Origin of the sequence: Faecalibacterium sp. OF03-6AC (assembly GCF_003478175.1) — a bacterium.
Lineage (GTDB): Bacteria > Bacillota > Clostridia > Oscillospirales > Ruminococcaceae > Faecalibacterium > Faecalibacterium taiwanense.
Window position 1 is genome coordinate 1 of sequence record NZ_QUEN01000006.1, and the last position, 57,671, is coordinate 57,671.

At 55.4% G+C, this 57,671-nt stretch carries 53 protein-coding genes, 1 tRNA gene and 3 pseudogenes (1 of these 57 running past the window's edge); 25 read left to right on the top strand and 32 right to left on the bottom strand.

Annotated features, from left to right (window positions below):
- The coding region (locus DXA66_RS08020; protein ID WP_347562867.1) for an FAD-dependent oxidoreductase at positions 1–322 on the bottom strand (322 nt) is incomplete at its 3' end.
- A 120-nt stretch (positions 323–442) separates the two neighbouring features.
- Positions 443–1,072, bottom strand: a complete 630-nt coding sequence (locus tag DXA66_RS08025) for a GntR family transcriptional regulator (protein WP_243089061.1) — start codon at positions 1,070–1,072, stop codon at positions 443–445.
- Positions 1,073–1,575: 503 nt separating this feature from the next.
- Here DXA66_RS08025 and DXA66_RS08030 point away from each other — a divergent pair.
- From DXA66_RS08030 to DXA66_RS08055, 6 genes are all read left to right on the top strand, one after another.
- Positions 1,576–2,637, top strand: coding sequence for a TRAP transporter substrate-binding protein (locus tag DXA66_RS08030; RefSeq protein ID WP_158576352.1), 1,062 nt, complete (start codon positions 1,576–1,578; stop codon positions 2,635–2,637).
- A 127-nt stretch (positions 2,638–2,764) separates the two neighbouring features.
- The gene (locus tag DXA66_RS08035; protein WP_097778200.1) at positions 2,765–3,298 is read left to right on the top strand and encodes a TRAP transporter small permease; all 534 of its coding nucleotides are present in this window, start codon (positions 2,765–2,767) and stop codon (positions 3,296–3,298) included.
- 18 nt (positions 3,299–3,316) lie between these two features.
- Positions 3,317–4,600: a TRAP transporter large permease gene (locus DXA66_RS08040; RefSeq protein WP_097778201.1), complete on the top strand. Its 1,284-nt coding sequence runs from the start codon at positions 3,317–3,319 to the stop codon at positions 4,598–4,600.
- A gap of 21 nt (positions 4,601–4,621) precedes the next feature.
- Entirely contained in the window at positions 4,622–5,707 is a 1,086-nt protein-coding gene (locus DXA66_RS08045) for a Gfo/Idh/MocA family protein (RefSeq protein WP_118528086.1), read from the top strand.
- A gap of 5 nt (positions 5,708–5,712) precedes the next feature.
- Complete coding sequence (locus DXA66_RS08050) at positions 5,713–6,885, top strand: Gfo/Idh/MocA family protein (RefSeq protein WP_097778203.1); 1,173 nt, start codon at positions 5,713–5,715, stop codon at positions 6,883–6,885.
- Positions 6,886–7,105: 220 nt separating this feature from the next.
- Positions 7,106–8,116 (top strand): LacI family DNA-binding transcriptional regulator, encoded by a 1,011-nt coding sequence (locus DXA66_RS08055; protein WP_097778204.1) that lies wholly within the window; start codon positions 7,106–7,108, stop codon positions 8,114–8,116.
- Between the two features lie 123 nt (positions 8,117–8,239).
- Here DXA66_RS08055 and DXA66_RS14760 read toward each other — a convergent pair.
- Positions 8,240–8,356, bottom strand: a pseudogene (locus DXA66_RS14760) (hypothetical protein); the annotation flags it as partial.
- A 157-nt stretch (positions 8,357–8,513) separates the two neighbouring features.
- On the opposite strand from DXA66_RS14760, the gene DXA66_RS08060 reads away from it, so the two are divergent.
- The 3 genes from DXA66_RS08060 to DXA66_RS08070 all read left to right on the top strand — a co-directional run bounded on the left by DXA66_RS08060 (position 8,514) and on the right by DXA66_RS08070 (position 12,729).
- On the top strand, positions 8,514–10,577 hold the full coding sequence (locus DXA66_RS08060; RefSeq protein ID WP_371682335.1) for a peptidoglycan-binding protein: 2,064 nt from the start codon (positions 8,514–8,516) through the stop codon (positions 10,575–10,577).
- 3 nt (positions 10,578–10,580) lie between these two features.
- Positions 10,581–11,273 carry a peptidoglycan-binding protein gene (locus tag DXA66_RS08065; RefSeq protein ID WP_118528088.1) on the top strand — a complete coding sequence of 231 codons (693 nt, stop codon included), beginning with the start codon at positions 10,581–10,583 and terminating at the stop codon, positions 11,271–11,273.
- Between the two features lie 292 nt (positions 11,274–11,565).
- Positions 11,566–12,729 carry a pyridoxal phosphate-dependent aminotransferase gene (locus DXA66_RS08070; RefSeq protein ID WP_044953423.1) on the top strand — a complete coding sequence of 388 codons (1,164 nt, stop codon included), beginning with the start codon at positions 11,566–11,568 and terminating at the stop codon, positions 12,727–12,729.
- 35 nt (positions 12,730–12,764) lie between these two features.
- On the opposite strand, the gene DXA66_RS08075 is transcribed toward DXA66_RS08070, so the two are convergent.
- The 3 genes from DXA66_RS08075 to DXA66_RS08085 form a co-directional block, all read right to left on the bottom strand.
- Positions 12,765–13,727 carry a D-2-hydroxyacid dehydrogenase gene (locus tag DXA66_RS08075; RefSeq protein ID WP_118528090.1) on the bottom strand — a complete coding sequence of 321 codons (963 nt, stop codon included), beginning with the start codon at positions 13,725–13,727 and terminating at the stop codon, positions 12,765–12,767.
- A 21-nt stretch (positions 13,728–13,748) separates the two neighbouring features.
- A complete protein-coding gene (locus tag DXA66_RS08080; RefSeq protein WP_118528092.1) occupies positions 13,749–14,387 on the bottom strand; it encodes a hypothetical protein in 639 nt (212 codons plus the stop codon).
- A gap of 87 nt (positions 14,388–14,474) precedes the next feature.
- A complete protein-coding gene (locus DXA66_RS08085) occupies positions 14,475–15,200 on the bottom strand; it encodes an NAD-dependent protein deacylase (protein ID WP_097774769.1) in 726 nt (241 codons plus the stop codon).
- Between the two features lie 87 nt (positions 15,201–15,287).
- Here DXA66_RS08085 and DXA66_RS08090 point away from each other — a divergent pair, with 87 nt between their 5' ends.
- Complete coding sequence (locus DXA66_RS08090; RefSeq protein WP_118528094.1) at positions 15,288–15,761, top strand: methylated-DNA--[protein]-cysteine S-methyltransferase; 474 nt, start codon at positions 15,288–15,290, stop codon at positions 15,759–15,761.
- A gap of 198 nt (positions 15,762–15,959) precedes the next feature.
- Here DXA66_RS08090 and DXA66_RS08095 read toward each other — a convergent pair whose 3' ends face one another.
- Positions 15,960–16,967: a GDSL-type esterase/lipase family protein gene (locus tag DXA66_RS08095; RefSeq protein ID WP_118528329.1), complete on the bottom strand. Its 1,008-nt coding sequence runs from the start codon at positions 16,965–16,967 to the stop codon at positions 15,960–15,962.
- 345 nt (positions 16,968–17,312) lie between these two features.
- Between DXA66_RS08095 and DXA66_RS08100 the strand changes: the two genes are divergently transcribed.
- Entirely contained in the window at positions 17,313–18,536 is a 1,224-nt protein-coding gene (locus tag DXA66_RS08100; protein WP_005939849.1) for a 6-phosphofructokinase, read from the top strand.
- 83 nt (positions 18,537–18,619) lie between these two features.
- Complete coding sequence (locus DXA66_RS08105) at positions 18,620–19,852, top strand: 6-phosphofructokinase (RefSeq protein WP_044953421.1); 1,233 nt, start codon at positions 18,620–18,622, stop codon at positions 19,850–19,852.
- A gap of 99 nt (positions 19,853–19,951) precedes the next feature.
- Here the strand turns inward: DXA66_RS08105 and DXA66_RS08110 are convergent, their stop codons facing one another.
- The 6 genes from DXA66_RS08110 to DXA66_RS14130 form a co-directional block, all read right to left on the bottom strand.
- Entirely contained in the window at positions 19,952–21,268 is a 1,317-nt protein-coding gene (locus DXA66_RS08110; RefSeq protein WP_118528096.1) for a 2-hydroxyacyl-CoA dehydratase, read from the bottom strand.
- A 50-nt stretch (positions 21,269–21,318) separates the two neighbouring features.
- Positions 21,319–24,258, bottom strand: a complete 2,940-nt coding sequence (locus DXA66_RS08115; protein WP_118528098.1) for an acyl-CoA dehydratase activase — start codon at positions 24,256–24,258, stop codon at positions 21,319–21,321.
- Between the two features lie 351 nt (positions 24,259–24,609).
- A complete protein-coding gene (locus DXA66_RS08120) occupies positions 24,610–25,455 on the bottom strand; it encodes a HAMP domain-containing sensor histidine kinase (RefSeq protein ID WP_118528100.1) in 846 nt (281 codons plus the stop codon).
- 26 nt (positions 25,456–25,481) lie between these two features.
- Entirely contained in the window at positions 25,482–26,219 is a 738-nt protein-coding gene (locus DXA66_RS08125) for a response regulator (protein WP_097778216.1), read from the bottom strand.
- Positions 26,209–26,514: a hypothetical protein gene (locus DXA66_RS08130; RefSeq protein WP_242959366.1), complete on the bottom strand. Its 306-nt coding sequence runs from the start codon at positions 26,512–26,514 to the stop codon at positions 26,209–26,211. The genes DXA66_RS08125 and DXA66_RS08130 overlap by 11 nt, the downstream gene beginning before the upstream one ends.
- Positions 26,515–26,572: 58 nt before the next feature.
- Positions 26,573–26,809 carry a hypothetical protein gene (locus DXA66_RS14130; protein WP_158576354.1) on the bottom strand — a complete coding sequence of 79 codons (237 nt, stop codon included), beginning with the start codon at positions 26,807–26,809 and terminating at the stop codon, positions 26,573–26,575.
- A 223-nt stretch (positions 26,810–27,032) separates the two neighbouring features.
- Between DXA66_RS14130 and DXA66_RS08135 the strand changes: the two genes are divergently transcribed.
- Positions 27,033–30,335, top strand: a complete 3,303-nt coding sequence (locus DXA66_RS08135) for an ATP-binding cassette domain-containing protein (RefSeq protein ID WP_118528102.1) — start codon at positions 27,033–27,035, stop codon at positions 30,333–30,335.
- 68 nt (positions 30,336–30,403) lie between these two features.
- Here DXA66_RS08135 and DXA66_RS08140 read toward each other — a convergent pair whose 3' ends face one another.
- Positions 30,404–31,204, bottom strand: a complete 801-nt coding sequence (locus tag DXA66_RS08140) for a YoaK family protein (RefSeq protein WP_118528104.1) — start codon at positions 31,202–31,204, stop codon at positions 30,404–30,406.
- 196 nt (positions 31,205–31,400) lie between these two features.
- On the opposite strand from DXA66_RS08140, the gene DXA66_RS08145 reads away from it, so the two are divergent.
- Both DXA66_RS08145 and DXA66_RS08150 read left to right on the top strand, forming a co-directional pair.
- On the top strand, positions 31,401–32,228 hold the full coding sequence (locus tag DXA66_RS08145; RefSeq protein WP_118528106.1) for an RNA methyltransferase: 828 nt from the start codon (positions 31,401–31,403) through the stop codon (positions 32,226–32,228).
- 308 nt (positions 32,229–32,536) lie between these two features.
- Positions 32,537–32,612 (top strand) — tRNA-Ala (locus DXA66_RS08150).
- Between the two features lie 188 nt (positions 32,613–32,800).
- Here DXA66_RS08150 and DXA66_RS08155 read toward each other — a convergent pair.
- The 9 genes and pseudogenes from DXA66_RS08155 to DXA66_RS08190 all read right to left on the bottom strand — a co-directional run bounded on the left by DXA66_RS08155 (position 32,801) and on the right by DXA66_RS08190 (position 39,047).
- Complete coding sequence (locus DXA66_RS08155) at positions 32,801–34,414, bottom strand: recombinase family protein (protein ID WP_118528108.1); 1,614 nt, start codon at positions 34,412–34,414, stop codon at positions 32,801–32,803.
- 117 nt (positions 34,415–34,531) lie between these two features.
- A complete protein-coding gene (locus tag DXA66_RS14285; RefSeq protein WP_158576356.1) occupies positions 34,532–34,693 on the bottom strand; it encodes a hypothetical protein in 162 nt (53 codons plus the stop codon).
- Positions 34,665–35,075, bottom strand: a complete 411-nt coding sequence (locus DXA66_RS08160) for a type II toxin-antitoxin system PemK/MazF family toxin (protein ID WP_118528110.1) — start codon at positions 35,073–35,075, stop codon at positions 34,665–34,667. The genes DXA66_RS14285 and DXA66_RS08160 overlap by 29 nt, the downstream gene beginning before the upstream one ends.
- A 5-nt stretch (positions 35,076–35,080) precedes the next feature.
- A complete protein-coding gene (locus DXA66_RS08165; RefSeq protein ID WP_118528112.1) occupies positions 35,081–35,878 on the bottom strand; it encodes a DUF6551 family protein in 798 nt (265 codons plus the stop codon).
- 217 nt (positions 35,879–36,095) lie between these two features.
- Positions 36,096–36,473 carry a hypothetical protein gene (locus DXA66_RS08170; RefSeq protein WP_147365165.1) on the bottom strand — a complete coding sequence of 126 codons (378 nt, stop codon included), beginning with the start codon at positions 36,471–36,473 and terminating at the stop codon, positions 36,096–36,098.
- 11 nt (positions 36,474–36,484) lie between these two features.
- A pseudogene (locus tag DXA66_RS08175) lies at positions 36,485–37,156 on the bottom strand (ParB/RepB/Spo0J family partition protein); the annotation flags it as partial.
- Entirely contained in the window at positions 37,113–37,940 is an 828-nt protein-coding gene (locus DXA66_RS08180) for a ParA family protein (RefSeq protein WP_118528331.1), read from the bottom strand. The pseudogene DXA66_RS08175 and the gene DXA66_RS08180, both read right to left, overlap by 44 nt.
- A 4-nt stretch (positions 37,941–37,944) precedes the next feature.
- Positions 37,945–38,788: pseudogene (locus DXA66_RS08185) on the bottom strand (DUF6017 domain-containing protein).
- Between the two features lie 4 nt (positions 38,789–38,792).
- Complete coding sequence (locus DXA66_RS08190) at positions 38,793–39,047, bottom strand: hypothetical protein (protein ID WP_118528116.1); 255 nt, start codon at positions 39,045–39,047, stop codon at positions 38,793–38,795.
- Between the two features lie 390 nt (positions 39,048–39,437).
- On the opposite strand from DXA66_RS08190, the gene DXA66_RS08195 reads away from it, so the two are divergent.
- Positions 39,438–41,576 carry an NACHT domain-containing NTPase gene (locus DXA66_RS08195; RefSeq protein WP_118528118.1) on the top strand — a complete coding sequence of 713 codons (2,139 nt, stop codon included), beginning with the start codon at positions 39,438–39,440 and terminating at the stop codon, positions 41,574–41,576.
- Positions 41,577–41,581: 5 nt separating this feature from the next.
- Entirely contained in the window at positions 41,582–42,469 is an 888-nt protein-coding gene (locus DXA66_RS08200) for a GTP pyrophosphokinase family protein (protein WP_118528119.1), read from the top strand.
- 99 nt (positions 42,470–42,568) lie between these two features.
- Here the strand turns inward: DXA66_RS08200 and DXA66_RS08205 are convergent, their stop codons facing one another.
- From DXA66_RS08205 to DXA66_RS08245, 9 genes are all read right to left on the bottom strand, one after another.
- On the bottom strand, positions 42,569–43,168 hold the full coding sequence (locus tag DXA66_RS08205) for a Fic family protein (protein ID WP_118528120.1): 600 nt from the start codon (positions 43,166–43,168) through the stop codon (positions 42,569–42,571).
- A gap of 45 nt (positions 43,169–43,213) precedes the next feature.
- Positions 43,214–44,476 (bottom strand): hypothetical protein, encoded by a 1,263-nt coding sequence (locus tag DXA66_RS08210; RefSeq protein ID WP_118528121.1) that lies wholly within the window; start codon positions 44,474–44,476, stop codon positions 43,214–43,216.
- A gap of 152 nt (positions 44,477–44,628) precedes the next feature.
- Complete coding sequence (locus DXA66_RS08215; protein WP_005939815.1) at positions 44,629–44,817, bottom strand: antitoxin VbhA family protein; 189 nt, start codon at positions 44,815–44,817, stop codon at positions 44,629–44,631.
- 510 nt (positions 44,818–45,327) lie between these two features.
- Entirely contained in the window at positions 45,328–45,681 is a 354-nt protein-coding gene (locus DXA66_RS08220; protein ID WP_207664066.1) for a hypothetical protein, read from the bottom strand.
- 60 nt (positions 45,682–45,741) lie between these two features.
- The gene (locus tag DXA66_RS08225; protein WP_118528122.1) at positions 45,742–46,653 is read right to left on the bottom strand and encodes a hypothetical protein; all 912 of its coding nucleotides are present in this window, start codon (positions 46,651–46,653) and stop codon (positions 45,742–45,744) included.
- Between the two features lie 227 nt (positions 46,654–46,880).
- Positions 46,881–47,243, bottom strand: a complete 363-nt coding sequence (locus DXA66_RS08230) for a DUF1667 domain-containing protein (protein ID WP_118528123.1) — start codon at positions 47,241–47,243, stop codon at positions 46,881–46,883.
- Positions 47,240–48,472, bottom strand: a complete 1,233-nt coding sequence (locus DXA66_RS08235) for an NAD(P)/FAD-dependent oxidoreductase (protein WP_118528124.1) — start codon at positions 48,470–48,472, stop codon at positions 47,240–47,242. Before DXA66_RS08235 ends, DXA66_RS08230 begins: the two co-directional genes overlap by 4 nt.
- Positions 48,473–48,475: 3 nt before the next feature.
- Positions 48,476–49,936, bottom strand: coding sequence for an NAD(P)/FAD-dependent oxidoreductase (locus tag DXA66_RS08240; protein WP_118528125.1), 1,461 nt, complete (start codon positions 49,934–49,936; stop codon positions 48,476–48,478).
- A 174-nt stretch (positions 49,937–50,110) separates the two neighbouring features.
- Positions 50,111–50,791 carry a GntR family transcriptional regulator gene (locus DXA66_RS08245; RefSeq protein ID WP_097778254.1) on the bottom strand — a complete coding sequence of 227 codons (681 nt, stop codon included), beginning with the start codon at positions 50,789–50,791 and terminating at the stop codon, positions 50,111–50,113.
- Positions 50,792–51,034: 243 nt separating this feature from the next.
- Between DXA66_RS08245 and acpP the strand changes: the two genes are divergently transcribed.
- The 8 genes from acpP to fabG form a co-directional block, all read left to right on the top strand.
- Positions 51,035–51,262 (top strand): acyl carrier protein, encoded by a 228-nt coding sequence (gene acpP, locus DXA66_RS08250; RefSeq protein WP_005939770.1) that lies wholly within the window; start codon positions 51,035–51,037, stop codon positions 51,260–51,262.
- Positions 51,263–51,273: 11 nt separating this feature from the next.
- On the top strand, positions 51,274–52,146 hold the full coding sequence (gene accD, locus DXA66_RS08255) for an acetyl-CoA carboxylase, carboxyltransferase subunit beta (RefSeq protein WP_097774750.1): 873 nt from the start codon (positions 51,274–51,276) through the stop codon (positions 52,144–52,146).
- A complete protein-coding gene (locus DXA66_RS08260; protein ID WP_118528126.1) occupies positions 52,143–53,096 on the top strand; it encodes an acetyl-CoA carboxylase carboxyltransferase subunit alpha in 954 nt (317 codons plus the stop codon). The genes accD and DXA66_RS08260 overlap by 4 nt, the downstream gene beginning before the upstream one ends.
- The gene (locus DXA66_RS08265; RefSeq protein ID WP_005939758.1) at positions 53,093–54,037 is read left to right on the top strand and encodes a beta-ketoacyl-ACP synthase III; all 945 of its coding nucleotides are present in this window, start codon (positions 53,093–53,095) and stop codon (positions 54,035–54,037) included. Before DXA66_RS08260 ends, DXA66_RS08265 begins: the two co-directional genes overlap by 4 nt.
- Before the next feature lie 178 nt (positions 54,038–54,215).
- Positions 54,216–55,151 carry a DUF561 domain-containing protein gene (locus DXA66_RS08270; protein ID WP_118528127.1) on the top strand — a complete coding sequence of 312 codons (936 nt, stop codon included), beginning with the start codon at positions 54,216–54,218 and terminating at the stop codon, positions 55,149–55,151.
- Positions 55,145–56,212 carry a nitronate monooxygenase family protein gene (locus tag DXA66_RS08275; protein ID WP_118528129.1) on the top strand — a complete coding sequence of 356 codons (1,068 nt, stop codon included), beginning with the start codon at positions 55,145–55,147 and terminating at the stop codon, positions 56,210–56,212. The genes DXA66_RS08270 and DXA66_RS08275 overlap by 7 nt, the downstream gene beginning before the upstream one ends.
- Positions 56,209–57,141, top strand: coding sequence for an ACP S-malonyltransferase (gene fabD / locus DXA66_RS08280; RefSeq protein WP_118528131.1), 933 nt, complete (start codon positions 56,209–56,211; stop codon positions 57,139–57,141). Before DXA66_RS08275 ends, fabD begins: the two co-directional genes overlap by 4 nt.
- Positions 57,138–57,671 carry the 5' portion of a 3-oxoacyl-[acyl-carrier-protein] reductase gene (fabG, locus tag DXA66_RS08285; RefSeq protein ID WP_097778259.1) on the top strand. Its footprint extends 216 nt past the window's final position, so the window shows 534 of its 750 coding nt (coding positions 1–534); it begins with the start codon at positions 57,138–57,140; the stop codon falls past the right edge of the window. The genes fabD and fabG overlap by 4 nt, the downstream gene beginning before the upstream one ends.

Sequence of the window (57,671 nt, forward strand, 5' to 3'; positions counted from 1 at the left end):
ACTTCCACACCGTTCTGGCGCACCACGATGCGGCAGTCACGTTGCCGTCCACGGTGGGGGTGATGTGGATGCCCATGTAGGTGTTGCTGGGCACCGGGTACACCGGCATGGGCAGCAGCTTGCCCATGCGCTTGTGCAGGATGATGTAGTTGCTGCGGGAGCCGATGACACGGTAGCCGGTCAGGCCCAGCAGGTCGGAGATCTGCTTTGCGCCCAGACCAGCGGCGTTGACCACCCAGCGGGTGCAGAAATCGCCGTGGGCAGTATGCAGGTAGTACAGCTCATTTTCCCGGGTGATAGCCTCTACCTTATTGAAATATATTTCATCGTTTTAAATACATCTTGCAGTCGGGATTGTCAAGCCGTTTCGGCAAAAAACGTGCACAAAAAGAAGCTCTGTCCTTTGGAAAAAACGACAGAGCTTCTGGAAATTCGGGGATATTCACTTAAAATACTGGGGGAAGGACTCCCGGATGGTGGCAAGGTTTTCGGTATACCGCTGCATGTGCCGGGCGGCAACGGTCCGCGCAGCGGCAGCATCCTTTGCTTCGATGGCCTTCAGCAGACTGGTGTGGTCGTCCAGAATGGCCTCTGCCGGACGGCAGCGGAAGCTGAGCACCGTGGTGCGGTCAAAATGAGGTGCCAGATTTTCCACCAGATCGTACCAGTACGGGCAGCCGCACTGCACATAAAGCAGCCGGTGGAATCCCTTGTCCAGCGCAAAGATCTTTTCCTCCTGCGCTCGCTGAATGTACATCTGCCACAGCGCCACATTCTCCCACAGGTGGTCCAGCTGCTGATTGTTCAGCATCTGGCAGGCCATCTCGGACAGATCGATCTCCAGCACCGCCCGGAGGTGCCGCACCTCCTCTACCAGCTCCGCGTCGATGAGGGAGACATAGGTGCCGATCTTCGGACGGATCTCGATGAGCCGCCGCTGCACCAGCTCCAACTCTGCCTCCCGGAAGGGCATCCGGCTGACTCCCAACTGCTGGCACAATTCCGGCTCGTTGAGTTTTTCTCCGGGTTCCAGACAGGTGTTGACAATGTTGTCCACCAGAACGCGTAGCACATAGTTCTTGGCAGATTCACCGTTTCTGCGCTCAGAAGTCCGTACAATTGTTCACCGCTCCTTTCTTTGATCGCTTTTTGCATTATACGCGATTTCAGGGCAGGTTGTCAAATCCGAAAATCGGGGCATCGGCTCTGTATCCGTCAGCGCAGAGCCCCCTATTATAATGGAAGCGCGCCACACCCGTTCTGCCATGGAAGAAGTGCAATTGTGAATGAAACGCGTTTCTTTTCAAAGAACGCTGAGAGACTTTCCTTAAAACAAATCCGCCAAAAATAAAGGCAAAAATCAGTCAAAACGACCATAAAAACTAAGAATTGATAAAAAGAATAAAAAATACTTGACAAAAAAGGAGCAAAGCCGTATTATGAAATCGCAATGAAAGCGGATACACAATGTTTCCATTGAACTCCGCAGGCCATGCCGATGGCCGAAACGAACCGTGTCTCAGGTGGAGCTTTCCACACGAATACAAGAGGACAAAAAACAAGGAGGCTATTGAAATGAAAAAGATCTCTCGTCGCCGTTTCCTGCAGATCACCGGCATCTCGGCAGCTGCAGTCGGACTGAATGCCTGCGGCGGAAGCTCCGGCAGCACTGCCGGCACTGCAGCTTCCGGCAGTGCAAGTGCAGCCCCTGCAGCGGACGGAAAGAAGTACACTCTGCGTGCTTCTTCCAATCAGGCAGCCACAAGCACCATCGGCATGGCGCTGGCAAAGTTTGTGGAGCTTGTCAACGAAAAGAGTGCCGGTCGGATCAAAGCAACGGCAAACTACGGTTCTGAGCTGGGCAGTCAGGCTGAGCAGGTGGCAATGGCCATTGCAGGCGATCTGGAGCTGGTCCTGTCCACTCCCGGCACCGGCCCGGGTGCATACGACGGTCTGGAGCAGATGCAGATGTTCGAGTTCCCCTTCCTGTTTGAGGATAACGATCAGTACCGCCGTGTGCTGAAGGGTGCCGAGGATCAGGTGAACGAGTTGGCAAACACCATCGGCCTGAGCGGCATGGGCGGCATGTCTATGGGCTCCCGCGATATGCTGACCACCGTGCCCGTAAAGACGCTGGCCGATATGAAAGATCTGGTCATGCGCGGTCCCAACGCCATCTACAACGGAATGTTCGAGTGTCTGGGCGCTGCTGGCATCACCATGGACTGGAACGATATTTATACTTCCCTTTCGCAGAATGTCTGTCAGGGCTGCGAAGGCTCTCCCGTGATGTTGAATGCGTCCAAGCTGCAGGATAATGCAAAGTATCTGGCCATCACCAATCATATCATTGCCTGCGTTTACTTCTTCTTCAACACCGACTGGCTGGAATCTCTGCCGGAAGATGTGCGCACCCTCGTCACCGATTGCGTGAAGGAAGCCGTGGATTATCAGGAGTCCATTGATGACGATGCCCAGAAGGACGCACTGGAGCAGATGAAGAAGGATGGCGTGGAGGTCACCGAGCCTGCCGATATTCAGGCATGGAAGGATGCTTGTGCACCGATGCTGGACGAGTATCGCGCAAAGGGCGATGCCTGGGCCAAGTTCACTGACCTGCTGCTCTCCATTAAGTAAAAAGCCGGCATCGGCTATCCCTGTATTTTGAATGGAGTTGTCCGGGCTGTATCTTTCTGGAACCAGAAATTTTCAGCCCGGACTTTTTTGGTGATACACAAAATCATTGCGGCAGGAGGTGTCTGCTTTGAATGCACTGAGAAAAATTGATAAGATCCTGAATAGGGTCCGGTCGGTCGTACTGGTCGCACTGCTGGTTTCCATGATGGGCATGTGCACAATGAATGTCGTTCTGCGCTACCTGATCAAAGGTGTGTCGTTTCTTCGTCCGTTTTCATGGGTAAACGAGATGATGCAAATGCTGGCGATCTGGGTAGTATTTCTGGCGGCGGGGCTTGGCGTACGGCAGGATGCGCATGTCAGTCTGGAGAGCTTTACAGAGAAATATCTGCCCGCCAAAGCATCCCGGATCCTGCACAAGGCCGCACAGGTGATCGTCATTGCTACGTTGGTTCTGCTGATCGTGATCGGCATTCAGCAAACGATCAAAATGCGCACAAGTTTCCTGCAGAACCTGCCCATCTCCAATGCATGGTTCTATGCAGCGATCCCGGTGGGATGTGCGTATCTTCTTTACGAATATATTCTGATCCTGGTGTTCGGCAAAAACCCGTTTGCTTCCTCGCCCGGTGAGGACGACAATGTGACCGGCGCGTTTTGAGAAGGAGGGAGGACACAGATGCTTACCGTATTTTTGATTTTTATTGTTCTGCTTGCCTTTATCTTTCTGGGATTTCCCATTTTTATGTCGCTGCTGATCACCGGCATCCTGTTCCTTACGTTAGGCGGCAACTCGCTGGGACTTACCGTCATCAAGATGTTCGGCAGCGCCAACAGCCTTTCGCTGCTGGCCATCCCATACTTTGTCATCGCGGGCAACATCATTATGAAGGCTCGCATCACCGACAAGCTGGTCAACTTTGCAGATGCAGCCGTTGGCTGGCTGCCCGGCGGTCTTGGTCATGTGAACGTGCTTACCTCCATGATCTTTGGCGGCATTCAGGGCAGCGGCTGCGCCGATGCTGCAGCCATTGGCGGCATGCTGATCCCTGCCATGGAAAAGCAGGGATACGACAAAGATTATTCTGTGGCAGTCACCGCAGGCTCCTCCATGCTGTCGCCCATCATTCCGCCCAGCATCGCCATGATCCTGTATTCTTATTATACAGAGGTGCCCGTGGGACGTCTGTTCATGGGTGCACTGGTGCCCGGCATTCTTTTGGGACTCCTGCAGATGGGTGTTGTGTATCTGGAATACCGGCTGCGCAAATATGACATTCCCCGCACCCGCTTCTCTCTCCGGAATCTGCTGACGACCGCATGGCATTCTCTGGGAGCACTGATGATGCCCCTGATCATTCTCAGCGGCATCTGCTTCGGCATCGTTACGCCCACCGAGTCCGGTGTTCTGGCCATCCTGTACGGTCTGCTGTATGGCTTCTGCATCAGCAAGACTCTGAAGTGGAGCGACATTCCCGGCATCCTGATCGATTCTGCCGTGACGACCTCTGTGGTGTACATGACCATTGTGGGTGCCGGTGTGCTTTCCAATGTGCTGGTGCGCCTGCACTTCCAGACCGAGGTGCAGAATTTTGCGGTCAACACACTGGGCAGCCCGGTGCTGGCAGTGCTGTTCCTCATCGTGACATTTGTGATCCTTGGCATGTTCCTGGATCCCACTGTCATCATTGCCATGTTTGCAGCCACCGTGCTTGCCATTGGCAACTCGCTGGGCTTTGATCCCATTCAGTTCGGCGTTCCCATGGTCATCGTCATGCAGCTGGGCGCGATCACCCCGCCGGTTGGCACCTTCCTGTTCATCTCCTGCGGCGTGGCAAAACTTCCGGTAGAAAAAGCGGCCAAGCCTCTGCTGCCCTACATCGCGACCGTCGTGATCGTCGTTGCGCTGGCATTCGTATTCCCGCCGCTGGTCACCTGGCTGCCGGGTCTCATCTACGGCTGATAAAGAAAAGGGGGTATCCTTATGCAGGAAAAAAAAGATGGAGCAATGTATGCACCCAAGGGCAGGTCAAAGCCGGTATGCGCCCCGGGTGACTTCCCCGTAGGAGTCATCGGGCTGGACCATGGTCACATCTACGGCATGTGCAACGGTCTGACCGAGGCGGGTGCCGAGATCACGCTGGTGTACGACTCCGACCCTGCAAAGGTGGCGCAATTCCAACAGGCGTTCCCCTCGGCGAAGGCTGCGGCGAGCAAGGATGAGGTGTACGCCTCCAATGTGAAGATGATCGCTTCGGCATCCATCCCGCTGGATCGCGGGCCGCTGGGCGTGGAGGCTATGCGCCACGGCAAGGATTTTTTTGTGGACAAGCCGCCGCTGATCACGCTCGAGCATCTGGAGCAGGTGCGTCAGACGGTGCGCGAGACCGGGCAGAAGTTTTTCTGCTATTTCAGCGAGCGTCTGCATGTGGAAGGTTCGGTGTATGCACAGCAGTTGCTGGAACAGGGCAAGATCGGCAAGGTCGTGCAGGTAATGGGCTGGGGCCCCCACCGCATGGGCCCTGAGAGCAGTCGTCCGGACTGGTTTTTTGAGAAAGATGTTTACGGCGGCATCCTCACGGACATCGGTTGTCACCAGATCGAGCAGATCATATTCTTTTCCGGAGCCAAAGATGCCCGCATCGTGCACAGCCGCGCAGGCAACTACAATCATCCGGGCCGCCCCGGACTCGAGGACTTTGGCGACTGCATGATCGAATGCGACAACGGTGTGACCGGTTACTTCCGGGTGGACTGGTTCACCCCGAAGGGGCTGGGTGCATGGGGTGATGGTCGCACCATCATCGAGGGCACGGACGGCTACATTGAGATCCGAAAGTATATTGATATCGCCAACAACGCAGAAGGCGATCAGGTGTATTATGTTGACCACGAAGGCGAGCATCACTGCTGCGCCAGCGGCAAGTGCGGTTTTCCCTTTTTTGGCGGCATGATCCGTGACTGTCTGGATCACACCGAGCTGGTGATGAAGCAGGATTACATCTTCCGTGTGATCGAGCTTGCGATCCAGGCAGAACGCGAAGCGGAAAAAGTTGGCTTTAAGAGGTGAAATTGATGGAACAGAAAAAAATCCGAATCGCCATTATTGGTGCAGGCGCGATCGCAGATGTACATATCAAGGCCTATCTGCAGTATCCGGATCTGTGCGAGGTGTGCGCGGTGTGCGACCTTTTCCCGGAAAAAGCCGAACAGCTCATTCAGGCAAACGGGCTGACCGCCGCAAAAGCCTATAAGGACTGCCGGGAAGCCATTGCTTCCGGCGGCATCGACGCAGTGTCCATCTGCCTGCCGCCGCAGATGCACGCGGAAATCGCCGTGGAAGCTCTGCGCAGCGGCTGCCATGTCATCTGTGAGAAGCCCATGGCCTGCTCACTGGAAGAGTGCGATGCCATGATCGCCGCAGCCAGAGAAAGCGGAAAGCTCCTAAGCGTGGTGGTGCAGAATCGCTGCAAGACCCCCAACCAGAAGGTGAAAAAGATCCTGGACGAGGGGCTCATCGGCAAGGTGCTGTTTGCCACTGTGGATTCGCTGTGGTGGCGCGGACAGAGCTACTACGACCTGTGGTGGCGAGGCACATGGGATAAGGAGTCCTCCGGCGCGATGGCGAGCCACGGTGTGCACCATATCGACCTGATGCAGTGGATGCTTGGAATGCCGGAAAGCGTGTACGCGGTCATCCGCAATGTAGGGCACGACAACTCCGAATGCGAGGATCTGGGCATTGCCATCCTGAACTATCCGGACAAGCTGGTGCGGCTTACCACCTCCATCGTGAACCATGACGAAGCGCAGCAGATACAGTTCAATGGCGAAAAGGCCAGCATTGCAGTGCCGTGGAACGTGTCGTCCAACGCCTCCATGGTCAACGGCTTCCCCGAGGAAAATCGGGAAGAAGAGGAAAAGCTGCAAAAATATTACGATGATCTGCCCGATCTCGAGCGTGAAGGCCACCCTGCCCAGCTGCTCAACTTCCTGCGGGCGATCCGTGGGGAAGAAGCTCTGTTTGTAGACGGTGCCGAAGGCCGCAAGACCATTGAGCTGATCACTGCCATCTACAAATCCGCCAACACGGGCACCACCGTCACGCTGCCCCTTACCGGTGACGATGTGTACTACCAGCGGGGCGGCTTTGCCAAGGTGATGCCTCACTTCCACGAAAAACACCGCAGCGTTGAAAATTTTGTAGGTGCAAAGCCTATCACGCTGGGGCGTGACGTGGGCAAGTGATGCGGCAGTGATCTGTCGGCTGAACCGGTCATTGTTCCCAGACACCCCTTGCGTGGAAGCTCCTGCGCAAGGGGTGTTTTTCGGATGCAGCGGCGGCGCGGGACCATCTTTGCACACCCGGCAGTTCCGGACGCAAAAATGGTTCACGGCAGCTTGACATTGCTGCCGTGAATATGGTATTTTTGTACCAACAAATCCAAGTAAAGGAACCTGCGTACAGATGAACATTTACGACGTTTCCAGAGAGGCAAATGTATCTGCTGCCACGGTATCCAGAGTGATCAACGGAAGCAGCAAGGTCAGCCCCGCTACCCGCAAAAAAGTGCTGGATGTGATCCATAAAAGCGGATATATCCCAAACGCCTTCGCACAGGGGCTCAGCCATGATACCATGCGTACTGTGGGCATCCTGTGCGTGGACCCCTCCGACCCGAATGCCTGCGGCAATTTTTCCATGGGGATCGGTTATGTACAGCGGGAGCTGCGCGGCTTTGATTATGATACCGTCATCTATTGCGTGGGCTACGATATGGAGGATAAGGCAAGCTGCCTGCAGACCATGTGCGACCGCCGCGTGGATGCCATTGTGGTGCTGGGTTCTTTCTTTGTGGAAGGCGACCCGGAAAAGAATGCCTGTATCATCAAGGCTGCTCAGCAGGTACCGGTTTTTCTGGTCAATGGCTACATTGATGCGCCCAACGTATACTCCTTCCGCTGCGGTGACCGCAAGGGCGCGTTTCAGGCGGTGAACCAGATGGCAAAGAGCGGTGCCAAAGACATCCTGTTTCTGCACCACAACATGACCGGCAGTGTGCGCAGCAAGCTGGAGGGCTATCAGGAGGCTCTGCACCAGAACGGGCTTACCGTGCGGCAGGAGTACATCTGCTCCTGTTCGCTGGATATTCAGGAAAGTGCTGCCGAGGTCGAGCGACTGGCCGAAGCAGGGCTGAAGTTCGACGGTGTAATTGCCACCGAGGACAGCATTGCGGTGGGTGTACTCAAGTATGCCCAGCGGCACGGCATTGCAGTGCCGGACGATCTGTGTGTGATCGGTTTTGGCAACACGAACCTTACGGAAAGTTGCACCCCAGAGCTGAGTTCCGTGGACAACAGTGTGGAGGCAGCCTGTGTGGCCGCAGTTTCCATGCTGATCCACAAACTCAAAAATCACCGTATTCCCTCGGAGCTCACTGTCTCCTCGGCGGTGGTGTACCGCAAAACCACCCGGTAAGAAGATGCCCTTCCTATCATCGTTGGCATGGCTTTGCAGCCAATCAGCCACTGTATCCACTGTAATTTTGGCAGGCCCGTCCGGCGGACAGCCATAAGCACCGGCAGAGACAGCCGGAGAAGCAATGCGGTGGATGCGGTGGCTTTTTGCCAGTTTCGGCGAATCGCGGCAGCAGCATGTCAACTGCCCGGCATCCTCCGGGGCACCGGATCCCAACGTTTTGGACGGAGTCCTGCACATCCATGCCAAACCCGAAAATGATGCCGATACCGGCAAACGCCGGGTTGCACCCCCGCAGGCGGTCGCGCACCGCCCAAAAAAGCTTGAAAGCACGGTTCAGAACTTGAAAAACTGCTGTTTTTCGGGGGGGGATCGTGCGTTTATTTTTTTCTTTGGTTTGTGCTGCCCTACCTGGCCGGAGCAGGCCCTGCGAGCCAACATCCACTGCCAGATCTCGCTGGCACTCAACCGCATCTACACCGAGTGGTACCCCAGCAAAGGCTACACCTTCAACATTACCAACTCCACCAGCTACGACCAGTATTACGTTCACGGACGCACGGTGTTCGATGTGATGGTGCGCATCACCGACGACATCTTCAACACCTATATCCGCAAGACCGGCACCGTAAACCCCTACTACTCTGAATACTGCGACGGTAAATCGGTCACCTGCCCGGGTCTCAAGCAGTGGGGCACCGTGACGCTGGCCAATCAGGGCCGTAACGCCTTGCAGATCCTGAAGTATTACTACGGCAACGACATCGAGATCATCCGCACCTCGAACATCCAGTCCATCCCCCAGAGCTACCCCGGTTCGCCCATCCGGCAGGGCGACAGCGGCACAGCGGTGTTCACCCTGCAGCGCCAGCTGAACCGCATCACCAAGGACTATCCCTTCCTCGGCCTGCTGACTGTGGACGGCGTGTTCGGGGCCAGGATGGCCGCCACGGTCAGGGCGTTCCAGAAGCAGTTCAACCTGACCGCCGACGGTGCAGTTGGACGGCAGACATGGTACAAGATCAGCTATATCTATGTGTCGGTCAAGGATCTTGCGGAGCTGACCAGCGAGGGCGAGGTATCCAGCGGCACTCTCTCGGACGGCACATGGGGCGGCACCGTGCTGCGCACCGGCTCTACCGGCAGCGCCGTGGAACAGCTGCAGTTCTGGCTGAATACGCTGGCACAGTATGAGTCTTCCATCCCATCGTTAACAGTGGACGGCGTTTACGGCACTGGAACGGCCAACACGGTGCGGGCCTTCCAGCGCAAATACGGCCTGACCGTAGACGGCGTGGTGGGCCGTGACACATGGACCGAGCTGTACGACCAGTTCCGCAGCATCCAGTCCGACAACGGCACCCCTAATGCCTACCCCGGCACCGCTCTGAGGGAGGGTGCAAGCGGACAGAATGTGCGGCTGGTGCAGTTCTGGCTCAAGATCGCGCGCACGGTGTACTCGAAGTTGAACAACATCACGGTAGACGGCAAGTTCGGCAGTGCCACCACAGCGGCAGTCAAGCGGTTCCAGACCTACTTTGGCCTGACCAGCGACGGTGTAGTGGGCCGCACGACATGGAACAAGCTATACGAGGTGTACAACGACATCGCCAACAAGCTGCTGTCGTCCAGCCTGCGCCCCGGCGAGTACCCGGGCGTGCTGCGCAAAGGCTCTTCCGGCACAGCGGTGCGGGAGCTGCAGTTCTACCTCTACCTCATGAGCGCCTACGAGAGCAGCATCCCGGCCATTGGCATCGACGGACAGTTCGGTGCTTCCACCGAAGCTGCCGTGCGGGCCTACCAGCGCTTTGCGGGGCTGACTGTAGATGGCATCGTAGGACGTACCACATGGAACAGCCTGTACGACAATGCATCCACTCTGCGGGCATCCGGGCCGGTGGTCACCCTGAAACGCCTGCCCTACCCCGGCACCCCGCTCGCAGTGGGGTCTTCCGGCAGTGCAGTGCTCTACTACAGCCTGCTTTTGCAGCGCATTGCCTACTACTTTACCAGTGTGGAGAACCCGCCCCTCTCCGACCAGTACACCGACGAGACTGCCGCCGCCACCCGCAGCGCACAGGAGCTGCTGGGCCTGCCCGAGACCGGCATTGCGGATGCCGACACATGGACAGCTGTGGAAGCGCTGAGCCTGCAGCTCGCCGCCGAAATGCCCAACCCCGACCGCAGCATCGGGCATGGCCCGGTCTACCCGGGCCGGGCCATCGGCGCGGGCAGCGTGGGGCCGGACGTGGCGCAGGTGGAGACATGGCTGAACGGGCGTTCCTGCCTGTACTGCACCGAGGGCTATGTGACCGAGAACCGCCGCTTCGGCCCGGAAGAGACTGCCGCCGTCCGGCTGGCACAGCAGCGGGCCGGGCTGCTGGTGACCGGCACCGTGGACCGTGGAACATGGGCCGCGCTGCAGGCCCAGAGCTGCCCACACTGCAGCAAGGAGGAATGAGCGATGGCACGACTTCTGATCTATGATGCCTACGAGAACAAGGTATACACCTATGCAAACCTGAACGAGAACGACCCCATGCCCTACAGCACCGGCACCACCCTGCGGGTGCGGGAATTCCGGGGTAAATCTGCCAGCCCCACCCTGTGGACCACCATTGCAGCCATGGAAGCATGGAACCTGACCCGCCGCAAGTACGGCAAGGGCATCCCGGTGGGGTATGCCTTCCGCCGCATCTGGGAGGGCGGGCACGGCACCCGCAGCCAGCACTACGCAGGCGTATCCTTCGACGTGGGCCAGAGCCTGACCCAGACTGCTCGCACGGCCATCTACAACGCAGCCCGGGGCACCGGTGCATGGGGCTATGTGGAGCCGCTGAGCCAGACCCCCACATGGGTGCACATGGACCGCCGCTACGGCACGCCTGCCTGCAGCGGCACCACAGCAGGCTACCCCACCCTGCGGCGCGGCAGCCGCGGCTGCTATGTGATGATCCTGCAGGACGCGCTTTCCACGCTGGGCTACCAGACCGGGAGCCGCATCGACGGCATCTTTGGTGCCCGGACGGAGGAAGCGCTGAAAGGCTTCCAGCGGCGCACGAGCCTGCGTGTGGACGGTGTGTGCGGCTGCAACAGCTGGAAAAAGATCAGCACCGCCGTCATCGGCGTGGGACGGACAAAAACGACGATCGATTAGCAGAAACTCCCCCAGTCACCTTCGGTGCCAGCCCCCTCGGAGATGGGGCCTTTGGCAAAACCGCAAGCTTTTCCTCTTCGCCAGAGGCTCCCTCATTGAGGGAGCTGGCAAACCCAAAGGATTTGACTGAAGGAGTTTCCCCGTGAAACATCCTTCGCTTCCCATCACCGAAAGTTGAAACTTTCTCCCCCATCTGCCCTTTTCGTTGCGCAGTCAGGCAAAACGTGCTAAAATAGCTCTATTATTAAAATGGTTCATGTTGAAAGCAAGAGGATTTGAGGGGTATTGTATCATGGAATTTTCCAAACGACTGGACTTGTTCGGCGACGAGATCTTCGCCGCACTGAACGAACGCAAGGTAGCTCTGGAAGCTCAGGGCCGTACCATTTATAATCTGAGCGTCGGCACGCCGGACTTTGCGCCTGCCGAGCACATCCGCAAGGCCATGATGGACGCAGCCGCCGACCCGCAGAATTGGAAGTACAGCCTGCGCGACCTACCTGAGCTGCTGGATGCTGTGTGCGGCTACTACAAGCGCCGCTTTCATGTGGAGATCACCCCGGATCAGGTGGCCAGCTGTGCGGGCAGTCAGGAGGGCGTGGGCCACATCGGCATGGTGCTGTGCGACGAGGGCGACACCGTGCTGCTGCCCACTCCCTGCTACCCGGTGTTCATCGCGGGCAGTCTGCTGGGCGGCGCAAAGCCGTGGTATTACCCGCTGACCAAGGAGCACGGCTTCCTGCCTTATGTGAAGGACATCCCGGAGGATGTGGCCCGCAAGGCAAAGTATATGATCGTCTCCCTGCCCGCAAACCCGGTGGGCAGCGTCGGCTCCCCGGAGCTGTACGCCGAGCTGGTGGCCTTTGCCAAAAAGTATGACATTCTCATCATCCACGACAACGCCTACAGCGACATCATCTTTGATGGTGCCGTGGGCAACAGCTTCTTCAATACGCCGGGTGCCATGGATGTGGGCGTGGAGTTCTTCAGCCTGTCCAAAAGCTTCAACGTCACCGGTGCCCGCATCAGCTTTCTTGTGGGCCGGAGGGACGTGGTAGCCGCCTTCAAGAAACTGCGCGGCCAGATCGATTTTGGCATGTTCCTGCCGGTGCAGAAAGCGGCCATCGCCGCCCTGACCGGCCCGCTGGACATGGTAAAAACGCAGTGCGGCCTGTACCAGCAGCGCCGCGACGCTCTGTGCGGCGGCCTGCGTTCCATTGGCTGGAATGTGCCGGACAGTCACGGCAGCATGTTCGTGTGGGCACCCATCCCGGCAAAGTACGCAAAGAGCATGGACTTCTGTCTTGACCTTGTGGAAAAGAGCGGTGTGCTGTGCACGCCGGGTTCCAGCTTTGGCCCGCTGGGCGAAGGCTACGTGCGCTTTGCCCTCACCCTGCCGCCGGAGCGCATTGCCGAGGCGGTGCAGTCCATCAAAGCAAGCGGTATCCTGAACTAAAAAAACGGGAACGTCCATGCGGCGTTCCCGTTTTTTTATGCGTTCACAATATTCTCTCCCGCGCCATCCAGCCATGTGCGCAGGTTGTTTGCAGTAATATCCATCAGCCGCTGCAGGGCTTCGTTGGTGGCCCACGCGATGTGCGGTGTCAGCAGGGCATTCGGCAGGCCGCGCAAAGGGCTTGCCTGCGGCAGCGGTTCAGTGCCAAAGGCATCGGCACCGTAAAAGCCAAGCTTCCCGTTTTTCAGCGCATCGGCCACGGCCTGCTCGTCCACCAGTGCACCGCGCGCAGTATTCAGCAAGATCATGCCGGGCTTTGCCTTGTCAAGGGTGGCCGCGTTGATCAGCCCCCGTGTTGCAGGTGTTGCCGGGCAGTGCAGGCTGAGCACATCGCTGCGGGCAAGCAGGGTGTCAAGATCCACGAACTCCACACCGTCGGCTTTGTACTCCGGCCGAACGGTGCGGGTGCACACCAACACCTCCATGCCAAAGGCCTTGGCAATGCGGGCGGTCTGCCGGCCAATGCTGCCGTAGCCATAGATGCCAAAGGTCTTGCCCAGCAGTTCCACCTGCGGCAGCAGACCGTAGGCCGCAGGCTCCTCGGTGCGCCATTGGCCGTCCTGCACAAGGCGATGGTAACGGTCGGCGCACTGGCAGATGGCCAGCAGCAGGCTGAAGGTCATCTGTGCCACACTGTAAGTAGAATAGCCCGGCACGTTGGCTACCGGCACGCCATGGCGGCGGCAGGCCTTCAGATCAAGGTTATCCGTGCCGGTGGCAATGATGCCCACCCACCTGAGCTTCGGGCACTGGGCCAGAACGGCTTCGTCGATGCGGCACTTATTCAGGAACACGATCTCCGCATCCCCGATGCGCGGCACCACCTCTTCCTGCGCGGTGCGCCCATAGCGGGTGATGTCCGGCACAAGCGCCTTCACACCCGACCAGTCCAGATCTCCCTGCTGTATGGCATAATCTTCCAGAACCACTGCTTTCATTTCAACTTCCTCACTTTCACATCATACGGGATACAGTGCCAGCACCGTGCCCTGCGGGCTTTCGCGGCTTTCCAGCGCGGCATAGCCTCGAGCCAGCAGGATGGCAATGTGCACCCGGTCGGCCAGCGGGAGCCATACCGGCGGCACATTCTGCGCAAGGCACCCGGCCTGCAGCAGAAAACACGGTGCCAGACTGTCCAGCGGGCGGATAGCCCGCAAAGCAAACCCCTGACGCAGATACAGCGGGATCAGTTCTTCTGCCGCACATTCCACCACGGCCCACTGTGCCCGCTGCCGGGCAAGGAACTCCTGCCGGGCAGCAGCCGCAGCCAGCAGCGGTGCAAGGGTCTCGGCAGCATGGCCGTCCGGCCCGGCTGCCGGCGTCAAAAAATATCCGCCTGACGTGCGGTTCCAGCCCAAAAAGCGGCGCAGCGCAGCCGCCGCTGCCACATCGGCATCCATGGGCAGCAGGATGCACCCAGCTCCCGGCACACCGCGTGTACTGTACACGCCCCACACCTCGCCTACCGTCAGCATCCGCAGCACCTCGCTGCGCGGACGGTACACACTGCTCACTTCGCTCTGCGCCAGTCGGCAGAATTCCTCCGCCGAAAGCCGCCTTACCTGCCGCGTGCGCGGCGGGTCACAAACCTGGATCATTTGGTTTCCCCCATTCTTTTTCAGTATGCACCCAGCATACCGGACCGGGGGCGAGAATCGGCGCGAAACAGGGCCGCTCTTTTTGTTTTACAGATCCAGCGTTACATCCTCGCTCAGCACCTGACCAATGGGCTTTGCAATGCACAGGTCGGCTTCCGCATCTGCCCCGGTGGGCTGCATATTGATGACCACCAGATGGTCGCCCCGGAAGTACCGGATCAGTCCTGCCGCCGGGTACACCACAAGGCTTGTGCCGCCGATGATCAGGGTATCCGCATGGCGGATGGCGTTCACCGCGCCGGACAGCACCTCCTCGTCCAGCCCTTCTTCATACAGCACCACATCCGGCTTGACGATGCCGCCGCACTCGGTGCAGCGGGGCACACCGGTGCTGTTGGCAATGAAATCCACATCGTAGAACTTACCGCAGCGGGTGCAGTAGTTGCGCAGGGTGCTGCCGTGCAGCTCGTACACCGTGCGGCTGCCCGCCGCCTGATGCAGGCCGTCGATGTTCTGGGTGACGACCGCTTTCAGCCTGCCCTCCCGTTCCAGCTTTGCCAGCCGCAGGTGAGCCGCGTTGGGCTTTGCCCCCTTCACGATGAGCTTATCTCGGTAAAAACGGTAAAACTCCTCCGGGTTCTCCTCCCAGAAGGTATGGCTCAGGATCGTTTCCGGCGGATAGGCGTACTTCTGATGATAAAGTCCGTCCACACTGCGGAAGTCCGGGATGCCGCTCTCGGTGGAAACGCCCGCCCCGCCAAAGAACACGATGCTGCTGCTTTTGGCAATGATCTCTTCCAATGCCTGTACCATAACAAAAAACGCCCCTTTCGCCGGATGTACATTTGTGTTAAGATAGCTTCAGTATAACACAAACTCACAGGAAAGGAAGCGCAACTTTTGAACGTCTGGTATGTGAACAGCATTCTGGGAACCTTCCGGCTGGAAGAGGAAAACGATGCCATCTGCGGGCTGACCCTCTGCCCGGACGGGGTGCCGGAACTGGAACCGCTGCCCCGCAAGGTGTGCGAAACACCGCTTTTACAGGAAGCCGAGGAGCAGCTGAACGAATATTTTGCCGGGGCGCGCAGGGAGTTCGATCTGCCCCTCGCTCCAAAGGGCACAGCTTTCCAGAAAGCCGTCTGGGCCGAGATGAACAAGATCCCCTACGGTGAGACCCGCACCTACGGCCAGCTGGCCGCCGCTGTTGGCAAGCCCAAGGCCAGCCGTGCTGTGGGCGGTGCCTGCCACTGCAACCCCATCGCCATCCTTCAGCCCTGCCACCGGGTGGTGGGCAGCACCGGCAAGCTCACCGGCTACGCCTATGGCGTGGAGATGAAGCAATATTTGCTGGAGTTGGAACAGCAGGAGTAATTTTATGATCGGAATGCCCTCCGCGTTCGCTCTGGGCATTTTCAGCGGAAAATTTATTTTATATTTGTGTTTCAGAAAAGCCTGCGGGCTTTTCTGAAACACTTTTTCACCGTAGGGTCGCTGTGGGAAACTGCATCATACACAAAAGAGCCATTGCACATCCATTTTGTGCAGCGGCTCTTTATTTTTCACTCCGTTTTACTGTGCACTGTAAATGCTGCCCATCGTCCAGGAATTATCCGCGCTGTACTTGGCGTGGTTGCGCAGGTAGGTGACCCACGCGCCGTAGCCGTTGCCGGCAGAGAGATGCACGCCATCCGGCGCTGCAAGCATCTCCTTCAGGTTGCCCTCGCCGTCGGCAAGGGTCTCCCACAGGTCAAGGTAAACGCATCCCTTGCTGGCGGCCAGCTGAGCCAGCTGCTCGTTCACACCGCGCAGCACATCCGATGCAAGGCCAGGCTTTTCGGCAGCTGCCGAGGGTCGCACCGGCGGGATAGACTGCACGTAGATCACGCAGTCCTCGCCCAAAGCCTCGCGCAGCATATCCAGCATCTGGCCATAGTAGGCAAGGAAGCGGTCCGAAGCGCCCAGCGTGGTGAGGGTGTTAGTGCCCAGCAGGATATACAGCTTCTTGGGCCGGGCAGCGGCCAGCACATCCAGCGCTACCTCCTGCCCGCGGGTGGGGCTTTTGACTGCGCTGCGGTTCACAATGGCATCCGGGCCAACGCCGGTATAGCCGCAGATGAGTGCCCCGCCCAGATTGATCTGGTAATCCGAGAAGCCCACCGTCAGACTGTCGCCCAGAAAGGCTGCGTCCGCAAAGTAGCTCAGGTCCACCTGCCCGCAGCTGGGCTGGCGGATGACGCTGGCATCATAGGCTTTGACGGTGTAGGCCCCAGCGCTCTGCTTTGCAGGGCCAAAGTTCTCCAGTATGACGGCCTGCCCACCGGTGCTGCCATCCTGTGCAGCACTGCTGCTGTCCGCTTCGCCCTGCATGGGCAGCGGTGCCAGAATGTTCTCGGCAATGCCGCTGGCGTTGGTAGACGGGGTATCGTCCGCGCCCTCTGCGCCCTTTTCCAGAATGGCCGTGATGGCGTAGGATACCAGCAAAATGGCGACCACTGCGCCCAGAAAGCGCAGCTTGCCGCTGACTGTACCGCGCCGTGCCCGGCGCGGTGCAGAATGATACTCGTGTGAAATGCCCATGGTTTTTCCAGCTTTCTCCATTTTTCCCGCACAGAAGGGGGTGTTACCCGCCCGGGGCTGTGCGTTTTTTATTTTATCATAATTTTTTTGCCTGTGCAACCAATTAGGTCTTGCATACAACAGGCAAAACAGGTACAATAAGGATGTGGTAATTTTGCACATTTTACAAAAAGGGTGTGCACATGCCGCAAACTTTTTTGTATCACTTGCAGCATCCGGTTTGTTTGCCGCACGGTCTGCGGGCAGTGCAGGGCCTTTAGACCAAACCCCACTCTGGCGGCGCGGAAGCCGGAACCTGCAGCGATGTACAAATGATAAGAATGAAATTTGCAAAAGGAGGTACTCATGGCCAAGAATGTGATCATTGGTCAGAGCGGCGGCCCTACCGCCGTGATCAACTCCAGTCTGGCAGGCGTGTACAAAGCCGCCTGCAGCCTGGGTGCAGACAAGGTGTACGGCATGAAATACGGCATCGAAGGTCTGCTCAAGGAAGAAATGCTGGAGCTGAACGTCCTGCTGGACGACCGCATGAGCATTGAACTGCTCAAGCGCACGCCTTCCAGCTACCTTGGCAGCTGCCGTTACAAGCTGCCGGACCCGGATGTGGACTCCACACCCTTCATCAAACTGTTCACCCTGTTTGACAAGTACGACATCTGCGCGGTGTTCTACATTGGCGGTAACGACTCCATGGACACCATCGCAAAGCTTTCCCGCTACGGTGAGCGCGTGGGCAGCAGCGTGCGGTTCATCGGTGTGCCCAAAACCATCGACAACGACCTGTGCCTGACCGACCACACCCCCGGCTACGGCTCTGCCGCCAAGTACATTGCCACTATTTTAAAGGAAGTCATCCGGGATTCCTCCGTGTATGACATCCGCAGCGTGACCGTGGCTGAGATCATGGGCCGACATGCGGGCTGGCTTGCCGGTGCGGCCTGCCTTGCGGGCGGCGACGACTGCGAAGGCCCGGATCTGATCCTGCTGCCGGAGGTGCCCTTCGATCAGGACAAGTTCCTTGCCAAGGTGGACGAACTGCAGCGCCGCAAGTCCAATGTGATCATTGCGGCCAGCGAGGGCGTAAAGACCGCCGACGGCACCTATCTGTGCGATCTGGTGTCCACCGCAGGCCAGCTGGATGCCTTTGGCCACAAGGCCGTGCTCAGCGGCACCAGCCGTTATCTCTCCGACCTCATCCACGACAAGCTGAACTGCAAGAGCCGTGCCATCGAGTTTTCCACCCTGCAGCGCTGCGCCAGCCATCTGGCCAGCCGCACGGATGTGAACGAAGCCTACGCTGTGGGCGGTGCCGCAGCAGCCGCCGCCTTTGCGGGCGAGACCGGCCGCATGATCGCGCTCAAGCGCATTTCCGCTTATCCCTACCAGTGCATCACCGAGTCGGTGGATGTGCAGCAGGTGGCAAACCTTGAAAAGAAGGTGCCGCTGGACTGGATCAGCCCCGACGGGATGCAGGTGACTGCTGCCTTTGAGGAGTATGCCCGTCCGCTGATCCTGGACGAGGTAACGCCCGTCTATGTCAACGGCACCCCGCGCCACATCCGCCTGTAATCCCTTTTCCCGCGTCTGTTTTCGTGCATCCTGCACGTAATATTATATTGCCGAAACAGAAAAACAAAAAAGGAGAAATCATCATGGGTAAAAATGCAATCGTTGGTCAGTCTGGCGGTCCTACTTCCGTCATCAATGCAAGCCTTGCAGGCGTATTTGAAAGCTGCAAGAGTCGCGGCGCAGAGATCGTTTACGGTATGTGCAATGGCGTTGCCGGTCTGCTGGAGGAGCGGGTGGTGGATCTTTCCACCGTGCTGACGGACGATCTGGACATCGAACTGCTCAAGCGCACCCCGTCCAGCTTTCTGGGCAGCTGCCGCTACAAGCTGCCCGACTGGCATGAGGACGAGACCGTCTACAAAAAGCTGTTTGCCATTCTGGAAAAGCTGAACATCGGCTACTTCTTCTACATCGGCGGCAACGACTCCATGGATACCATCGGCAAGTTGGCCGAGTACGGCGAGCGCATCCAGAGCGACATCCGCTTTATGGGCGTGCCCAAGACCATCGACAACGACCTGATGGTCACCGACCACACCCCCGGCTACGGCTCTGCTGCCAAGTACATCGGCGTGGTGATGAAGGAGATCATCCGCGATGCCACCGTGTACGGCACCAAGTACGTCACCGTGGTGGAGATCATGGGCCGCAACGCCGGCTGGCTGACCGCTGCCGCCGCTCTGGCAAAGAGTGACGACTGCGAGGGTGTGGACATGATCTGCCTGCCCGAAGTGCCCTTTAATGTGGAACACTTCATTGAAAAGGTGCGCGTGATGCAGGAGAAGAAGCCCAGCATCGTGATTGCCGTTTCCGAGGGCGTAAAGCTGGAAGATGGCCGTTACGTCTGTGAGCTGGCCGACGATGTGCACGCAGTGGACGCTTTCGGCCATAAGGCCCTGACCGGCACCGCCCGATATCTGGCCAACGTGGTGGCCCGCAATCTGGACACAAAGACCCGCTGCATCGAGCTTTCCACCCTGCAGCGCTGCGCAGGCCATCTGACCAGCCGCACCGACATCACCGAAGCCTATCAGGTGGGCGGTGCTGCCGCCAAGGCGGCCTTTGAGGGCGTTACCGGCCAGATGGTGGCCCTGAAGCGCATCTCCAACAGCCCGTACCAGTGCACCACCGAGCTGCATCCCATCAGCGAGGTGGCAAACCTTGAAAAGAAGGTGCCGCTGAGCTGGATGAACGCCAACCACACCCAGATGACCGATGAGTTCCTTGCTTATGCCCGCCCGCTGATCCAGGCCGAGCTGACCCCGCTGTACATTGCCGGTCTGCCCCACCACATCTACATGAAGAATCAGAAGTGATCTCTCCTGCATTGATTTTTCTCAAGGCATGATGAAAGCCCGTCCGAGTTTTAGGCCCGGACGGGCTTTTTGCATTTCGGTATTCTCCGCCTTAGAACATCAGACCGCTGCGCCGACTTTGGGTGCGCCGCCTGCGATTTCCTCTGCCGTCAGGGGCTTTGCCTCCACCGGGGCATTCAGGCGCTCCTTGGCCACTGCCAGCATCAGCTTGATGCGGTTCTCCTGATTGACCTTGGTGGCGCTGGGGTCGTAATCGATGGGGGTGATGTTGGCACTGGGGTACAGGGCGCGGATCTTGTTCACCATACCCTTGCCCACGATGTGGTTGGGCAGGCAGCCGAAGGGCTGGGCACACACGATGTTGCCGTAGCCGCCCTGCACCAGCTCGATCATCTCGGCAGTCAGCAGCCAGCCCTCGCCCATCTTGGCACCCAGCGAAATGATGCCCTTGGGCTTTTCCACCAGCTCCTTGAAGGGGCCGGGGGCGTAGAAGCCTGCGTCGGCCTCAGCCTTGAGCATGGCGCGCTCGATGCTGTCCAGCCAGTTCAGGAACTGGTCAATGCCGATCTTCACAGCCAGCTTGCCGCCGTACAGTACATGATCCTCGCCCATGTTGAAGGCGCAGTACTGCACAAAGCCCATCAGGCCCGGGAAGTTCACCTCGCAGTCCTGACTTTCGAGGAACTTCTGCAGGTCGTTGTTGCCCAGCGGGCTGTACTTGACGTAAATTTCGCCAACCACGCCCACCTTGACCTTGGGCACCCGGGTAACGGGGATGGCAGCAAAGTCCTTTGCGATGAGGGGGAAGGTGTGCTTCATCTCCTTGGAGGTGTAGCCCTTGCCTGCCAGCAGCACGCGGCCCAAGCGTTCCACCCACAGGTCTACCATCTTATCGGCAGCCCCCTTCTCGTTCTCGTAAGGTGCCACCTGATTGCGCAGAGCGCACAGCATATCGCCGTAGAAGATGCAGGCCAGCGCACGGCGAGCCAGCGGCAGGGTCATCTGGAAGCCGCTGTCCTTTTCCAGACCCGAGAAGTTCAGGCTGGCCACCGGGATCTGCGGATAGCCCGCCTTGACCAGTGCCTTGCGCAGCAGGTGAATGTAGTTGGAGGCACGGCAGCCACCGCCGGTCTGGGTGATGAGCAGCGCAGTATGCTCCAGATCATACTTACCGCTGTTCAGCGCATCCAGAAACTGACCGATGACCAGCAGAGCCGGATAGCAGGTGTCATTGTGGACGTATTTCAGGCCCAGCTGTGCCACGGCACTGCCGCAGTTGCCCAGAATTTCGCACTTGTAGCCGTCGTAACGCAGGGCGTACTCCAGCAGGCGGAACTGGGTAATGGCCATGTTGGGGATGAGGATGGTGTGGGTCTTCTTCATCTCCGGAGTAAATTTGGGATAATTGTATTCCATAGGTTCCTCCTATGTTGCTTTCTTAAAAAGCTTTTTGCTCTATCTCTATTTTATTCTGCCTTTTCTGCGGCTACCTCGTCCCGCTCATCCAGAGCGGCGAACAGACTGCGCAGACGGATGTTCACGGCACCCAGATTGGTGATCTCGTCGATCTTGAGCTGGGTGTAGAGCTTGCTGCCCTCCTGCAGAATTTCGCGGGTCTCGTCGGTGGTGATGGCATCCACGCCGCAGCCGAAGGACACCAGCTGCACCAGATCCATATCCTTCTGGGTGGTGCAGTACTTGGCGGCGGCATACAGGCGGCTGTGGTAGGTCCACTGGTTCAGCACACTGGTGGGGAACTTCTGCACTCGATTGGAGATGCTGTCCTCGGTAACAACGGCAGCACCGTGGCGGGTGATGAGGCGGTCGATGCCGTGGTTCACCTCGGGGTCCACATGGTAGGGGCGGCCTGCCAGCACGATGATGCGCTTGCCCTGACGGCGGGCTTCATCGATGATCTCGCTGCCCTTCACGCGGATCTTTGCCATGTGGGACTCGTATTCCGCATAGGCGGCATCCGCTGCGGCCTGCACTTCCTTCTCGGAGATACCGCCAAAGTACTTGGGCAGGATGTTCTTTGCCATCTTGTGCACAAAGTCCTTCGGGCGGTGGATGCCCACATAGTCATAGATGAACTTGGTGCCCTCCAGTTCCGGGCAGTTGCCTGCCAGAACCTCGGGGTAGTAGGCCACCACCGGGCAGTTATAGTGGTTGTCGCCCAGTCCCTCGTCCACATTGTAGGTCAGGCAGGGATAGAAAATAGCGTCCAGCTGCATCTGGCTCAGGGCCTTGATGTGGCCGTGGCTCAGCTTTGCCGGAAAGCAGGCGGTATCGCTGGGGATAGTAGCCTGACCGGCGAGGTACAGGCCGCGGCTGGACACCGGGCTGGTGTGCACGGCAAAGCCAAGCTTTGTCCAGAAGGCCCACCAGAAGGGCAGCAGCTCGTAGAAGCCCAGACACAGCGGGATGCCGATGGAGCCGCGCTTGCCGGCCACCGGCTTGTACTCGGCCAGAAGCTGCTGCTTGTAGGCGTAGAGGTTCAGGCTGTCGTCGGCACTCTTGCCGGTCACGGGCTTATCGCAGCGGTTGCCGGAGATGTACTTGCGGCCATCCGCAAAGGTGTTGACGGTGAGCTGGCAGTGGTTGCCGCAGCCGCCGCACTTCACGCTGACCACCTTCTGTTCAAAGGCTTCCAGCTCCTGCTGGCTCATCATGCCGGAGGCGGTACGGTGGGCCTTGCTGCTCTGGCGCAGGCCGAACAGAGCCGCACCGTAAGCGCCCATCAAGCCGGCAATGTCCGGGCGGATGACCTCCACGCCCATCTCTTTTTCAAAGGCGCGGAGCACGGCTTCATTATAAAAGGTACCGCCCTGCACCACGATCTTGCGGCCCAGCTCTTCCGGACTGGATGCGCGGATGACCTTGTACAGTGCGTTCTTGACCACGCTGATGGACAGACCAGCCGAGATGTTCTCGATGCTTGCGCCGTCCTTCTGGGCCTGCTTGACCGAGCTGTTCATGAACACGGTGCAGCGGCTGCCCAGATCCACCGGGCGGTCTGCAAACAGGCCAAGGCTTGCAAATTCCTTCACGTCATAGCCCAGTGCCTGTGCAAAGGTCTGCAAAAAGCTGCCACAGCCGGAGGAACATGCTTCGTTCAGGAAGATATTGCTGATGGCACCATCTTCGATCTTGAAGCACTTCATATCCTGACCGCCGATGTCGATGATGAAATCCACATCCGGCATAAAGTATTTTGCAGCGGTAAAGTGAGCCACCGTTTCCACCAGACCGTAATCGCAGCGGAATGCGTTCTTCACCAGCTCTTCGCCGTAGCCGGTGGTGGTCACGCTGGCCACCTGCAGGCCCGGGTGCTCCTTGTAAATTTTCAGCAGCTGTTCCCGGATGAGGGGCAGCGGGTTGCCAAGGTTCGGTTGATAGTTGGTGTAAAGGATCTGGCTCTTCTCGTCCACCACCACCAGCTTGACGGTGGTGGAGCCGGAGTCGATGCCGATATGCACCGGGCCGCACTGCGCGCTGAACGGCACACGCGGCACACTGTGGGACATGTGGCGGGCGTGGAAGGCCTCGTATTCCTCCTTGCTGGCGAACAGCGGCGGCTCGCTGGCGTAGGTGGCAGTGGCAGCATACTGATCCAGCGCATCGGCCACCTCGGACAGAACAAAAGCCTTGTCGGCATAGAGGGCAGCGCCCAGTGCCACATACAGCAGGCTGTTCTCCGGGCAGGTGCCGGTCACGTTCAGCGCTTCGTCAAAGCTCTTGCGCAGCACGCTGCTGAAGGTGAGCGGGCCGCCCAGATACAGGATATTGCCCTTGATGGGACGGCCCTGTGCAAGGCCTGCAATGGTCTGGTTGACCACAGCCTTATAAATGCTGGCAGCAATGTCCTCAGTGCGGGCACCCTGATTGATCAGGGGCTGCACGTCGCTCTTGGCAAACACGCCGCAGCGGGACGCAATGGTGTAGGTGCGCTGTGCATTCTCTGCTGCCTTGTTCATCTCGTCGGCACCCATTTTCAGCAGGGTGGCCATCTGGTCGATGAAGGCACCGGTGCCGCCGGCACAGCTGCCGTTCATGCGCACCTCGGTACCGTTGGTCAGAAACAGGATCTTGGCATCCTCACCGCCCAGCTCGATCACGCAGTCGGTGGCAGGCACAAAGCGCTTGACCGCCACGCGGGTGGAGAACACCTCCTGCACAAAGGGCACGCCGCAGCTGTCGGCCAGACCCATGCCCGCCGAACCGGAAATACTCAGCAGCGCCTTCTGACCGTGCAACTGCTCGGCATCGATGCGGCGCAGCAGCTCCTGTGCCTTTTCCAGAATATGGCTGTAATGCCGTTCGTATGTAGAATACAGCAGCGTATCATGTTCATCCAGCACCACACACTTGATGGTGGTACTGCCGATGTCAAGACCTACTCTCACGTTGTTTTCCTCCTAAGGACAAATGCCGGAGGCAAAGCCCCCGGTGGACGGCAAAATCAATTTCTTTGCCAAAAATTAGTTTGTTAACGAATCATTTTGTCAATTCGCATACAAATGTATTATAATCCAATTTTGCGGCACAATCAATCAGCGTCCTTTATTTTACACAGAAAAAATAGTATTTTCCGCTCAAAAAGTTAAACATTTTGTGAACTTGTCGCTTTTTATGCGGCTGCACCGGTGTCTCGGCAAAGTTTTTTAACCTTTGCCAACAAAAAAGGACTGCCGCACAGGAGCATCTCCCCTGCAGCAGTCCTTTTTCATTATTATAATGCAATCATGCAGCATGCATCACAGCTCGTCCGGGTCGCCGCGCTCCGGCATGGTACGCAGCTCCCGCACCAGCATATTGCGCAGCTGGTACTGATGCTGCTGTGCCTGTGCCGTATCGCCGCCCGTATGCAGCTCTACCGTCGGCTCCGCCATGCGGTCGGCGCACAGCGGAATGGTCACCACTGCCTGTGTGCCCTTTTCCGGTGCGCGCTCCACCCGCAGGCCCCAGCCCATACGGCGGCAGCACTCGCGGCAGAGCAGCAGGCCCAGCTTTGCGCCGCCCAGAAAGCAGCGCCGGTTCTCCAGCCATGTATCCTCGCCTGCTTCCGGCAGGCCGCAGCCATTATCCATCACCGTCAGCTGCCAGAAGCTTTCGCTGCGGCGCAGCATCAGCCGCACTTTGCCGCCCGCACTGCAGGCTCGCAAGGCATTCGAAAGCAGATGCAGGCACAGCAGTTCTGCATCACTGCGGTCCGCCATGATCCGGCAGGCTGTCCAGCCGCCATAGTCCAGCGTCAGTTCCACCCCAAGCTGCGCCTGCACCATATCGGCCTGTGCGGCGACCTGCTGCAGCAGCTGGCACAGGTCCAGCGGATAGAGCCGCGGGTCTTCCTCGGTGCGCAGAAAATCCAGCAGCGACATCACTTCGTTCACAGTGCGGTCCAGCCTTGCCGCCGCAGCGCTGATATCGTTCACCGCCTGTCGGGTCTGCTGGTCGGCACCCACATGCGCAAGGTGCTGGTCCAGATATTCGCAATTGCGTCCGATCAGACCCAGTGCATGGAAGCATGCCTGTTCCACATTCTTCTGCGGGACCGCCTGCGCGGTCAGTGCACCCGCCTCGTTCTGCCGCATCTGCTCCATACCCTTGCGCCTCCTGTGTTTTATGCTCAGTCGTCCTTCTGACGCTGAAGATAATTCTTGACTGTGTAGATCAGTTTACCAGTGGTAGGTTTCTCGTCCGCAAATCCGCTTTCTTCCTTGAAGCGCAGCCACTTGACCGAGGGCTTTGCTTCCAGCTGGTCGATCATACGCCGGATGCCGCTGTCCACAGCAGAGACCGACACATCGTACTGCTCGCTCACCGCCTGCAGGATCTCCTTGCGGATGGCCAGCTTCTGGCTGGTGCCGTACACCACGCCCACCGCACAGGAAAGATAGTTGCAGTTCACGTCCGGCAGCTGGATGCCCCATCCCTCGTACAGTTCCTGACACTTGCGTTCTATGCGCTGGCTCTGCCGTCCCGGCAGGCGGTACAGCTCCCACAGCAGGTTCTTCAGTTCGGCATGGCCCACATAGCAGAACCCATCGCCCGATTCCAGACAGATGGCACTCGTATTCTGCCGCCTGCCCTCATCAAACAGAACAACATTCGGTTTGGGATCCATGCTGCGGATATTCATTAAAAACTCCAGCCCGCTCATATCTTCCAGCTGGCTGCAGAGGATCACAACATCAAACTGACGGCCCTGACGCAGCTGTTCCAGCAGACGGCCGCCGTTCTGGAAGCAGGTGCACTCCAACGCAGGGCTTTGCTCCTGCAGGTAGTTCTTTTCCACCCGCAGTTCCTTGCGGTCGTAGCTTCCAAGGGCGATCTGCAGCGTTTTTGCTGTGTGCTCACTCTCCACGCAACGCGCCGCCTTTCTGCCTGAGCTGTTCTGTATCGGTCAGTTCTTCTACCACATCCTGCCAGATCTCCGGCTGGACACCATTCTCACACAGATAGCGCAGGATCCGGTAGCAGAACTCTGGTGCAGCTGCAATGTAGCAGCTTTGCATGTACTGCCGGTTCCCGGTACGGCAAAGCGTCAGGCAGCAGCCGTCTTCGTTGCCTGTATCCATTGAGTATACCAGCGTATATGCTTTCTGCAACCCGTCGATTGCCGAAAACTGACGGATCATAGGTGAAAATGTACGTTCCATAATTTTTCCTCCCTTGCTACAAGGTCCTGCGACATTTTTAAGGCATTCCTTGTTTTTCTTATCTTATTTTAAAGAGCAAGGAGGGCTGGTTCAATCCTGAAAAAGCGTCTAAAAACATCAAAATCACATTCGTTGCATTTTTTGTCGTGTTTTTCTGTTCCGCGGCACATTTTATTTTGTGCTTGCGTTTGATCGCAGATTTTTTGCGTCGTATTGGCAGTGTAATTCTGCTTTCGTGATGTTTTTCCGTTTTATCAGGATCTTCCGCTATTAAAATAGCACGACGGCGACGCAAATTCAACCTCCACGTCAATTTTTCCTTTATTTTCCTGTTTTTCTGCCTCAAAAGCCAAAAATACCGGTCCGGTCAAAATTTACGTTGAAATATACACAGTTTTTTCATATTGTTCCGGTAAAATAGAAGTGTATAACGCCTTGCTGCGGGTCCTGTATCCGGGCAGTTTATTATAATGTATAGCGGCAGCGTTCCTGCGAGGATGCGCCGGAAAGGCTCACACATGCTCCAACTCAACCACATCAAGAAAGAATACAAGACCGGCGATCTGGTGCAGAAAGCACTGGATGATGTCAGCCTGAACCTGCGGGACAACGAATTCGTCGCCATTCTCGGCCCCAGCGGTTCCGGTAAGACCACCCTGCTGAACGTCATTGGCGGTCTAGACCGCTACGACAGCGGTGATCTGATCATCAACGGCATCTCCACCAAAAAATATACCGACCGCGACTGGGACTCTTACCGCAACCACACCATTGGCTTTGTGTTCCAGAGCTATAACCTCATCCCGCACCAGACAGTGCTTTCCAATGTGGAGCTGGCGCTGACCATCTCCGGCATTTCCGGTGCCGAGCGCCGCAGCCGGGCCACCAAGGCGCTGGAGCAGGTAGGTCTGGGCGACCAGCTGCACAAGCACCCCAGCGAAATGTCCGGCGGCCAGATGCAGCGTGTGGCCATTGCCCGCGCACTGGTCAACAACCCCGATATCCTGCTGGCCGACGAGCCGACCGGCGCACTGGACAGCGACACCAGCATTCAGGTGATGGAGCTGCTGAAGGAGGTGGCCAAAGACCGCCTTGTGGTCATGGTCACCCATAACCCGGAGCTTGCAGAGCAGTATGCTACCCGCATCGTCCGCCTGCGGGACGGCGTGATTCAATCGGACACCGCACCGTTTACGCCGGATGATTCCGCTCAGGTGCCGCCGGTGCACAAAAATCTGGGCCGTTCTTCCATGTCGCCGCTCACCGCTCTCGCGCTGAGCTTCAACAACCTGCTCACCAAAAAGACCCGCACCCTGCTCACCGCGTTTGCCGGTTCCATCGGCATCATCGGCATTGCGCTCATCCTTTCGCTCTCGGCCGGTGTGAGCAATTATATCCAAGAGATGGAACGCTCCACCCTTTCGGAATATCCGCTGCAGCTCTCGACCACCGGCGTGGACCTTGCCGCCCTGCTGGACCCGGAAAGCTATACCAGCGCCGTTGCCGACAACACCAATGTGGGCACCACCAGCGCTTCTTCCACCCCGGAGGGCATGGTCACGGTGCGTGAACTGCTGAGCCAGCTGACCGAGGATAATTCCTCTGTCAATGACCTTGCTTCCCTGAAAAAATATCTGGACAGCAGCGAGTGCACCATCTCGGAGGATGCTGCTTCCATCGAGTATACCTACGGCACCGTACCGCTGATCTACCGCCAGAACAAGGACGGCACCGTGCGCCAGATCTTCCCGGACAGCAGCCTTTCTGCGCTGAACAACACCACCTCTGCCGCCGGCATCGTCTCTTCCATGACCAACCAGAGCGTGTTTACCGAGATGGCCGAAGAGCCTTCGCTGTACGAAGATCAGTACGATGTCAAGGCAGGCCGCTGGCCGGAAAGCTACAACGAGGCCGTTCTTGTGCTGAATTCGGATGGCAGCATCAGCGACTACGCTCTTTATATTCTGGGCATTGAGGACGACAGCGTGATGATGCGTTTTCTGCAGGAGTACGCAAAAAACAAGAACACACAGGCTCCCACCGGCTACGGCACCTACCCCTACGATACCTTTGTGGGCCTGAAATATAAGATCGTTACCAACTCAGACTATTACGTTTATGACGAAGAACGCCAGATCTGGCGCAACCGCTCCGACGATGAAGCGTATGTGGAGCAGCTTGTGGAAAACAGTCCGGATCTGACCATCGTGGGCGTGGTGCAGCCCCGCGCAGATGCCAGCTCCACCATTCTGCCCATAGGCGTTGCCTATACCCATGCACTCACCAACTACGCCATCGACCATGCAGCCGAAAGTGAAGTGGTAAAGCAGCAGCTTGCCGACCCGGAAGTGAACGTGCTGACCGGCGAGCGCTTTGATGCCGACCAGCGCAAAACCGATCTTGACATTTCTTCCCTGTTCTCGGTGGATACCGATATGCTGAAGGATTCCTTCCAGTTCGATGCAAGCAAGCTGCAGTTCGACCTGAGCGGTGCATTTGATCTGCAGGATGGCAGCTTTGACGTTTCCTCCATCCTTGATCCGTCCGCATTCCAGCTGGATCTGAGCGATCTGGACCTGAGCGACATCGACATGAGCGATGTGGAGCTGCCGGACATGAACGCGCTGGATCTGAGCCAGTTGTTTGCCGATATGGACCTGTCCGTCTCGGAGGATGCGCTGCAGAGCCTGATGAAGAAGATCATGAATGGCTATAAGCGCTATATCATCGGCAACGGCATCTTGAATCTGGATAAGATCGGTTTCTCTTCCTATATGGAGAGCGACCAGTTCAAACAGCTTCTGTCCGAATCCATGGGCGACCTGCTGGACACCACCGGCCTGCAGGAGCAGTTCACCGCTTCGCTTCAGCAGAACCTGCAGGGCATCATGACGAGCTATCTGCAAAGCTACTCGGAACAGCTGAGCCAGAAGCTGGGCGAAGCTCTGCAGACCAAACTTACCGCTGCCATTCAGACCCAGATGAGCACCGTGATGCAGCAGCTGATGACCCAGCTGACCACTCAGTTCAGCCAGCAGATCCAGTCCGCCATCCAGAACAACATCGCTCAGCTCAGCAGTCAGGTGGAAGATGCCCTGAAGATCGACCCCACCGTGTTCCAGAGTGCCGTGCAGGTGAACATGAGCACCGACGACCTTGTGGATCTGGTCAAAATGAACCTGCAGTCCAGCACCACCTCCTATGGCAGTGTTCTTGGTGCACTGGGCTATTCGGATTATGCCAAACCCGGCAGCATCTGGATCTACCCCAAGAGCTTTGAGGCCAAGAACCGCATCGTGGACAGCCTGAACGCCTACAACGCCGCCATGCGTGCGCAGGGAGAAGAGGACAAGGTGATCGTATTCTCGGATACGGTCGGCACCCTGATGAGCGCCGTGACCAGGATCGTGGATATGGTCAGCAATGTGCTGGTGGCCTTTGTTGCCATCTCGCTGGTGGTTTCTTCCATCATGATCGGTGTCATCACCTATATCAGCGTGCTGGAACGCCGCAAGGAGATCGGTATTCTGCGTGCCATCGGTGCATCCAAGCACAATGTCTCCGAGGTGTTCAATGCCGAAACCTTCATTATCGGAATGTGCTCCGGCGTGATCGGCGTGGGCCTGTGCCTGCTGCTGCTGATCCCCGGCAACATGCTCATCCACTCCATTGCAGGAACCACCAGCGTCACCGCTGTGCTGCCGCCCAAGGCTGCACTGATCCTGATCGTTCTGGCTACCCTGCTCACGATCCTTGGCGGCCTGATTCCCGCCCGCAGCGCAGCCAAGTGCAACCCCGTCACCGCCCTGCGTTCTGAGTAATTTCCTTTCTCTGCAAGCAAAAGGAGTCGCTGCATCACGCAGCGGCTCCTTTTTTGATGTCCGGTGCTTTATCTCAATTTCTCGTGTAATTCCTCATGCAGTTCCTCGCGCTCTTCCTTCAGTTCCTGCTTGAGAGTCTGGTCGATCTCCCGTGTCTCCTGCCGGATCTCAGCCAGATCCTTTTCGATCGCAGGGTTTTCTTCGATTTCTTCCCGGATGAACATGAGTGCAAAGCTTACCAGCAGCAGCCCGCAGGAGATCCAGATGGTCTTTTCTGCCAGCCGCGCTGCGCCCACGCTTCCAATACCGGCACCCACCGCGAACAGCAGGATGATGCCAAAATAACGCATCATCCGGTCCTTAGCTTTCGGCTCATGGGTCTTGCGCCAGATGCAGAATGCTTCCACACCGCTGCGCAGGTCACCAATGCACATAGTGCTGGCAAATGCATAGCCGTTCACCTTGCGGAACGCCTGCACCTGCATCGCGCAGGAGAAGGAAACGATGGCGTTTGCCAGCAGATTCTGCTCCTGCGGTAAAAAACCTACAACGAACAGCAGAAGCACTTCGCCCAGCACCACCAGCTGCCGCCAGTGAAGCCGCTGCATGTCACGAAAACACTCCCGCATCTTTTCTGCCACCAGTACGCCCAGCGCAAAAGCACACAGAGGAACCAGATAGTGTAGCACCCGATCCCACTGACCATCCATGATGTTGGCACTCAGCAGCACGATGTTGCCGGTCTGTGCATTTGCAAACACCTTGCCGCGGAACAGATACGTATAGGCATCCTGCAGCCCGCCCGAAAGCGAAAGGAACACCGCCGTCAGGAAGGACTCCGACATCTGCCCATGATGTTTTGTTTTCATATTACCTTTTCCCCTCTTTTCGCACCCTATTATAATATATTTTTACAGCTTGGTTCATATCAATTTTACATGTCATGCATGTGTATCCCTGCGTCCTGCCAGAGCCAAAAATACGGCCGTGCCCGGCCCGCACTTTGCATTCCCTCACAGGTTGTGTTAGAATAAGAAAAAAGCTTTTCCAAAGGAGAACTTCCTTATGCCGAATATTGTCGAGATCACAGACCTTTCCGCACCGGAGCTGGATGTCTATGCCCGCCTGACGCAAGCGCAGCTGCGCAATCGTCTGGAGCCGGATAAAGGCATCTTTATTGCCGAAAGCCCCAAGGTGATCACCCGTGCGCTGGATGCCGGATACACCCCGCTCTCCCTGCTCATGGAGCGCAAACAGATCACCGGCCCGGCTGCCGATATCCTGACCCGCTGCGGTGATGCCCCGGTGTACACAGCCGACCGCGAGACCCTTGCCAGCCTGACCGGCTTCGAACTGACCCGCGGCGTGCTGTGCGCCTTCCGCCGCCCGCTGCCGCGCAGCGTGGAAGAGGTCTGCCGCAATGCCCGCCGGGTGGCCGTTCTGGAGGGCATTGTGGACTCCACCAATGTGGGAGCGATCTTCCGCAGCGCCGCTGCACTGAACATGGATGCCGTGCTCGTTACTCCTTCCTGCTGCGACCCGCTGTGCCGCCGTGCCGTGCGTGTGAGCATGGGCACCGTGTTTCAGGTGCCCTGGGCGCAGATTGGCACCTGTCCTGCCGACTGGCCGGAAAACGGCATTGCTCAGCTGCACAGTCTTGGCTTCAAGACTGCTGCCATGGCTCTGAGCGACCGCTCCGTAAGCATTGACGACAGCGCTCTTTCCGCTGAGCCGAAGCTTGCCATCGTGCTGGGCACAGAGGGTGACGGCCTTGCCCACAGCACCATTGCCGCCTGTGACTACACCGTAAAGATTCCTATGTCCCACGGCGTGGATTCCCTGAATGTTGCCGCTGCCAGCGCTGTTGCTTTCTGGCAGCTAGGCAACCGCTGATGAGCCAGGCTTTTGGCCCTGCCCAAAATACTTGACAAATCGCCCGAACAGAGTTACACTTACAGGGTCATCACATGGGCCTATAGCTCAGTTGGGAGTGCAAGCGTATCGCTTTTGTGCCCCACAGAGTTGTGGGCATTAGAATGGGGAGTATGTCGGTTGGTCGCCCAACCGAGTTACGCCCCTAAATATGGGCCTATAGCTCAGCTGGGAGTGCAAGCGTATCGCTTTTGTGCCCCACAGAGTTGTGGGCATTCAAATGGGGAGTATGTCGGTTGGTCGCCCAACCGCGTCACGCCCCTAAATATGGGCCTATAGCTCAGTTGGGAGAGCGTTCGGTTCGCATCCGAGAGGTCAAGGGTTCGAATCCCTCTAGGTCCACCAATTTGCCGCATCGTTTTGTACGATGCGGCGTTTTTTATGTCCAAAAAACTTTGGCGGACCGTGCCGGGTTCCGAACCCTGAAGTCGGATGCGAACCGGGCGGGGTCATCCATATACTTTTTGAAAATCCATCGGTTTCACGCTTCTTTCTTTGAATTTTGCATGGTGCTGCGGGCAAGTGCATCGCTTTTATGCCCCCTTCTCGGAAATTTCTTCAAAAATTTCCGCGCCATCGTAGGTTGATACAGCCTTGAGCTGCTCCACTTGATTGAAGCTGGCGTTCAGCGTAATCGAGATCTCATAGTCTTTTCGGACGCGAACCTCCTTAATGAACTGCTGCAAAATGGCGCGGCGTTCATCGTGGTTGGCTGTATCGTACACATCCGCCCATGTGAACAGCTCGTTGCAGATGTAGTTGCTGCGCTTTGCCGTTTTGGTGGCTTCTTCGTATTCTTCCTGTGCCTGCACGAGCTGCTTTTCCAGAGTTTCCAAAGCCTCTCTTGCCTCGGCTACCAGTGTGCCCAGCAGTTCTTTGTCCAAGGCACTTACGCCCCGAATGACCAGAATGGTTTCGGCTTTCAGGTCGTCCAGTTCTTTCTGCTTGCTTTCCAAGTCTTTCTGGATTTTCTTGACCTTCTTCTGGATGCGGGCGGCATCGTTAGTCTTGACCGATTCCAGCAGCTTCTTCCGGGAAACCTCCCGGAACTGTGCGAAGATCTGCCGGACAACTTCTTCCACAATGGAATCCAGCTTGGAAACACCGTAGCCGGACTGCCCATCGCAGTCACCCGGATGCCGAATCTTATAAAAGCAGCTATACCGCGGCCGGACTTCTTTCACCGTATGCCCATCGGCGTAGGTGTGTGTCCGTCCGCTGCTGGTCAGGCTCAAGCGGTTACCACAGTGGGCACAGTAGACCAGCCCGGTCAACAGGGCTTTGGAGCTGGTGCCCAGTGAAGTACCGCCACGCTCACAAGTGCGTGCCTGCCGCAGTTCCTGTGCCTGCTCGAACAGCTCTGGTTCGATGATGCGGAGCTGCGGACACTCCGTCTCCACCGCACCGTTGATGAGGTACCCCGTGTATCCTTTATTCTTGATCATCCGAACGATGCTGGTGTTGGGGATATTTTTGTTGTTCCGTCCTACGACTCCCTGTTCATAAAGATAGTGGCTCAGCTTCTGTGCGCCGTAGCCCTCGTAAACGTACTTGTGGAAAATCAGCCGGACGATCTCAGCTTCCGCTTCATCAATCACAAGGTCGCAGACCTCTTGGTTTTTCTTGTTCACCCGACCAAGGCGGACACGCTTGTAGCCAAAAGCCACGGTGCCGCCCGTGTAGTGACCTTCCCCGGTGAGCTGTTCCAGCCTTGTCCGGGTACGGACAGAGGTTTTCAGACTTTCGCCGGATGCCTGCCAGTAGCGGATGTAGTTCATCAGCTTGTCCACATGGGTGTCAAATCGCTGCTGTCCTTCGTTCACGCTCCAGACCTCGATGCCCTGCTTCGTGAACCACTCCACGATAAAGGGCGTTTCATCATCACGGCGACCGAGACGGTCAAACATGAACACCAGCAGGATGTCAAACTTGCCTTCCATTGCGGCCTGTTGGATTTTCTGGAGTTCATCACGGTCTTTGGCAGACTTCTTAAAGCCGGAAACTCCTTTTTCGGAAAATTCCTTGACGATCTCCCAGCCCTGACTTTCTGCAAAGTTGCGGCAGGCTTCTTTCTGCATGGGGATGTCGTCCTTTTCGACTTGTCCTTTGGTCGAAACACGGTATAATGTATAAACGCGTTTTTTCATTTCAATCTCTCTTTCTTTGAGTGAGAAAGGAAAAATCAAACGTGTTTCGTCCATATTTTGTTTTCAAGGTTCAGTTCGATTTTATCTTATCTCGCGCATTCAAGGAATACAAGGATGTCAGGCAGCGGTGTGTCCTGCCGTGCGCAGGATGGTGGCTTGCAACAGCTTCTGGATTGCATCCAGACAGTCCGTATCCGCAGGCGCATAGGTGATCTTGACCTTGCAGCCTTTGACGGAAATAGTTTCCGATTTAGCGGTGGTATCGCAGATAGCGTTCATAGGCCTCCTTTCTCCATACCCATTCGTTCAGATCGAGCTGATACAGCAGCGCATAATTGAGCCGAATGAGTTCCGGGATGCTCAACCGCCCCATCGGGCGGATCAGCCGTCCCTTGCTGATGGTCTGGACAGATTCTGCCAAAATCATAGAGGGCTGCAAAAAAGCCCGATTACTGTCCACAAGAACGTGGGCTTGGTGATCGGGCTTCTTTGCAGTATTGGATGTAACAGGCGCAACAATGAGGTTGGGCGAATAGCAGTTTGCGGTGTTGTTCTGCACCACGACCACAGGGCGGATACCGCTCTGCTCGGAGCCAAGGTGCGGCTCCAGATTGGCGTAGTAAATATCACCGCGCAGAAACTTTCGGTTGACTGGGATCATGTTCATCACCGCTTGCAGGGCAAATTGTGGGTACGGCCAGCACCGTTGTAGATGGACAGGATCTGTTTCATGTGGCGGTCTGCCACATTGCCAGTGTCGTTTTGTGCCAACCGGGTGATGGTCTTGGGATGCACTGTGCGCAGCCGGAGAATCAGCCGTTCCCGGCTGTATTCGCCCTGATACAGAGCCAGAAAACGAGCCATGCCATGCAGGATGCCCGACAGGAAGGAATCAGAATCGCCGCCCCACGCATCTACGAGAACACTCAGCATTTCCCGGTAAAGGGCAGCGCCGTAACTCTTGTAGATGTAGTAAGCCGAGCGGATGCAGTAGATTTTCCACGGGGCACGAATCCCATCCAGCGCAAAGCGTACACCGGTATTTTCCGTTACGGCGGCAAAGTCGCAGGCGTTTTCTTCGTGTGCCACCAGTTTGGCACGAAGCTGTTCACCCGCGGTCAGTTCGCTGGAAATGCCTGTCTGCACAGCAAACAGCAGAGCTTCATGCTCTTTAGAAAGGCCGTAGAAGACCTTGCAGCGAATCGGGAGGTCACGCCCACCGTTGCACGTTTTCCGTGCCTCAATGGTGTTCTGACCATCAAAGACGAAGTAGCGGCCATCCCGGTAGCTGACTTTCGGCTCATTGGCGATGTACTCCGAAAAGTTTGCTGCGATTCGTGCAACCTTGCCCATGCGGAGCAGCCGCTGATATTCGGCGCAGGGGTTCAGCAGAACGCTGTCAACGTACCGCACCTCGAAGTTACACTCCGGCAGGCTGGAAAGGTTCAGGTTAGAAAGCATCATAGCGTTTTCTCCTTTATTTTCAGAAGATACTGTACGGCATCTTCGGTCAAGTCATAAATGATCTTGCGGCAGTCCGAATCTTCAAAAACATCCGGGTATTCTTTGAAAATGCTATTCCAGCGGCGAATGAAGTCCTCTTTTGCACCCTGTACCTCGCACATCATCAGGGAGCCGTTTGCAACGACCCGTTCCTGATAGCGATTGTCGATGGATGCTTTCAGAGAAGTTTTTTCTTCGGCAGTAAGCTGGCGTTGATGACCTTGGAGCTTTTGCTGATTTCAGAAAGTGTTTGTTTTGAAGAAGATGTTTCGGCTTTTCGGGGCTGACGTTCCTGCTTTGGCTTCCGCAATTCTGCAAGAGCAGCAGGAATTTCTGCTTTTGGCGTTTTTGCCAAGGCGGTGATTTCTGCGTCCGTTGCCTTGATGCGCCCGGTCAGGATTTCCTCTCTTGCACCGGGGACTGCATCTTCCGCTGCGTCCACGCCTTTGGCATATTTTTCTGCTCGCTTTACGGTAGCCGCCCCAACGCCGTTTTGTGCGGCAATGCGCTCACAGGTGGAGAGCTGCTTTGCCCTCAATGGATCATTTTGAACCATTGAGGTGAAGCATCCATTGCTTCTAAAAAATCTTGCTGCTGTTTTGCATCAAGATAAGACAATTCGACCGCAGGGTTAAAAGAGATTTTCTTTTCGTCCACCATGTCCAGTAGTTCAGGGACAAGATTGGTGAGCCGAATGAAACGCTGGACTTGTCTGCCGCTTTCATCAGTGGCTTTTCCGACTTCATCAGCGGCTTCCAACTTCCCGACAACTTGTCGGGAAGTTAAATCTGACCTAGCACCTTGATTTTTTATCGCATCCAGCTTCATCTTGTACGCAAAAGCCCGCTCACTGGGCAGGATGTGTTCTCTCTGCAAGTTGGAATCGACCATCAATATCGTGGCGGCATCATCCTCCATATTGCGCACAATGACAGGCACGGTGTCCAGATGGGCAAGTTCGGCGGCGTGTTTCCGGCGATGCCCGGAGATGATCTCATAGCCGCCCTCTGGTCTGGGGCGGGCGATCAGTGGCGCAAGCACACCAAACTGCGAAATGCTTTCCACCGTCCGGGTCATAGCATCATCGTCCAGAACTTTGAACGGGTGGTTCTTGAACGGAAAAAGTTCATCCACAGGAATCTGCTGTACCTGCTCCCGCTGTTCTTCCTGTCGGTTTTCCTCGGTGGAAAACAGGTCATCTAGCCCTTTCAGAGCTAAGTTTCCGCTGTCGATCGGCATCCGCCAGCACCTCCTTCGCAAGAGATTTGTAGGCTTCTGCCACCTTGCCTTTGGGGTCATAGACAAAGATGCTCTTGCCTGCCGCACTGGTTTCTGCCGCACGGACAGACCGTGGAATAGTCTGCTCGAACACTTTCAAGTGCTTTCCGTATGCCTGCCGAATCAGATTGCTGATCTGCTTTCCGTAGTTGGTGCGGCTGTCGGTCATGGTCAGCAGAATGCCCTCGATTTTCAGCTTCGGGTTGATCTGCCGTCGGGCCTTCTGCACGGTCTGCAAAAGCTGTTCCAGACCCTTTGCAGACAGGTACTGTGCCTGCACCGGAATCAGGGCAGCATCTGCCGCCGCCAGTGCGTTGATGGTGAGCATCCCCAGCGAGGACATACAGTCCAGCAGGATATAATCGTACTCCCGTTTGGCACTGTCCAGCACCTGTTTCAGCATCTTTTCCCGGTTCATGCTGTTCACCAACGCCACTTCCAGCCCTGCCAGTTCGATGTTGGCAGGGATTAAGTCAACGCCCTCTGCGTGGTGTAGAATGCCCTCGCCGGGCGGAATGCTCTGGTCGTTCATGGCTTTTGCCATCAAGGTGGAAAGGGTGGTGGGCAGTTCGTCCGGCTGCTGCCAGCCCATGCTGATGGTAAGACTGCCCTGTGGGTCAGTGTCCACCAGCAGAACTTTCTTGCCCTCCATCGCCAGCCCGATGCCCAGATTTTCACAGGTGGTGCTTTTTCCGACACCACCTTTTTGATTGGTGACTGCAATAATCGTAGCTTTCTTTGCGATAACATCACCCCGCTTTCGGAGAACCGCGCGCAAAGTCGTGGTTCGTCTTGTTCTGATAGTAGAGGTTCATGGTCGTGGGCGCATTGTAGAGCATTGCCAGCAGATATTGCTTCATATTCCGCACCGGGGCGGTGTTTTCTGCCAGCGAATCCAGCACAAAACGGATGTGGTCAGCGTTCAGCTTTTTCAGCCGACTGCGTACCACCTCGACGGGCTTGTCATCCCCGGCGATCCGCAACATCTTGCGTTTGGTGGAACAGGCATCCACAAGCAGGTCTACAATCTGATAGATGGTGTCCTCATCGTCCGGGCAGAGCCGGAGCAAAAGGTCTACCTCTAACGCCTGATAAAAATAATCCTCAAGCTGCTCCCGGATGCCCTCGGAATGGATAGGGTCAGGATCATTCCACTTTGTTTTATTCTTATCAGTCTTATTTGCTTGCGGTTTTGGCTGCACCAGAATTGCTGTTTGGGCAATTCTGTACTTGCGCTTTGGGCAAGCCTGAGGAAAAGTCCTTGACGTAGATCAGGCTAGGTCTGCCCAAACCACGGCGTTTGCGCTCGATGAGGTCGATGTCCTCCAACTCCCGGAACAGTTTGACCGCCTTGTGTTCGGCACAGCAGAGGGATTCCTGCACTTCCCGGACGGTGTAGATGATATACACCCGCCCTTGCTCGTCCAGCCAGCCGTTCTTGACCGACAGGCTCATGCGGTCCAGCAGAATGCCGTACAGTGTCCGGGCATCGGTGGAGAGCTGCCGGAAGCGGTGGTCTTGGAACAGTGCCTTGGGGATGCGGAAATAGGAGAACAATTCGCCCGACTGAGCATAGAAGTAGTCATAACTCATGGCATTAACGGATCATCATCTCACGGTCTGCGGCACCTTTTATATACATAGCTTCTGCGATGTCATCCATCACCCGGAACAGTGCATCGTCCAGTTCAAGATATTTCCGCCCCAGTTTTTCATCCAGCAGCCTCCGGAACTCACGTTCGAGCTTGTCGTGTTCGCAAGCCACCCTCTGATAGCGAGGTGTCTTCATCAGTTCCGTCCATATTGGACGTACCATTTTGTCATAGTAGGTCAGCATAAAGTCTTTATCCATAGGCATCCTCCTTTTTGAAATGTGTTTTGGGCAAAAATAAAAGCGCAGCTTCTATTTAGTCAGAGTAGAAGTTGCGCTTTTACGGTACATCGTATTTTATTGTGATTTTGGATGCGATACATCTGAATATGGGCTATACGCAAGAGCCTGTAATTCACCTGTCCAGTAATAACAAGTCTGTGTCAGTAATTCTTCTTGAAATGAATCTTTTATAATGCTATACTCATTTTAGAATAGGCTTCGCATAAACATACTCTTTGTAAAAATTTCCCGTGCTATTGGTTTATCGGTCACTGATTTTTCTCTTGCATTACAAATTTTTCAGAGAGTGTATGTCCAATATTTTGAATTCGTTGTAATTTTTACTGAATCAATAAAGGAGGCTTTTCAATGAGCAATAGCGATGAAATTATTTCTCTTTATGAAAAATATGGATTTGAACTAGAAGATAATCAAAATCCAGAGAAGTATCTTGTATTTTCTCATAGAAAAGGGTATTTTCAAAATGCTGAGATTCTTTTGATTGATCCCAATTTCGATTTTCATAATTTGGAAGAAGAATACAAAGAAACCGGTTTTGCTGTAAAAATCAACAAATATTCTAGTATTGATGAAATTCACTCGCAATTGTTTGCTGGATTTTTTTTGCCGCTAAACAATTGCAAAAAACTAAAGCAAGAATATGATCGTTATGCAAGAAAACAAACTGAAAAAATTAGCTTTTGTGAATACAAATTTATTCCTTGTCGGTTTGTTGATGATAATAATGAATCTCGGAAAAATCTAATAGAATATATTTATCAACGACTGTTTGAGAAAGGACCACAACTGATTATCGTTGAAGCTGCGGCAGGTTTTGGAAAAACCAGTATCTCTTACGAATTGATAAAAAAACTATCAGTGGACTCAAAAGGGACTGTTCCCATTATTACTGAATTATCAAAAAATCGAACGGCTTCCATCTTTAAATACGTTTTATTAACTGAAATTGACAGTAAATTTTCAAGTCTTAGCTCAGAGTTAGTTACTTACGAAATAAAACAAGGAAAAGTTCCCTTGATTATCGACGGATTTGACGAGCTGCTCTCAAAATCACATGATGATGTTCAGTCGGATTTATCTGATTCTGACGAAAAAACCGCTCAAACTATGCTATCCACAATTGCTCAACTACTAGAGGAAAAGTCTTGTGCAAAAATTGTTTTGACATCGAGAAAAAGCTCGATATTTGCTGGCAAGCTGTTTGAGGAATGGTCCGACAAATATCTTCCACATTGTCAAATTACACGAATTCAAATCATTCCGCCAGTTGTATCTGATTGGCTAGATAAATCCAAGATTGATTTACTGCATTCCAGAGGTATTATATTTGATGATATTTCAAATCCGACACTTTTAACATTCCTTTCATCTCAAAGTAACGATGATATTGCTTCTAAATTTACTTCTGTTGATTCAATTTTACAGCAGTATTTCAAAATTCTTCTTGAACGAGAACAAGAACGCCAGTCGCTCCCATTAAAAGTTGATGAACAACTTTCTCTTATGGAGAGTGTTGCTGGAACTATGGCTTCGTTCAAACAATCGACCTGCACGAGCGTCGAAATCAAAGATATTATTCGTATGTCTCTTGGTGAAGATATTCTTGAATATCTGGATCGTTATAGCGATTTTTCTAAAGAGGATGTTCCGACTGAGGACGAATTTCTGCAAAAACTTTCGCATCATGCACTTTTAGATCGTATACCAAATACATCTAACTCTATTGGATTTATAAATGATTTTATATTTGGATATTTAATTTCTGAAGCACTTACAAACAATCGACTTCCAGATCTGTCGCCCAAAGAAATCGAAGAAAAATATTGGAACCTTATGGTGACCTCTTATGGAACCTGTAGTCAAAAGAAACGAGATGCATTATATCGTATCATTACTGATAATAAGATAGAGTTTACACCTTATGAAGAGCTGCATACCGATCTTGCCCTTCTCCATAAGACGTCTCATGAATATATTCGATGCTACTACGAATCTGTGTACTTTGGAGAAAACGTTTCACTTACATCGTCAAATTTCAAAGACTGCGTTTTTTCGTGTTGCACATTTAATTCCTGCTCTATTTCCTCTGATGCGTTCGAAGATTGTAAATTCTATGGATGTCACTTTTATGAAGTGGAAATTATTCCCGCTAATAATCAAAAAAATTGCAATCTTATTTTTTCAAATTGTTGCGGAGAGTCGGAGCTTCGAAAAATTTCTTGTAAAGAACCGATTCTATCTTCTGTGAATACTGAAACTGAATACGAAAAAAAGGTTCTTGAACAATATTGGCGTCCGGGCAGTGATCATGCTGACAGAAGAAGACTCTTCTCGACTTTGTTTAAAGGTTATGCACAGCAGGATTACGATGGAATATCCGAAGCAATAGACCGTCTTTACGGAAAGGAAATACTGCTACACAAAAGTAATTGCATTGAATTGAATTTTGAAAAAATGTCGGAGATTAGAGAGATTCTTGGGAGATAAAACAAATGGATATTGATATGCTCGAATTGCCTAATAGACCTATGAACGATCTTATTAGTGGCATTGAAATGTATCTTCGAAAAGCTGGTTTATATTTTAGAATCTTTGGGCGAATTAAATCGCCTGCCTCTATTGCTGAAAAGATCAAGCGAAAGGGATATTGTAAGACTGGAGGTCATATGCAAGACCTTATCGGTATTCGTATTGCATTGTATTTCTCAGACGATGTTTCTCTTTGTCAAAAAATCATAGAGAAATATTACACGATTAATAATATTTCAAAAACAGATATTGAACCCGATAAATTTTCTCCAGAAAGACTTAACCTTGTATGTTGTATGCCAGATGATATTGCTGACCAGTTTGATTCGCTTCTATGGGATGAATATCCTATTGAGAGAACTTTTGAAATACAAATACGGACGATTTTTTCAGAGGGATGGCATGAAGTAGAACATGACATTCGATATAAAAGTCTCGCAGATTGGAAAGAATATCCTGAATTGTCAAGAAATTTGAACGGTGTATTTGCCACGCTTGAAACTTGTGATTGGGCAATTCTCTCGCTTATAAATGATCTGGCCTATCGGCAATACAAACGCAACCAATGGGCACAAATGATAAAGACAAAAATGCGGATTCATTTACAAAATGATTGTTTTTCAGAGCGTATCACAGATTTTTTGAATGAAAATCCAGATGTTGGAAAGAAACTTTATAGAGCAGACAGAGAACAGGTCTTGCTTTTTATGGTGTTTGACCTTAAAAAGACTATTCCATTAACTCTAGAAAATCTTGTTTACATAATCAATGCTTCTACTGTTAAAGATTCCACGCTTGCAAATCTCGCGCCTAAAATGATTCAGTCCAGACTAAGCGAATATTTTAATTGAATTCCTGTAAGAAAATGTGAAAAAGCGCAACATCTATTTGGTCAGATTGACTAGAATAGCCGTTGTGCTTTTTCATTTGGATATTTGAAATGGATTTATTTATTGTTCTGTGCACTGCCTTAGAACATCGCAGAACGCCATCTCATCGTCTACGGCAGCGATTGCAGCGTTGATCAAGTTTTCTCGGTCAGTATTGCCCCAGTTGATATGCAGTCCATATTCTAACGCCATGCAGCGAATCAGCTCACGGGTGCTGCGGCCATTTCCCTCGCGGAAGGGATGGATGATGTTCAGTTCTGCCATCGTCTGTGACAGATTTTGAATCTGCTTTTCTTCATTACGCTCGGCAAGCAGCTTTTTGGAGCGAATATTCTTGAACACGCGCTCCAATTCTCGGTCAATCAGGTCTGGAGGGTAGAACATCGTGTCACCCTTGCTGATCTGTTCCTTGCGGATATGTCCTGCAAAGGGGTACACATCTTCAAAAAGGAAACGGTGAATCCGAAACAGGTGAGTTTTGGTAAAACGTCCCTTGATTGGCTCCTGCAACAGAGCCATCTGTTTAACCGCCGTAAATTCTTCTTCGGCCTGTTTCAGTTCTGCTTTGTCATGGATATTCAGCTTGTTGATCAAAACATCCGTATCGGGGTAGCAGTACATGGATTGCACCGTGGTGTAGACATCATACTTCGAGAACATAATCAGCCTTTCTTGATATACTGCATCTAGTTCATATGTAACACGTCACGTTATACCAACTGTTACAAACAAATTAAAGTCATGGGCCAAGTCTATAACCGTGTTTTCAAAGGAATCAATATCATTCTCAATTTCGATAATTATATCATCGGGGAGAGAATCTGCGCCTGGAGTATTTTCTTCTTTGATTTTCTCAAATTTTGCTCTTGTTAATTCTTGAATATCCATACAAAGATACCAAGCTTCAGAAAGTGACATTACTAAAGCATATCTGCTGGAACCTTTTTCTGGCCGAAATGCTTTTATTAGTGCAATTAATACTTTGCAAACCGAGCAGTAGCGTTCATACAAGGTTCCTTGTTTATGATAATGCGTATGCTGCCGTGTGTAGAGAATTTCTTTGTAAAAAGTTTCTAGTCTGTCTATTTGTACCTTATGGTGGTTGTAAAATTTCTCCGTGAAATCCAAGAATTCCATTTCATCAGTTTTGTTTGTATCGTTAACTCCAAAAATTTCTTGAAGGTCAACACAATATCCGTTTTTGTCAGGATGTTTTGCGGGCATGGCAATATTATATCCACAATCGTTTCGTACCAACTCATTATCAGAACTTGAATAATACCGCACACCGATGTAATCCGTACTGTTTTTTATCCAAATCATAAGCATTTGGGGAATAATATAAGCTTCAACAAACGATTTCCCCTTTTCTTTTGCAATGACTGAACAAGAAGCAATCAGTGGAAGGATAAAACAATATCCTCTGGCAAAAGACTTGCGTTCATCTTCCGTCCAACGATCTTTTGGAAGTTCAGAAATAAGACTACGTGTCGATGTTAAAGGATTGAGATCTAATTGAATCAATTTTTTGTCATGCTTGACGGCCTCGAATTTCGCCCATTGAAATGAATCAGGCATTTCACACTCATACCATGCTACTCGTTTAGCACTTGCCATATAGCTACATGGCATTCCGGGAACACTAAATCGATTTGCAGATGCCAAGTATCTTAAATTGCATGGAATGTGCAGGAATTGAAGTCGGTTATATTTATTATTTCCCGCTATAATCCGATAGTATGGAATAGCATCAGCCACATAAGCACTTGACTGCCCAACTGGAGTGGTCGGCAGATGATTCTTCGCACTATCCATGGCCTGATTGAAAATATTAAAAGCTTCGATGTAGCGGTTATCTACATAAAGCTCATACGCTTGCATCAGTCTATCAGAAAAAATTTTAATTTGTTCTTTTTCTTCAGAGGTCATGAAGGTAGTTATCATGATATTCCTATTGTAATCATCCATCCAATTCTTCAAGCACTCATAAACTGTTTGCATACCTTGGTCTAGCGGAAATCAATATTCTTTTATCCATGAAAGCTCACAGTTCCAATCAAATGCACTTGGCATATTTAATCTCCTACATTTTTCCACCTATTTATCGATGGGGAGTCTGTTCAGCCCTTCTTCGCGTACTTTGCGCGCAGTTCATTCACGACCTGCTGATAGCTGGCCTGACCGCTGCCAATGCGGTCAAGGTTGCTGCGTGTATCTTTGCTGATGGTCATGCCCTCAATGGCAAAGGTTCCATACACATTGCGGAGGTTGCTCTTGTGCTGAGCAGGGGTAGTATACTTGACGCTCATGGTTTGGCCTCCTTCTGATTTACATGATACTATATAAAGTTTATCGTGTATGCGTCCTCTTGTCAATCTATAACTTGATGCCAAATGTAAAAAGCGCAGCTTCCATTCTTTTCGAGTGAAAGTTGCGCTTTTACGGTATATCGTATTTTATTGTGAATTGGGATGCGATACATCTGAACCCCAGATGAGTTACATCTCAAGGGCCTGTAGCTCACTTGTCCGCCAGCCATATTACGCCCCAAACTGCATCATCTTGAAAATCAGCGGCTTGGTGGTCGTACTTACAGTCAGGAAAGTCCATTGGGCTGGCAGGTCATTTTATATGGACGAACATACGTTGATTTTTCTTTTCTCGCAGTGCATAAGGTGTGCACAAAAGCGATATTGCTGGGAGAGCGTTCGGTTCGCATCCGAGAGGTCAAGGGTTCGAATCCCTCTAGGTCCACCAATTTGCCGCATCGTTTTGTACGATGCGGCGTTTCTTTTTGCCAATCTTTGCAAAATCGTGCATCATTCGTCTTGACAGCGCAAAATTACGTGTGCAGCATTTTTAGGCACAATGCTTATAGTTTCACCTGCTGTTTTGTCTAAAACGGCGATTCCGGCATTTGATGTACAACGCCCAACTTTTTGAGGATTTTGCGACTTATTTTTCTGTTTTTTGCCCCGTCCAGCCGATGCTGCGTGACGCTTAAACTCCTCGAACTCGTCCAGCGGCACATTGAGAACGATCTCGATATTATAGTCGCGTCCGACACGCACTTCCTTGATAAACTGTTTCAAAATACCGCTGGAATGCGAGATACAGAAGTCTGATTTATCTCCATACCTATTTTTATTGCTTCCTGAAACAGGGTAAAACAAAAGCCGCCCGAAGGCGGCAGGATGCATCACGGAAGCAACTATGAACGCGGCTCAGGGCCATCAGAACAGATCCAGCATGTTGTCCAGATAAATTTCTTCCCGGACGCGCAGCTGATACTCAGGCTTTGTCATGTAGTAAAGCAGAAATTCCAGTATCAACGCGCTGCCCAGTCCCCGCCCCTCGATCTTGAAGTTGGAAAAGCCGCCGGGCAGATAAATTTTGCAGATATCCCCGGCCCCGATGAAGCCGGGGTTTTCCATTGCCTTTGAAAAACGATAGCCCTGCTGTGCGCCCGGCGCTGTGCAGCGGTGGTCCGGGCAGTCCTCGCCCAGATTTTTGCGGCTGACATTCTCGTAGCAGTGCTTTCTGTCCCGGCAGCTGTACCAGCAGCATTCGTTGCACAGAAATTCCACCTTGTCCTTCTGGTCCTGCGACAGGGTATCCAGCTCTGCAAACGACTTGTTCAGGCGGAAATCCGGCACAACATAGCGGAACTCTTCCCGTTCCGTCTCTCTGCGGAGCTGCTGAAAATCTGTAAGGACTTTTGTTGTGGAGGACACGAAATAAAGGCCCGGATACTGCCTTTTCAGGTAGTCCAGCAGCAGGTCCGAATGGACGATGACACCATTCTGCACACGGTTTTCTTTTTCAAACAGCGCACAGAGGGCATTGCATTTCCAGTCTGCAAGGTGCTCTTCCCGGAGCAGCGAATTGCTGAAGGTGAGCCGGGCCGATATGCCATATTCCTGCATCAGTGCAAGCACCCGATGCGGCTGTGCATCTCCAAAGCCAGCGCGGCCCCCGCCCCAGATGCAGTCGGCTGGTGCACCGTAGACCGAACCGATCTCGCACCAGTCGTAAAAATATTCCCTGTGTTCACGGAACAGCGGCAGAAACACACGGTACAGTTCATAAAATTCAAACAGTCCCGGAAGATGATAATATGCCGTGCCGCGTTCGTGCTGTGCCATTGCCGTGTGTGTTCCTCATTTCTGTAAGTTTCAGCTTCCCTGCAGCAGCTTTTGCGCTGCACCCGGAGATCTTTTTTCCAGTATAGCACAGTCCTGCCGGGAAAGAAATCATCTTCCTCTTGACCTTGAGCACACTCCAAGTTTTATCATGTGCATAAAGGCTCCTTCGGTCCGATTTTTTGCAGAACTTCTCCTTCTGTTTTTTTATCTCTCCTAATTTCAGCCGGTCAGCAGGCATCCACATTCTTGGTGACCATCACGTCACTGTCCAGCCCGCAGACGTTGTGCAGCACGATGGTGCCCGCTTTGACCGGTGCTGTCAGCACCACCTTGCGGATCTCGTCCATCACCGGGAAGATCATATCCTTGGGGACGGCCTTGGTCAGGCGCACGCTGGTAACAGGCAGCTCGCCGCCCTTGATCAGCACCGAGCTGGCGATGGTGCGGCGGGGCGCAGTCAGCTCCTGACGGACATACTGTTCGCCGCGGGGGCAGGTGTGACCGGTGACCGAGATCACCTGACCATTTTCAACTTCGGCTTCGATCTCGCAGCCGTTGGGGCAGACGATACAGGTAAATTGCTTTTTCATTCCACCGACACCTCCAGTGCGCCCGTTTCCTGCAGCTTGGCAGCAGAGACCTTGAACTGGATCATCTCCGCAGGAATGGCTTTCTTCATCTTCTTGGCAGCAACTTCCACACCGTTCTGGCGCACCACGATGCGGCAGTCACGGTAGTGGTTCCGCACGCGCAGCGAAAGGCTGAAGTCGTTCTTTCCGCTGACCTTCTGCGGAATGGTGTGGCCCACGCCCTCGCCGCACTTCACGTCCAGCGTACAGGGGTCGATGCCCTTGCCCTCAACGTAGGCGGCAGCATGGCGTGCCAGTGCCTCGGACTCCATGGAAACAAAATCCACCAGATCATGCACATGCAGCACATTGCCGGCAGAGAACACGCCGGGCACGTTGGTCTGCAGGTTCTCGTCCACGAAGGCGCCGTTGGTGTGGGGGTCAATGGCGATGCCGGCATCCTCCAGCAGCTTGTTCTCCGGGATCAGGCCCACGGAGAGGATCAGCGTATCACACTTGTACTCCTTCTCGGTGCCGGGGATGGGCCGACGGTTTGCATCCACCTCGGAGATGGTCACGCCGGTCAGACGGTCGCGGCCATGGATCTCGGTGACGGTGTGGCTGAGATAGAGCGGGATATTGTAGTCGTCCAGACACTGCACGATGTTGCGCGGCAGGCCGGAGGGGTAAGGCATCAGCTCGAACACTGCCTGCACATGAGCGCCTTCCAGCGTCATGCGGCGTGCCATGATCATGCCGATATCGCCGGAACCGAGGATGACGACCTCCTTGCCTGGCATCCGGTTGTAGAGGTTCATGTAAGCCTGCGCGGTGCCCGCGGTGAACACGCCCGCCGGACGCTCGCCGGGAATGCCCAGTGCGCCGCGGCTGCGCTCCTTGCAGCCCATGGCGAGCACCACAGCCTTTGCCTGATACTGGCGCAGGCCGCTGCGGGTGGAGGCCGTGACGACACGATCTGCCGTCAGGCTCAACACCGTGGCGCTGGTCTCGTAAGGGATCTCACGCTTGTTCACTTCATCAATGAACGCCTGTGCATATTCCGGGCCGGACAGGCTCTCGCCGAAGCGGCCCAGACCGAAACCGTCATGGATGCACTGGCGCAGGATGCCGCCCAGCATCGCCTCGCGCTCCAGAATGATCATGTTGCGGATGCCCTGCTTGTGCAGCTCCACCGCTGCGGCAAGACCTGCAGGGCCGCCGCCGATAATCACAACGTCCTTCTGTTCCATCGCTCAGTTCTCCTCCTTCCGCATATTGCCGGTGAGTAGCCATGAACCCTGACGGCTGTAACGCACATCCTCCGGCTCGGTGCCCAGCTCCTGCTCAATGAAGTGTTCGATCTTCATCTGGCAGAAGCCGCCCTGACAGCCACCCATCATGGCGCGGGTGCGGTACTTGATGCCGGTCATGGTGGAAACGCCCAGCGGGTTATGGATGGCCTGCAGGATCTCGGCCTTGGTCACTTCCTCACAGCTGCAGATCATCTCGCCGTAATCGGGGTCCTGCGCGATGAGCTCGGCCTGCTGTTCCGGCGTGCACTCGGCAAACTTGACGATGCCCTTGTGGTGCGGGTCGAAGTCGGGGTTTACCTCGAACTTCTCGTGCTCCAGCATCAGGCCGATGACGTAGCGGGCCAGCGGCACGCTGCCGGTCAGGCCCGGGGACTCGATGCCCACGAGGTTGACGGCATTGGGAGCCACGTCGTCCCGGATCTCCACCTTCCAGTCCTGAATGGCACCGTTCTCGTCCACCCACTTTGGCTGGATGCCGGCGAAGGTGCGGATCTGATCCTTTTTGAAGATGTGGGGCCACAGCTTTGCGCCCTCCACGGCCAGACTGTCCATGTTGGCCTGCGGCACACCGTAGTCGTCCAGCACATCGGTGTTCTCCGCGTCCGGGCCAACAGTCACATTGCCATCCACGGTGGGGGTGATGTGGATGCCCATATAGGTGTTGCTGGGCACCGGGTACACCGGCATGGGCAGCAGCTTGCCCATGCGCTTGTGCAGGATGATGTAGTTGCTGCGGGAGCCGATGACACGGTAGCCGGTCAGGCCCAGCAGGTCGGAGATCTGCTTTGCGCCCAGACCAGCGGCGTTGACCACCCAGCGGGTGCAGAAATCGCCATGGGCAGTATGCAGGTAGTACAGCTCATTTTCCCGGGTGATAGCCTCTACCTTGTGGTCAAAGAAGAAGTCCACGCTGTTGGCGTGTGCGTTCTCGGCCAGAGCCACCGTGTACAGGAACGGGTCCATGATGCCGCTGTTTTTGGACCACATGGCAAACTTGCCCACCACGGCTGGCACCAGCTCGTGCAGCTTTGCTTCATCGATCATCTCAAGGCCGGTACTGCCGTTGATTGCACCCTGCTTCATGGTGTGCTCCAGCTGCTCCATGTCCTCGGGGGTGTTGCCAACCAGCACCTTGCCGCAGCGCTTGAACGGGAAGTTCAGCTCTTCGGCCAGCTGGCCCATGATCTTGTTGCCTTCCACGCAGCATTTTGCTTTCAGGCTTCCAATGGGGTTAGCAAAGCCGCCGTGCACCACCGCAGAGTTGCGGCCGCTGGTCTCGTTGCAGACATCCAGATTTTTTTCCAGCACTGCAATGCTCAATTTGTAGCGCGAAAGTTCGCGTGCAATGGCGCTGCCCACGACACCCGCACCGATGATGACCACATCGTATTGTTTTTTCATGGTATCCACCTTTCTTCCTGATTTGGAGATCCGGCTTTCATGTTATATATTTCATTGGCTAAAATATATAACATTTCATAATCTCTGTCAAGCCGTTTCCGGCAAAAAAGCTGCACAAAAATATGCCGCATCTTTTGGCATAGATACGGCATTTCTGAACGTGATACGGTTGTTTCAGGCTTTGAAATAGTGTGGGAATGCTTCCCGGATCGCAGAAAGGTTCTCCGTGTAGCGCTGCATATGCTGCCCGGCAATGCGGTGTGCTGCCGCCGCATCCTTCTGTTCAATGGCTTTCAGCAGGCTGACGTGATCTTCGTAGATCGTTTTTGCGGGCCTGCAGCGGAAGCTGAGGATGGTGGTGCGGTCAAAATGCGGAGCCAGATTTTCCACCAGATCGTACCAGTATGGGCAGCCGCACTGCACATAAAGCAGCCGATGAAACCCCTTATCCAGCTCAAAGATCTTTTCTTCCTGTGCACGCTCAATGTACATGCGCCAGAGCGCCACGTTCTCCCACAGCTGGTCGATATCCGCCGGGGTCAGCTTTTCGCACGCCATGCGGGCGATCTCTGCTTCCAGCACAGCGCGCAGATGGCGCACTTCTTCCACCAGCTCTGCATCGATGAGAGAAACATAGGTGCCGATCTTGGGACGGATCTCAATGAGCCGCCGCTGCGCCAGCTCCAGCTCTGCTTCCCGGAAGGGGGTGCGGCTCACCCCCAGCTGTTCGCACAATTCCGGCTCGTTCAGTTTTTCACCCGGCTCCAGACGGGTGTTGATAATATTATCGATCAATACCCGCAGAACAAAACTTTTTGCAGATTCATGCTCTCTGCGCTCTGAAATCGTAATCATCGGAAGGCTCCTTTCCCTCACAGGGAAACACTGTTCTCAGACTGCTGGGTCAAGTATACCACACTGCACACCGGCGTAAAAGAGGACAATATATAAAAGGAAGAAAACTGTGTCAGAATTGTAAAAGATAAAATATTTTAACTATTATTCTTGACTTATCCAACGATTCGGCTATAATGGTCGTGTTCGCAAGAAACTTCAAAAAATTTAGATATTCAAAACAAATCAAAGGAGACTACTACCATGACGTTTGAAGAAATGAAGAAGATCGTTGTTGATACCCTGAACTGCGACGAGGACAAGGTGACCATGGAGGCCAGCCTGACCGAGGATCTGGAGGCCGACAGTCTGGATGCCGTGGAGCTGAACATGGCTCTGGAAGATGCCTGCGGCGTGTCCATCCCGGACGAAGAGCTGGCAAAGCTCAAGACCGTGGGCGATATCTACAACTACATCACCGCACATATCTGAGGCAAAAAGCAATGAACGATATCCGAGATCTTTTTCCCGGCCGAATGCGGGAGCGCACCTTCCAGCTGAAGGCCAAGCGGGATGCCGGTGCCGTCTGGCACGAGCAGCAGTTTGTGGAGTGCAAGCAGTGCGGCCGCCGCGCCGCACGCACCCTGTGGGCAAGAAGCCTTTACGTCTGCCCCAACTGCGGCTACCACATGCCCATTGGCGGGTACTACCGGCTCAGTCTGGTGCTGGATCACGGCAGCTTCCGGGAACTGGATGCCGACCTTGCTCCGCAGGATGTGCTGCATTTTCCGGGCTACCGTGAAAAGCTTGCCGCCGCCCAGAACAAGACCGGCCTGCGCGAAGCCGCTGTAACGGCCACCGGCCGCATCGGCGGGGTGGCCTGCGTGGCTGCCGTGCTGGACAGCCGCTTTTTCATGGGCAGCATGAGCACTGCCGTGGGCGACAAGATCACCCGCGCCATCGAGTACGCCGCCGCAAAGCACCTGCCGCTGGTTATTTTTTCGGCCAGCGGCGGCGCGCGGATGCAGGAGGGCATTTTCAGCCTGATGCAGATGGCAAAAACCAGTGCCGCCATCCAGCGCTTTTCGGCAAAGGGCGGGTTGTACATCAGTGTGCTCACCCACCCCACCACCGGCGGTGTGACGGCCAGCTTTGCAAGCCTTGGCGACATCATGCTGGCAGAGCCTGGCGCGCTGATCGGCTTTGCAGGTCCGCGGGTCATTGAGCAGACCATTGGCGAAAAGCTGCCTGCCGGATTCCAGCGCAGCGAGTTCCAGATGGAGCACGGCTTTGTGGATCAGGTGGTGCCCCGCAGCCAGCTGCGGGATACCCTGATCCAGGTCTTGCAGCTCCATGCAGGAGGAAAACACGAATGATCAAGGAAATTTTAGAGCAGCTGGCTCCGCTGGATGCCCAGATCGCCGCGCTGAAAGGCAGCGGCAACGAGATGGATGCCATCACGGCCCATGCCTCCGAGCTGGCAGAGCTGGCTGTGGAAGAGGACGAGATCCTGCGCACCTGCGGCCCGCTGACCGCCGAGGATCGGGTGTTTCTGGCCCGGCACCCGGAGCGCCCCCACATTGATGAGACTGTTTCTGCCCTGTTCACCGACTTCTTTGAGCAGCGCGGCGACCGTCAGTGCAAGGAAGACCCTGCCATTCTGGGCGGCATCGCCCGTTTTCACGGATTGCCGGTGACGGTCATCGGCCACCGCAAGGGCAGCACACTGGAAGAAAATCTGGCCTGTAACTTTGGTATGCCGGGGCCGGAGGGCTACCGCAAGGCCCTGCGCCTGATGAAGCAGGCCGAAAAGTTTGGCCGGCCCATCATCACCTTCATTGACACGCCGGGCGCTTACCCCGGCAAGGATGCCGAGGAGCGCGGTCAGGGCGAAGCCATTGCACGCAACCTGATGGAAATGAGCGGCCTGACCGTGCCGGTCATTGCCGTTGTCACCGGCGAAGGCTCTTCCGGCGGTGCGCTGGCACTGGGTGTGGCAAACCACATCCTCATGCTGGAAAATGCCGTTTACTCGGTGCTCAGCCCCGAGGGTTTTGCCAGCATTCTGTGGAAGGATGCTTCCCGCAGCGGCGAAGCCTGCGAGATGATGAAGCTGACCGCGCAGGATCTGTACAGCGATGGCATCGTGGAGCAGGTGATCCCGGAACCGTTGGGCGGCGCACAGCGCAGCCACGCAGCCTTGTTTGAACAGTTGGATGCTGCTTTGCGGGTGCACCTGAAAGAGCTGTGCCGCATGAGCGGCCGCCAGCTGGCCGACCAGCGCTATAAAAAATACCGCCAGATCGGAGAAACGAGGAACGCATGAGTGGTTTACAGCTGATCGCCACCGGCGGGGCCATCCCCGGCCGAACGGTCACCAACGAAGATCTGAGCCGCATGGTGGATACCAGTGACGAGTGGATCACCAGCCGCACCGGCATCCGCACCCGGCACTGGTGCACGGAGGATGAATCTGCCGCCACGCTGGCCATTTCCGCCGCAAAGCAGGCTTTGGCCCGCAGCGGCCTTGCCCCTGCGCAGATCGGGTGCTGCATCTGTGCCACCCTGTCCGCCCCAGACGCGACCCCCAGTGTAGCCTGTCAGGTGCAGGCGGCGCTGGGCCTTCCCGAGGACCGGCCTGCGCTGGATGTCAACGCGGCCTGTTCCGGCTTCCTCTACGGCATAGCCGTGGCGCGGGGACTGCTGACAACTTTGGGTGGACAGTATGCCCTCGTCATTGGGTGCGAAGCCCTTTCCCGCCTGATGGACCCCGCCGACCGCTCCACCTGTGTACTGTTTGGGGATGGAGCCGGTGCTGCCATTTTTCAGCTGTCGGACACTCCCTTTGCTCTGACGCTGGGCGCGCGCGGCAGCGATGTTCTCCATGCGGGCGGGCCGAACCGCACAGGTTCTGCGCCCATCACCATGGACGGCAAGGCCGTATTCCGCTTTGCAGTGGATGCCCTGCCCAAGTGCCTGCACACTGTGCTGGATGAAACACAGCTGACCCTCGATGATCTTGAGTGGGTGGTCTGCCATCAGGCCAACAGCCGCATCATCGACCACTGCGTGCGGGCGCTGAAGGCCGACCCGGCAAAGTTCTACAAGAACATGGACCGCCACGGCAACACCAGCGCCGCCAGCATCCCGGTAGCCCTGAACGAGCTTGCCGAGAACGGGCAGCTGCAGCCGGGCCAGCTTCTGGCCTGCATCGGCTTTGGCGGCGGCCTGACATGGGGCGGCGCAATTTTTCAATACAAAGAGTAAAAATCATGTTCGGCAAACGGGCTCGCCCTCTCAGTCACCTTCGGTGACAGCTCCCCAAAAGTGGGAGCCTTTGGCAAAACCGAAAAGTATACCGTACTGCCAAGGGCTCTCCCCTTGGGAAAGCTGTCGAGCAGAGCGAGACTGAGAGGGCGGGGACGCTTACCGATAGGATAAAACTATGAAACTTTTAAATGAAATTTTAGGCACAAAATACCCCATCATTCAGGGCGGTATGGCCAACATTGCCACCGGCGAGTTTGCCGCCGCCTGCTCCAACGCGGGTGCGCTGGGCATCATCGGTGCGGGCGGCATGAACACCGACACCCTGCGCCAGAACATCCGCCGCTGCAAAGAGCTGACCGACAAGCCTTTTGGCGTGAACATCATGCTCATGCATCCGCAGGCAGATGAGTTTGCCAAGATCGTGGTGGAAGAGGGCGTGCCCGTTGTAACCACCGGTGCAGGCAACCCGGGCAAATATATCCCCGCGTGGAAAGCGGCAGGCATCAAGGTGATCCCGGTTGTCGCCGCCGCCGTGCTGGCAAAGCATCTGGAGCCGCTGGGCATCGATGCCGTCATTGCTGAGGGCACCGAGAGCGGCGGCCATGTGGGCGAAATGGCTACCATGGCGCTGGTGCCGCAGGTGGTGGATGCCGTCAGCATTCCGGTCATTGCGGCAGGCGGCATCGCCGATGGCCGTCAGCTGGCAGCAGCTCTGGCTCTGGGCGCCTGCGGTGTGCAGGTGGGCACCTGCCTGCTGGTGAGCGAGGAGTGTCCCATCCATGAAAACTACAAAGCCGCCCTGCTCAAGGCCAAGGACAGCGATACCATCGTGACCGGCCGAAGCGTGGGTGCGCCGGTGCGAGTGCTGAAAAACCGAATGAGCCGCGAATATGTCCGGCAGGAAAACGCCGGTGCCGACAAGATGGAGCTGGAAAAGTACACCCTTGGCAGCCTGCGCCGCGCCGTGTTTGAGGGCGACACCACCACCGGAAGCCTGATGGCCGGTCAGGTGGCAGGCATGCTGCACGAGGTGCGCCCGGTGGCGGATATTCTTGCAGACCTGTGGAACGGCGGGAGGCAGCGCATTGCCGCGCTGAGCACCGAATGCTGACCCTCGGCAGAAAGACCCTGTCTGTGCCCATCTTACAGGGCGGCATGGGTGTGGGCGTTTCCCTTGGCGGGCTGGCCGGTGCTGTTGCAGCCTGCGGCGGCATGGGGTGCATCTCCACCGCCGATGCAGGCTACCGGGAGCCGGACTTTGCCCGTGACCCGGCAAGCGCCAATCACCGTGCCCTGACCGCTGAGATCCGGAAGGCGAAGGAGCTCGCAAAGGGTGCCGGTATGGTAGCCATCAACGCCATGGTGGCAACGCAGGATTATGCGGCCGCGATCCGCACCGCTGTGGAAGCGGGCGTGGACGCGGTGGTGTCCGGCGCGGGCCTGCCGTTGGAGCTGCCCGGCATCGTGGGCACAACGGATGTTGCCATTGCGCCCATCGTTTCCAGCGGAAGAGCCGCAAAGCTCATCCTGCGCCGCTGGGCCAAAGAGTTTGGCCGCACCGCTGATTTTGTGGTGATCGAAGGCTGCAAGGCAGGCGGACACCTCGGCTTTGCCGAAGATGATCTGCTGGCAGGCAAATGCCAGACCCTCGACGACATCCTGCCCGAGGTGCTGGCCGAGGTAAAGCCCTTTGAAGCACAATTTGGCCACAGCATCCCCGTGTTTGTGGCAGGCGGCGTGTACACCGGTGCCGATATGGCCCACTTTACCGCAATGGGCGCTGCGGGCGTACAGCTTGCTACCCGCTTTATCACCACCTACGAGTGCGACGCATCCCAGGGCTACAAGGACGTTCTGCTGAACGCCCGGCCCGAGGATGTACGGATCATCCACAGCCCGGTGGGAATGCCGGGCCGTGCACTGAACACCCCGCTGGTGCAGGCGCTGGCAGAGGGGACCCGCTTCCCTCCCCGGCACTGTGCCCGCTGCCTGAAGACCTGCGACCCCGCCAAGGTGCCCTACTGCATCACCCACGCGCTCATCGAAGCCGTAAAGGGCAATGTGGAGGAGGGCCTGTTCTTCTGCGGGGCCAACGTGGGCAGGCTGGACCGGATGCGCACGGTGCAGGAGCTGATGGATGAACTTGTGACCGAATGGAGGCAAAATCAATGAAGCTTGCCGTTTTATATGCCGGTCAGGGGGCACAGCACCCCGGCATGGGCAAAGAATTTTACGAAGGCTCTCCCGCGTTCCGGGCGGCATTCGACAGTGCAGAGCTGGACTTCGATCTGCACCGCGTCTGCTTTGAGGACCCGGACGGCCTTTTGAATCAAACCGAATACACCCAGCCCTGCATGGTGGCCTTTGCCTGCGGCGTGACCGCAGTGCTGGCCCAGCAGGGCGTGAAACCCGCTTATGTGGCCGGGCTTTCACTGGGCGAATACTCCGCGCTGGAAGCTGCCGGGGTGTTCACCGCAAAGCAGGCCATCGAGCTGGCCGCTTACCGCGGCAAAGCCATGGCCGAAGCTGCAAAGGGCATTGACTGCGGCATGACCGCCGTGCTGAACCTTGACCGGCAGGCACTTGCAGCCTGCTGTGAGCAGGCTGCACAGCTGGGCTGTGTGCAGATCTGCAACTACAACTGCCCGGGCCAGCTGGTCATCGGCGGCGAGAAAGCCGCTGTGGACAAAGCCGCTGCACTGGCCAAAGAAGCCGGTGCCCGCCGCTGCATCCCGCTCAAGGTGAGCGGCCCGTTCCACACCCGCCTCATGGCCCCCGCCGGGGATGCACTGGCAAAGCGTTTTGCGTCTGAGCCCTTTGGCGAGATGCAGGTGCCGGTGCTGTTCAACTGCCTTGGCCATGAAAAAGCTGAGCAGGACAGCATTCCCGCCCTGCTCGTGAAGCAGGTACAGAGCAGCGTTTACATGGAAGATACGCTCCGCCGCCTTGGTGAGCTGGGCGTAGACCATATTCTGGAAGTCGGCCCGGGCAGTGCTCTGGCTGGCTTTGTGAAAAAGACCCTGCCCGGCGTGGTCTGCGCTTCGGTGGAGACCCCGGAGCAGCTGAGCGCCGCACTGACAGCATGGAAGGAAGAGCTATGAGCGAAGAAACGATCACTCGCACCGCCGTTGTCACCGGCGGAAGCCGGGGCATTGGCCGGGCTGTGTGCATCCAGCTGGCAAAGCAGGGCTGCAATGTCGTGGTGAATTACTGCCACGGCGAAGCTGCAGCTGCCGAGACGGTGGCTCTGTGCAAAGCTGAAAACGCAAATGCCGTGGCTGTGCAGGCCGATGTTTCCACTGCCGAGGGCTGCAAAGCGCTCTTTGAACAGGCGGTGAACGCCTTTGGCCGGGTGGATATCCTTGTGAACAACGCGGGCATTACCCGCGATAATCTGATCCTGCGCATGAGCGAAGAGGACTTCGATGCAGTGCTGAACGCAAACCTCAAGGGTGCGTTCCTCTGCTGCAAGGAGGCCGCCCGCCGCATGGTGCGCCAGCGCTGGGGCCGCATCGTGAACCTTTCCAGTGTGGTGGCCCTGCGGGGCAACGCGGGTCAGACCAATTACGCCGCCAGCAAGGCGGGCCTGATCGGCCTGACCAAAAGCCTTGCCCGCGAGCTGGCAAGCCGC

What these genes read in the sequence shown, in the direction of transcription:
- DXA66_RS08070 (WP_044953423.1), top strand. Translation starts at nt 11,566, where the DNA reads ATGGAATTTTCCAAACGACTGGACTTGTTCGGCGACGAGATCTTCGCC.
- DXA66_RS08145 (WP_118528106.1), top strand. Translation starts at nt 31,401, where the DNA reads ATGCCGAATATTGTCGAGATCACAGACCTTTCCGCACCGGAGCTGGAT.
- DXA66_RS08050 (WP_097778203.1), top strand. Translation starts at nt 5,713, where the DNA reads ATGGAACAGAAAAAAATCCGAATCGCCATTATTGGTGCAGGCGCGATC.
- DXA66_RS08160 (WP_118528110.1), bottom strand. Translation starts at nt 35,075, where the DNA reads ATGATCCCAGTCAACCGAAAGTTTCTGCGCGGTGATATTTACTACGCC.
- DXA66_RS08065 (WP_118528088.1), top strand. Translation starts at nt 10,581, where the DNA reads ATGGCACGACTTCTGATCTATGATGCCTACGAGAACAAGGTATACACC.
- DXA66_RS08100 (WP_005939849.1), top strand. Translation starts at nt 17,313, where the DNA reads ATGGCCAAGAATGTGATCATTGGTCAGAGCGGCGGCCCTACCGCCGTG.
- DXA66_RS08165 (WP_118528112.1), bottom strand. Translation starts at nt 35,878, where the DNA reads ATGATGCTTTCTAACCTGAACCTTTCCAGCCTGCCGGAGTGTAACTTC.
- DXA66_RS08235 (WP_118528124.1), bottom strand. Translation starts at nt 48,472, where the DNA reads ATGGAACAGAAGGACGTTGTGATTATCGGCGGCGGCCCTGCAGGTCTT.
- DXA66_RS08095 (WP_118528329.1), bottom strand. Translation starts at nt 16,967, where the DNA reads ATGGGCATTTCACACGAGTATCATTCTGCACCGCGCCGGGCACGGCGC.
- DXA66_RS08170 (WP_147365165.1), bottom strand. Translation starts at nt 36,473, where the DNA reads ATGGTTCAAAATGATCCATTGAGGGCAAAGCAGCTCTCCACCTGTGAG.
- DXA66_RS08130 (WP_242959366.1), bottom strand. Translation starts at nt 26,514, where the DNA reads ATGGAACGTACATTTTCACCTATGATCCGTCAGTTTTCGGCAATCGAC.
- DXA66_RS08040 (WP_097778201.1), top strand. Translation starts at nt 3,317, where the DNA reads ATGCTTACCGTATTTTTGATTTTTATTGTTCTGCTTGCCTTTATCTTT.
- DXA66_RS08080 (WP_118528092.1), bottom strand. Translation starts at nt 14,387, where the DNA reads ATGATCCAGGTTTGTGACCCGCCGCGCACGCGGCAGGTAAGGCGGCTT.
- DXA66_RS08260 (WP_118528126.1), top strand. Translation starts at nt 52,143, where the DNA reads ATGATCAAGGAAATTTTAGAGCAGCTGGCTCCGCTGGATGCCCAGATC.
- DXA66_RS08155 (WP_118528108.1), bottom strand. Translation starts at nt 34,414, where the DNA reads ATGAAAAAACGCGTTTATACATTATACCGTGTTTCGACCAAAGGACAA.
- DXA66_RS08105 (WP_044953421.1), top strand. Translation starts at nt 18,620, where the DNA reads ATGGGTAAAAATGCAATCGTTGGTCAGTCTGGCGGTCCTACTTCCGTC.
- acpP (WP_005939770.1), top strand. Translation starts at nt 51,035, where the DNA reads ATGACGTTTGAAGAAATGAAGAAGATCGTTGTTGATACCCTGAACTGC.
- DXA66_RS08030 (WP_158576352.1), top strand. Translation starts at nt 1,576, where the DNA reads ATGAAAAAGATCTCTCGTCGCCGTTTCCTGCAGATCACCGGCATCTCG.
- DXA66_RS08210 (WP_118528121.1), bottom strand. Translation starts at nt 44,476, where the DNA reads ATGGATGATTACAATAGGAATATCATGATAACTACCTTCATGACCTCT.
- DXA66_RS08055 (WP_097778204.1), top strand. Translation starts at nt 7,106, where the DNA reads ATGAACATTTACGACGTTTCCAGAGAGGCAAATGTATCTGCTGCCACG.
- DXA66_RS08215 (WP_005939815.1), bottom strand. Translation starts at nt 44,817, where the DNA reads ATGAGCGTCAAGTATACTACCCCTGCTCAGCACAAGAGCAACCTCCGC.
- DXA66_RS08270 (WP_118528127.1), top strand. Translation starts at nt 54,216, where the DNA reads ATGAAACTTTTAAATGAAATTTTAGGCACAAAATACCCCATCATTCAG.
- DXA66_RS08135 (WP_118528102.1), top strand. Translation starts at nt 27,033, where the DNA reads ATGCTCCAACTCAACCACATCAAGAAAGAATACAAGACCGGCGATCTG.
- DXA66_RS14285 (WP_158576356.1), bottom strand. Translation starts at nt 34,693, where the DNA reads ATGAACGCTATCTGCGATACCACCGCTAAATCGGAAACTATTTCCGTC.
- DXA66_RS08205 (WP_118528120.1), bottom strand. Translation starts at nt 43,168, where the DNA reads ATGTTCTCGAAGTATGATGTCTACACCACGGTGCAATCCATGTACTGC.
- DXA66_RS08230 (WP_118528123.1), bottom strand. Translation starts at nt 47,243, where the DNA reads ATGAAAAAGCAATTTACCTGTATCGTCTGCCCCAACGGCTGCGAGATC.
- DXA66_RS08245 (WP_097778254.1), bottom strand. Translation starts at nt 50,791, where the DNA reads ATGATTACGATTTCAGAGCGCAGAGAGCATGAATCTGCAAAAAGTTTT.
- DXA66_RS08045 (WP_118528086.1), top strand. Translation starts at nt 4,622, where the DNA reads ATGCAGGAAAAAAAAGATGGAGCAATGTATGCACCCAAGGGCAGGTCA.
- DXA66_RS08200 (WP_118528119.1), top strand. Translation starts at nt 41,582, where the DNA reads ATGGATATTGATATGCTCGAATTGCCTAATAGACCTATGAACGATCTT.
- DXA66_RS08275 (WP_118528129.1), top strand. Translation starts at nt 55,145, where the DNA reads ATGCTGACCCTCGGCAGAAAGACCCTGTCTGTGCCCATCTTACAGGGC.
- fabD (WP_118528131.1), top strand. Translation starts at nt 56,209, where the DNA reads ATGAAGCTTGCCGTTTTATATGCCGGTCAGGGGGCACAGCACCCCGGC.
- DXA66_RS08225 (WP_118528122.1), bottom strand. Translation starts at nt 46,653, where the DNA reads ATGGCACAGCACGAACGCGGCACGGCATATTATCATCTTCCGGGACTG.
- DXA66_RS08190 (WP_118528116.1), bottom strand. Translation starts at nt 39,047, where the DNA reads ATGGATAAAGACTTTATGCTGACCTACTATGACAAAATGGTACGTCCA.
- DXA66_RS08075 (WP_118528090.1), bottom strand. Translation starts at nt 13,727, where the DNA reads ATGAAAGCAGTGGTTCTGGAAGATTATGCCATACAGCAGGGAGATCTG.
- DXA66_RS08120 (WP_118528100.1), bottom strand. Translation starts at nt 25,455, where the DNA reads ATGGAGCAGATGCGGCAGAACGAGGCGGGTGCACTGACCGCGCAGGCG.
- DXA66_RS08240 (WP_118528125.1), bottom strand. Translation starts at nt 49,936, where the DNA reads ATGAAAAAACAATACGATGTGGTCATCATCGGTGCGGGTGTCGTGGGC.
- DXA66_RS08110 (WP_118528096.1), bottom strand. Translation starts at nt 21,268, where the DNA reads ATGGAATACAATTATCCCAAATTTACTCCGGAGATGAAGAAGACCCAC.
- DXA66_RS08265 (WP_005939758.1), top strand. Translation starts at nt 53,093, where the DNA reads ATGAGTGGTTTACAGCTGATCGCCACCGGCGGGGCCATCCCCGGCCGA.
- DXA66_RS08085 (WP_097774769.1), bottom strand. Translation starts at nt 15,200, where the DNA reads ATGGTACAGGCATTGGAAGAGATCATTGCCAAAAGCAGCAGCATCGTG.
- DXA66_RS08195 (WP_118528118.1), top strand. Translation starts at nt 39,438, where the DNA reads ATGAGCAATAGCGATGAAATTATTTCTCTTTATGAAAAATATGGATTT.
- accD (WP_097774750.1), top strand. Translation starts at nt 51,274, where the DNA reads ATGAACGATATCCGAGATCTTTTTCCCGGCCGAATGCGGGAGCGCACC.
- DXA66_RS08140 (WP_118528104.1), bottom strand. Translation starts at nt 31,204, where the DNA reads ATGAAAACAAAACATCATGGGCAGATGTCGGAGTCCTTCCTGACGGCG.